We start from the raw sequence: 49,326 nt of genomic DNA on the forward strand, positions 1-49,326 counted from the left end.
GCAGGTCGGCGCCGAACGCCCGGGCCACCTCGCCCGACCACGGGCCCGCCGCCACGAGCACCGCGCCGGCGGCGACGTCGCCCGCGGTCGTGCGCACTCCCGTGATGCGTCCTGAGGCGTCGCGGAGCCCACCGGTGACCGTGACGCCGACGCGGACCTCCGCTCCGTGCAGCCGCGCCGAGGCGAGCAGGGCCTCCGTCGCGATGACCGGCTGCACCTGGGCGTCCTCGGGGTAGTGCACGGCGGCAGTGATCGCGGGGTTCAGCTCGGGCTCGAGCGTGCGGGCCTCGCCGAGGTCGAGCGCGCGTGCGTCGACGCCAGCGATACGCTGCGACGCGGCGAACGCGAGCAGCGGCGACGCACCGGCATCCGTCGTCGCGACCACGAGCCCACCCTTGCGCTCGTACTCGATCGCCGGGAACGCGGTGCCGAGCTCTTGGGCCAGCTCGGCGGCGACGACGGGCCAGAGCGACGCAGCGTACTGCGCGAGCCGCAACTCGGGGCCTGGCCCCTTGTCGGAGACGAGCAGGTTGCCCTCGCCGCGGGCGCTCGTGCCGGATGCCGCGGCACCGCGTTCGAGCACCGTGACGCGCAGTCCGGCCATGGCGAGCGCACGCGCACACGCAGCGCCGATGATGCCGGCACCCACGATCACGACGTCGCTCGACATCGCTCCAAAGTATCGCCTGCGATGCACCCGCCGATGCACCGCCGCGGCGGGAGACAGGAATGGGCGGATGCCTCCGGGGAGACATCCGCCCATGTCGGTTGGAGCTGTGGTATCGGCTAGGCCGTCCGGTCGCGGCTTCCGCGAGTAACGAGCCCGTAGATCAGCAGCACGATGATCGAGCCGCCGATCGCAAGAAGCCAGGTGCCGAGGTCCCAGAACTCCGTCAAGGGGCGGTTGAGGATCAAGCTGCCCAGCCATCCGCCGAGAAGGGCCCCGACGACGCCGAGCAGCAGTGTGACGAACCAGCCGCCGCCTTGCCTGCCGGGCAGGATCAACTTGGCGATGGCTCCGGCGATGAGGCCGAGGATCAGGAACGCGAGGAAACTCATGCAATGCTCCTTCGTTTCGGGGTGTGTGCTCACGAAACCACAGTGAAAAATCGGCGGCAACCCCTTGTCCGAAGGCCTCGATTCGCGCTAATGCCCCGGAATCCCGCCGATCGGCTCGCTCGAGCGCCCGTCACGCGGTCCGCACCTCCGGAAGCGGATACGCGCGCCGCAGCACCACTCGCTGCGCGAGCGTCCACGCCACCGTGACGAAGAGGTAGAGCGCCGCCGCGAGCGGCACGAAGACCGCGATCACCGCCGTGATGAACTGCAACAGGCCGAGCACGCGCACCGCGCCGGCTCCCGCGAGCGGGGACACGGGTGCTCCGGCCGGACGGCCCGCGGCGGCGGCATCCGGTCGAAGTGCGAACACCCGCCGCGTGGCTTCGCCGACGAGGGCGATGCCCACGATCACGACGCCGAACACGATGACAGCGCCCGGTGCGAGCGTGCCGGCGACGACCGAGCCCGCGAGGCTCGAGCCGAGCGGAACCCCGAACAGGGTCTGCGCGAGGAGCTCGTTCGGATGACCCGCGATCGTCGGCAGGATGAAGAGCGCGTAGATGATGCCGACGATCGGCGCCTGGATGAGCATCGGCAGGCAGCCGGCCAGCGGAGAGGTGCCCTCGTCGGAGTAGAGCGCCATCATCTCGCGCTGGAGGCGCTCGGGATTCTTCTTGTGGCGTCGCTGCAACTCGGCGAGCTTCGGGGCGAGCCGCGCGCGATCGCGCTCCGCCTTCGCCTGCGAGATGCCGACGGGGATCAGCGCAGCCCGCACGAGCAGGGTGACGAGCACGACGGCAGCGGCCGCGCTCGAGACGCCGATGAGCGGCTCGAGCAGGCCGGCGAGGCCCATGAGCACGGTGTGGGCGCCGTCGAGGAGGGCGGCGATGGGCGGGAGGGCATAGAGGTCCATGAGGGTTCCTTGCGGTCGAGGGAGGTCGGAATCCGTCTGGCCGCGCGGTCACCTCATCGCCTCGTCGATGCGAGGTCGTGAGGGACGCCGGATGTCGCTACGCGGCCGGGATGCCGCGGCCCGGCGCCCTCGGGCGGGCACGCCCCGGCGCGTCGGGCGTGATCTGCGCGAGCAACCGCCAGGGTTCGACCGACTGCTTGAACCTCGTCGCGGCGGCGCTCGGATCGGCCGCGACGATCGCCGGCAGCGCGTGGCAGGCGGTGACGACGACCGCGACCGCGGCGGCGCCCACGACGCCGACACCGATGAGCAGCAGCGTCGCCTGCATGTTCGACGCGAGCGAGACCTCGAGCGACGCCTGCGCGTAGCGGAAGAGGGCCGTGAGCAGTTCCATCACACGCCTCCGTTCCGGTGCGCCGCGTCCGTCGAGAACTTCGGTGCGACAACGGTAACACCGCGAAGGTTCGGCGACCCTGGACGTCACACGCTCGTGCGGCCCGGATAACGTGTGCTAGCTTCTCTCCAGACACAATGATGTTTACGTGAACATGCTCACGTCGACATTCGCAACGGCGCGGAGGTTCTCAATGGGTTCGGCTCGACGTACGCGGTTCTTGGCATCGGCGGTGACCGCAGTGCTCCTGGGCCTGACGGCCGCGACACTGTCACCGGTATCCGTCGCTTCGGCGGCGGTGCCCACGACGGATGCCCCGCCCACCTACGACCGCTACCAGGCGGTCGCCGATCCCGGCCTCACGGCGCCGGGCTACTTCCAGCCGTATTGGTACGACACCGAAGGCCGTCACATCCAGGCGCACGGCGGCCAGCTCGTCGCGGGCACCGAGCTCGGCGTCGAGACCGACGAGATCTCCGCCGGCGAGGAGAACGGCCGGGCCGTCTACTACTGGTACGGCGAAGACCGCTCGAACGGCTACTACAACAGCCCCGGGGTCGCCGTGTACAAGTCGTACGACACCCTGAACTGGTCGAACGAGGGCGTCGCCCTCCGCTCGGTCACGAGCAAGGCCGAGCTGCAGGGCGAGTACTTCGATGCGCTCTACGACACCGTCGACGATGGCGGGAACCCGAACACCGCGACCATCGACGAGCTCTTCTACTACCTGAACGTCAGCCAGTTCGAAGCCGACGGCACGACGCCGCGCATCCAAGCGATCTTCGAGCGGCCGAAGGCGCTCTACAACGCGAGCACCCAGACGTGGGTGATGTGGTGGCACGCCGACGGCAGCACGTCGCCCGGCGGAAGCAACTACGCGCGGTCACTCGCCGCCGTCGCGACATCCGACAGCCCAACAGGTCCGTTCACGCTGCAGGGCGCCTTCCGCCTCTACAACGAGCCGACCTACCGCACGGCCTGCAACCAGAACGGCGCAGTGCCCGGCGGCGCGCGAGACATGACCGTCTTCCAGGACACCGACGGGAACGCGTACGTCTCGTACTCTTCGGAGGAGAACCGCTCGCTCTACATCGCCAAGCTCAACGCCGAGTACACGAATGTCGAGAAGACCACCACGACCGACCCCACGGGCGTGCAGTTCTCGGCCGACGGACGATACCCGTACATCTTCGCCGACGGCACCGCGGGCGCTCCGCAGAACCACGTCGACTACACGATCGTGAAGCGGTGCGGCCTGCTCGAGGCGCCTGCGATCTTCGTGCATGACGGGCGCTACTACCTCGTGGCATCCGGCGCCACCGGATGGCGGCCGAACCCGCAGACCTACTACACGGCCGACAGCATCCTCGGCGGTTGGATCCGCGGCGTGCAGTCCGACGATGCGCACGAGGCGGTCTCCTACGACACGATCCCCGAGGGCGGCGACGGCCTGCTCTCCGTCGGCGACTCACGCAAGACCTCGTTCGGCTCGCAATCGACGAACGTCTTCCCGCTCGATGCCGCGAAGGGCCACTACGTCTACATGGGCGACCGGTGGAACTCGGGCGCCGCGGACTCCACCTATGTCTGGCTGCCGATCACCATCGGGGAGAACGGCAGGCTCCAGATGCGCAACCCCGCCGTCGAGAACGCGAAGTGGGCGACCGGCTGGGATGCGACCTACTGGGACGACAAGGGCGCCGGCTCCTACATCTGGAACGTGACGGATACCGGGCTGCCGGCGACCGCTCGAACGAACCAGGACCTGACCTCCCTCCTGCCACCCACCGTCGAGGTGACCGCGAACGGCCAGGCCGCGCAGGTGCCGGTCACGTGGAACACGACCCTCTTCACCGCACCCGGGCGCCAGACCATCACCGGCACGCTCGCCGCCGACGGCGTGTTCACCGCCGGACGCACGTTCGCCCGCACCATCGACGTCGAGGGCCGAGGACTGTTCAACATCGCGCCCGCGGCATCCGCCGGCGCATCGAGCCGCACCAATCTCGCGGCGACGACGAACGACGGGAGCACCGCGAAGGGCTGGGACGACTGGGCGACGAACTCGGCATACCCCTTGAACAGCTGGCTCAGCTACACGTGGAACGAGCCGCGCACCCTCGCGAGCGTCAGGGTGCACGCCTTCAAGGACGGCTCCACGGCCACCTGGCCCTCGAAGGTCGCGGTGCAGTACCACAACGGCGCCGGCCAGTGGGTCGACACCTCGGTCTCGGCGACCGTCGAGCAGAACAACGCCTCCCCCGCCCCGGTCATCGAGCTCGACGTCGCCCCGCTGCCGGCGACCACCGCGATCCGCCTCAACCTGACGACGCAGACCCGCACGTGGCAGTCGATCAGCGAAGTGGAGATCTTCGGCTACGGCTCGAGCGCGGCGACCGCGCTCGGCGACCTGCAGGTCGACGGGGTGACCGTGCCCGGATTCTCTCCGGCCACGTGGAGCTACACCGTCGTCGGCAAGAGCCCCGCCGAGCGAGTCGTGACGGCGACGCCGGGCGACGCCTCGTCGCGGGTGTCGATCGTGCAGGCCACGGCCGCCGACCCGTTCGCGTATGCCACGGTCGCCGAGCTCGACGCCTCGGGCATCGCGGCGGTGCAGACCTACCGAGTCGGCTTCGTGACTCCCGCAACCGACGCGACGCTCTCGTCGATCACCGTCAACGGCCAGCCGTTGACCGGCTTCTCGCCGGGCACGACCTCGTATGACGGGATCCCGATCCCCGACGGGTCCACCCCGACGGTCGCCGCGACCACGACCGACGGCAAGGCCATTGCCACGGTCGGCGCATTCGACCCTGCCAGCGGCAAGCTCGTCATCTCGGTCACCGCTGAAGATCCCGCCGTGACGAAGACGTACACCCTCGGGTTCACCTACGACTCGCGATCCACGGATGCGAACCTCGGCACCCTCACGGTGAACGGCACCGCGGTCGCCGGGTTCTCCCCCGACACGCTCGCCTACACCGTGCCCATCGGCGCGTGGGGCGCGATGCCGGTCGTGGAGGCCACGACTCGCAGCGCGGCGGCATCCGTCACGAAGAGCGTCGACCTCTCGACCGCGGTGATCACCGTCGCGGCGGAGCATCCGGCCTACTCGAAGCGCTACGTGCTCACGTTCAGCACCCCCGACGGATGCGCCGACACCACGATCGACGCGCCCTGGCGCTCGGCGGCGTGGGGCACTGCGGCGAACGCCTCGTTCTGCGAGGCCGCCGGATCATCGTTCCGGATCTCGGACGCCAACGACGGGGCGTGGACGACGAAGGACAACCTGAGCGTCATCTCCCAGCCCGAAGCGGTCGCCGTCGGCGATGCCATCGAGACGTACGTGTCGACGGTCGACAAGGGCAGCAACACCGACCCCCGCGCGGGACTCGTGCTGCGCAACGACCTCACGATCGCCGGCAAGGCGACCGCGAAGGGCTACGTCATCCTGACGACGAGCCCCACGGGCGCCTACCTGCAGTTCGACGCCAACAACAACGGCTACATCGACACGCAGACGACGAACGTCGCCGCCGGCGCCTGGCCGGTGCACCTGAAGCTCGAGTACACGAGCAGCACGACGGCGACGGGCTACTACCGCACGGCGACATCCGACCCGTGGAAGGACGTCGGCACCGCGACCCTGTCGGCTCCCGACGCGAAGCTCGACGCGGGGGTGTTCGCCGCCGGCAACAACGGGAAGGGCGCCTCGGTCGCGTCGCTGCTCGACACGCGGCTCACGCCGAAGCCGGTCACGGTGACCTCGGTGGACCCGGTGACGGCCGAGACGACCGCCGGCGTCGCCCCCGTGCTGCCGACCTCCGTCACGGTCGGGCTGAGCGACGACAGCACCGAGCCCCGCGCCGTCGTCTGGCCCGACATCCCGTCTGAGAGCTATGCGACGGCGGGCTCGTTCACGATCGAGGGTTCGGTGGAGGGCACGGAGTTGACGGCGACCGCCACCGTCACGGTCTCGGCCGCACCGGTGACCGTCACGTCGATCCCACCGGTCGAGGTGCAGACGAAGGCCGGCACGGCACCCGAGCTTCCGGCCGCGGTGCCGGTGGTGCTCAGCGACGGCGGCACCGAGCAGCGCGCAGTCGCCTGGGAGCCGATCGAGCCGTCGGCATACGAGGCCGCCGGATCGTTCACCGTGTCGGGCAGCGTCGAGGGGACCGAGCTGCGCGCCGCCGCGGTCGTGTCGGTCACCGCAGTGCCGTTCATCGCCACGACGACGAAGCTCGACGCGCCGGCCCCCGCGCCCGGCAAGCCCGGCACCGCGGTCGTGACGGTGAGCGCCGCCGACAAGTCGACGGCGTCGGGCACGGTGATCGTGACCGTCTACCGCGGCTCCGAGGTCGTCGCCACGGCGACCGCCGAGCTCGCGAGGGGCAAGGCGAAGCTCTCGATCGCGGCGCTCCCCGCGGGCGCGTACGCAGTGGTGGCCGAGTACCAGGGCACGTCGACGTTCACGCCGTCGAGTTCTCCCTCGATCGCCTACGTCATCGGGAAGGCGAAATAGCTCGGCTGCCCATCCACTCCGATTGCGGTGTGAGGGGCACCGGCTCGGGCCGGTCGACCGACGTGGTGAGCTCCAGTCGCCGACCGACCCGAGCCGATTCGAGCAGCGCCGTCATGATCTCGAGGCTGTGCAGCGCGACATCCGCTCCGGCTCGAGGCCGACGGCCGTCGCCGGCGCTCACGAAGTCGAGCAGCCCGGCGCCGCGAGTCGCCGCGACGTAGCCCGCCGACGGCTCGAGCTCGCGCCAGCCCGGCGCGTCGATCGTCGCGAGCCGCACGTCGCCGTCGAAGTTGTTTGGATCGGGCACGGCGAGCGTGCCCAGTTCACCGTGCACCTCGATCGGCGCGGCCGTCGTCGCAATGCCGTCGAAGCTCGTCGTGATCGTCGAGAGGGCGCCGTTGACGTGTTCGAGGATGCCGGCGACGTGGGTGTCGACCTCGACGGGGATGCGCTCGCCCGCCCGCGGTCCGGTGGCGATCACGCGTTCGGCGCGCAATCGACTGGAGGCGCCGGTGACCGATCGCACCGGGCCGAGCAGCTGGATGAGCGCGGCGACGTAGTACGGCCCCATGTCGAGCAGGGGCCCGCCGCCCTCGCGGTAGTAGAAGTCGGGGTTCGGGTGCCACCGCTCGTGGCCGGGCGTGACCATGACGGCGGATGCCGCGAACGGCCGTCCGATCACGCCGCCGTCGATCGCCGCCCTGGCCGTCTGCGTGCCGGTGCCGAGCACGGTGTCGGGTGCGCAACCGAGGTGCACGCCCGCGGCATCCGCTGCATCGACGACCTCGCGCGCCTGCGCGAACGACGCCGCGAGCGGCTTCTCGCCGTAGACGTGCTTGCCCTTGCCGATCGCCGCGAGCGCGATCTCGGCGTGTGCGGCCGGGATCGTCAGGTTGAGCACCGTGTCGACCTCGGAACTGCTGAGCAGCTCGTCGACGGCCATCGCGCGCGCATCGGGGAGCTCGGCGGCAACGGCCTCGGCACGCGCGGCATCGAGGTCGGCGACCGCGCTGATGCGCACGGATGGAGCGCCGGCGAGCGTGTCGAGGTACGCCCGGGAGATGACCCCGAGTCCTATGATGCCGATGCGGTGCGGGTCGCCCACAGCATTCCCCTTTCGATGACGGTGCGCACGTTGGCGTCGCGGAGGATGTCGGGGCTGTGCCCGGGCGTCGTCACTACGATGCGCCCGTCGCCCCAGAGCCGGGTCCAGATGGCGGGCGAGGTGATCGGCCGGTGCCACGGATGCCACGGCTGCACGGGATGCGTCGTCGTGGCGAGCACGTCGATCAGGTCGTCGTGCAGCACCCAGTACTGCTCGGTGGTGAGCTCGAAGTCGTCGATTCCCTCGGTGATCGGATGCCGCCGGCCGAGGTCGGTGATGTCGACCGTGTAGCTGAGGTAGTTGTTCTCCTCGGATCCCTCGCGCAGCTGCGACGGCTCCTTGCTCGGGTGGGTCGCGAATTGCCCGCCGACGAGCTGCAGGTAGTCGGATGACGCGCGGAATGAGTCGGCGATGCCGCCGTGCCATCCGGTCAGTCCGGTTCCTGCCGCGACCGCGGCGCGCAAGCCCATGACCTGCTCGTGCGTGATCTCGGACATCGTCACGCTCTGCACGATGAGGTCGACCGTGGCCATGGCGGCTGCGTCGGCGTAGATCTCGGGGGACTCCTCGACCTGCACGTCGTAGTCGTTCGCTTCGAGGAAGGGGATGAACAGTTCGGTGCTCTCGACCGGGTGGTGGCCGTCCCAGCCGCCTCGGACGATGAGCGCTCGGTGTTGCGTCATGCGCGGGGCCTTTCGACGGGCGTCGCCCGTGATCTGTCGGATGCGCTCGCCTCGACTGAGGCGAGCACACGTTGCACGTCGAGCGCCTCGGCGAACGACGGCGAGGCTGGTGCCTCGCCCGCGATGGCGCGGATGAACTCGACGGCCTGGTGCGTGAACAAGTGCTCGTAGCCGATCCCGTGACCGGTCGGCCACCAGTTCGACATGTACGGATGCGCCGGATCGGTCACCTGGATGCGCCGGAATCCCTCGGCGTCGGGGTCGGCACCACTGCCGTCGAAGTACTCGAGCTCGTTCATGCGCTCGAAGTCGAAGGCCACTGAGCCGCGTTCGCCGTTCAGCTCGATGCGGTTCGCGTTGCGCCGCCCGGTCGCCATGCGGGTCGCCTCGAAGACGCCGAGCGCCCCCTCGGAGAACGAGGCGGTGAAGGCGGCGGCGTCGTCGACCGTGACCGGCCCCTTCGGCGCGTGCTCGTCGCCGCGGCCGCCCAAGCCGACGGTCTCGGCGCGCTCGGGCCGCTCGGTCACGAAGGTGCGCATGGTCGCCGACACCTCGGTGATCGACTGGCCCGTCAGCCACTGGGCGGTGTCGATGCTGTGCGCGCCGATGTCGCCGAGGGCGCCGGAGCCCGCCTTGGTCCTGTCGAGGCGCCACGTCAGCGGCGCGTTCGCATCGCGCAGCCAGTCTTGAAGGTAGGCCGCGCGCACGTGCCGGATGGCACCGAGGCGCCCCTCCTCGACGAATCGCCGGGCGAGGATCAGCGCCGGGGTGCGGCGATAGCTGAACCCGCACATCGCGATGGCGCCCGTCGAAGCATGTGCCCGCTCGGCCGCCTCGGTCATGCGCTCGGCCTCGGCGACGGAGTTCGCGAGGGGCTTCTCGCACAACACGTGCTTGCCGGCCTCGAGGGCGGCGATGGCGATCTCGGCGTGCGTGTCGCCCGGCGTGCAGATGTCGATGACGTCGATGTCGGGGTTCGCCACCGCTGCTCGCCAGTCGGTCGACCACTGCTCCCAGCCGAGCCGGCCGGCGCGATCGGCGGTGCCCTCAGGGCTGCGTCCCACGAGCAGTTCGAGCCTCGGCTCGAGCGGAAGGTCGAAGAAGTGCGGCGCGGTCCTCCACGCTTGCGAGTGCGCCTTGCCCATGAAGGCGGTTCCGATCATGGCGACCCTCAGCGAGTCCTTCGTCATCTTCGACCTCTTTCCATTTGCCCTGTCGAGGATCCCAGCAGGCGGCGCGGACTTCCAATCCTTGCGCAAAAGACGAGGCGATTCGATCCTCTCGAGCTAGCGCACGTAGCGCTCGCGCTGCCCGTCGAGCGAGGCGAGGGTCTCTTCGGCCCAGTCGATCGCGGCCCGTGCGGTGTGCTCCCCGGCGGAAATGGTGATGAGCCAGTAGGCCTGGTGCTCGGGGAAGGTGGTCTCCGCTTCGACGCTCGCGCGCACGCCCTCGTACACCGCGAGCTGCTGGCGCGCCGAGTCCCTTGCTCGCTCGACGAGTTCCCTGCAGGCGTCGGGTCCGAGCACGCGGCCGAAGAAGAGGCGCAGCATGAGGCCGTCGCGGCGCGGAGCCGGGGCATCCGGCTCCTTGAGCAATTGCACGAGGCGCGCCCGGCCGTCGGACGTGAGCGAGTAGGTGGATGACCCTGCCCTCGTGCCCTCGTGGCGCTCGACGAGCCCGGTTCGTTCGAGCTCGGCCAGGGCGGGGTAGATCTGGCCGAAGCTCTCGCTCCAGAAGAACCCGAGCTGTTCGCGGATCGCCGCGCGCACGGCGTACCCCGTCATGGGCTGCACGCCGAGCACGCAGAGCACCGCGAGTTCGGTCTGCTTCACTCTTGCCATCCGCCGTACCTATCTGTTAGATATATCTTCAAGATACTTCAATTCAGCCTACACAAGAGGATGCCCGTGATGAACACCCAGCTCGATCCCCTGCCCGCGCGCCGGTTCGCCCGGCCCGCCGCGGTCGCCGTCGCCGTCCTGTTCGGCGGGCTGTCCGCGTTCGAGATCGCCCTCGCCGCCGGGGTGCCTTGGGGTGAAGCAGCGTTCGGCGGAGCATCGGCCGTGCTCGAGCCGGGGCTGCGCGTCGCTGCCGGTGTCACCGCGGTCGTGTGGGCGGCGGCAGCCCTCATCGTCCTGCGCCGCGCCGGGCATGCGGTCTGGGCGCCGCTGCCGCGCCGGGCGCTCCCGGTGGCCGTGTGGGTGCTCGCCGGCTACACCGCGCTCGGTGTGCTGACGAACGCCATCTCGCCGAGCCCGATCGAACGCGCCATCTGGGTGCCGGTGACGATCGCGATGTCGGCGCTCTGCTTCGGGATCGCCATCGCCCTGCGCGGGCGGCGGGCGACGCGCGCGAGCTGAAAAGCGGCACCGATCCGCGGCGGTGTCGACAGAATGGTCCTGTGAGCCAACGACGGAGCTCCTGGGTGCTGCACGTCGACCTCGACCAGTTCATCGCGGCCGTCGAGGTGCTCCGGCGCCCCGAGCTCGCGGGCAAGCCGGTGATCATCGGCGGGCGGGGCGACCCGACCGAGCGGGCCGTGGTCTCGACCGCGTCGTATGAGGCCCGCGAGTTCGGAGTCGGTTCAGGGATGCCCCTGCGGATCGCCGCTCGCAAGGCACCTGATGCGGTGATCCTCCCGGTCGACGCCGAGGCCTACCTCGCGGCATCCGAAGAGGTCATGGCGACCCTTCGCGCGCAACCGGGAGCAACCGTGCAGGTGCTCGGCTGGGATGAGGCGTTCATCGGCGTGGAGACCGACGACCCCGAGGCGTACGCACGGCAGCTGCAGCAGGCGGTGCTCGAACGCACCCGACTGCACTGCAGCGTGGGCATCGGCGACACCCTCGTGCGGGCCAAGGTCGCGACCGGGTTCGGCAAGCCCCGCGGGGTGTTCCGGCTCACCGCCGACAACTGGCTCGAGGTGATGGGCGACCGGCCCACCATCGATCTGTGGGGCGTGGGGACGAAGATCTCCCGCCGCCTGGCGGGGCACGGCATCAAGACCGTCGCCGAATTGGCCGCCACCGACCCCGACAGTCTCGTGGCCGAGTTCGGCCCGAGGATGGGACCGTGGTACGCCCAGCTCGGCCGAGGCGAAGGCGCGCAGGTGGTCGACGACACGCCCTGGGTGGCCCGCGGCCACAGTCGTGAGACCACGTACCAGCAGGACCTCACCGAGCCCGCACAGATTGAGGCTGCCGTGCGGGAGCTCGCCGCCAAGGTGCTCGAAGACATAGCAGCAGAGGGCCGGCCGGTGATCGGGCTCACGCTCAAGGTGCGCTACGCGCCGTTCATCACCAAGGTCTTCACCAGGCGAATCGCCGAGACGTTCGACCGCGACGTCGTGCTGGCCGGGGCGCTCGGCCTCGTCGGCAGGATCGAGCCCGGCCGGCCGATCAGGCTGCTGGGACTGCGGGCCGAGATGCCCATGCCCGACGACGCCCGCGAGGGACACACGCCGACGCGCAGCGGCTGGTGAGCGCCGGATTCCTCCGCGATGAGCCATGCGTCCACTTCTTACGCAGCTTCGGCATCCGCGTTTGGTTCAGAAGTTAGCTAAGGCTAGGCTCACCTGGTTGCATCACCCGCCCCCAGAGTGATCGGAGACACTCCAGCATGCCCATGCTCGTGCGCTTCGACCACCTCGCCGGCGGGAGTGAGTGATGGCTGAGACGACCGCCACCCTCCGACTTCCGACGCGCATCTTGCCCGACGTCGGGCTCGACCTCCTCGCGGTCGGTGCCGACGACGACCTCGCGATCACCACGGCAGAGCGCACGATGACGCGAGGTGAGCTGCGAGACCGGGTCGACGACGCCCGACGCTCGCTCGGAGACATCCGCAGGCTCGTCTTCGTCTCGTGCACGAACTCCGTCGACTCGCTCGTGGCCTACCTCGCAGCCGTCGCCGGCGGGCACCCGGTGCTGCTCCTCGACGGCTCGGGCAGCGACCAGGCCGAAGCACATCGCCGAAACCTCGTCGACCGCTTCGACCCCGACGTGATCGTCGACGGCAGCGGCGATGGCGACGGCAACGACGGCTTGCGGTTCGAGGAGCGCCGGCCCGGCACGCGGCACGCACTGCACCCCGAGTTCGCGATGCTCACGAGCACCTCGGGATCCACCGGGTCGCCGAAGCTCGTGCGGCTCTCCCGCTGCAATCTCGAGAGCAATGCCGCGAGCATCGCCGAGTACCTCGGACTCCGTTCCGACGACCGCGCGGCCACCACCCTCCCGATGCACTACTGCTACGGGCTGTCGGTGATCAACAGCCACCTGCTCACAGGAGCGAGCGTGCACCTCACCGCGCGATCGGTGGTCGACCCGCTGTTCTGGAGCGAGTTCGACCGCGTCGGCGCGACCTCGTTCGCGGGCGTGCCGTACACCTTCGAGCTCCTCGAGGGCGCCGGGTTCGCCGATCGTGTGCCGGCAACGCTTCGGCACGTCACGCAAGCGGGCGGGCGGCTTCCCGCCGACGCCGTGAGGCACTACGCCGGGCTCGGGCGCGACCACGACTTCCGCTTCTTCGTGATGTACGGCCAGACCGAGGCAACCGCCCGGATGGCCTACCTGCCGCCCGAACTGGCCGAGGCGCGCGCGGGCACCATCGGTGTTCCGATCCCCGGCGGCAGCTTCCGCATCGACGGCGACGACGAGGGCGAACTCGTCTATTCGGGCCCGAACGTCATGATGGGCTACGCCGAGGACGCCGGCGACTTCGCGCTCGGCCAGGTGCTGACGGAACTGCGCACGGGAGACATCGCCCGCCAGCACGACGACGGCCTCTACGAGATCGTCGGCCGGTCGAGCCGCTTCGTGAAGACGTTCGGGCTGCGCATGTCCCTCGACCGGGTCGAGGAGCTGCTGCTCGAAGCGGGCATCGATGCCCGTGCCGTCGCGTGCGACGAGCGGCTGGCGGTGTTCGTCCGCGCCGAGCGATTCGTCCCCGCCGCACGGGATGTCATCGCCCAGCGGCTCGGGCTGCCGGCGCACGCGTTCGCGGTGCACGCCGTGGATCGTTTCCCGCGCACCGCGTCGGGAAAGCCCGATGACGCGACCCTCATCGCGCACGCTCGCCGCCTCGAGCACGCGGAGCCGGATGACGCGACAGCGCCGGCATCGGAGCGGATCCGCGAGCTCTACGCCGAACTCCTCGGGCGGCCGGATGCCACTGCGGATGACTCGTTCGTCTCGCTCGACGGCGACTCGCTGAGCTACGTCGAGGTCTCGGTGCGGCTCGGGCGGATGCTCGGCACGCTGCCGCGGGACTGGCCCGAACGCCGCATCCGCGAACTGGCTGCGGTCGTTGCTCCTGAGCCGAGCACCACGACTGCCGAGACGGCGGAGCCGGCCGGCACGAACACGAAGACCCCGCGCCGCCGACGCCGACCGCGCACCACCTCAATGGAGACCTCCGTGCTCCTGCGGGCTGCGGCGATCGTGCTCATCGTCGCGACGCACACCGACCTCATCGACGTGAAGGGCGGCGCGCACCTGCTGCTCGCGGTCGCGGGCTACAACCTCGTGAGGTTCCGAGTCACCGGGGCATCCGGCGCCGCCCGCGTGACCGGGTTGCTGCGGGCGGCCGCCTGGATCGCGGTGCCAGCCGTGATCTGGATCGGCGGGGTCGCCCTGACGACCGGCTTCTACGATCCGTCGACGGCGGCGCTCCTGAACGGCGTGCTCGGCCAGCAGTCGGTGTGGTCCGAACAATGGCAGTTCTGGTTCCTCGAGGCGATCATCTGGACGCTCGTCGGCGTCGCGGCGCTGCTCGCGATCCCGTGGGTCGACCGGTTCGAGCGGCGGCATCCGTTCGGCCTCGCGTTCATCCTGCTCGCGGCGGCGTTCGCCGCGAGGATGCTGGTTATCGGCGGCATCGAGGCGGAGCGCGTGGAGCGGTACGCGGTGCTCAGCGTCGTGGCCTTCGTCGTGCTCGGCTGGCTCATCGCACGCGCCGACACCCTCACCCGCCGCCTCATCGCGAGCGCGGCCGTGCTCGTCGTCGCGCCCGGGTTCTTCGGCGAGCCGCTGCGCGAGGCCATCGTCGTCGCGGGCTGCCTGCTGCTGTGCTGGATGCCGGTACTGCGCGTCCCGCGCGTGCTCGTGCCGGCCGTCGTCGTGCTCGCCGCGTCGTCGATGTACGTCTACCTCACGCACTGGCAGGTGTACCCACCGATCGAGGAGGTCTCCCCCGCGCTCGCGACGCTCGCCTCGTTCGCGGTCGGCATCGTGGTGTGGTGGCTCGCGCGCGCGGCAGGGCAGGGTATTGCGCGTATCACGCGGGCGATGCCGACACCGTCGAGGTCGAAGGCGAAAGGCCTCCTGGCTTCCGCTCGTTGAACGGGTCACGCCGCGCCGCGCAGGGGCCAGTGAGCTACGAGCCTCAAACTTTACCGTACGTATGGTATAGTTTGAACATGAGACATAGCTCCCGCTCCGACATCCTCGATGCTGCTCTTCGGGTCGTCGACGCCGTCGGCGGCGCTGACATCACGTACGACTCAGTGGCCCGCGAAGCCGGTCTTACCAAGGCCGGCCTGATGTACCACTTCGCCACGAAGGACGCCATGATGATCGCCCTCATCGAGCACGTCATCGCGCGCTGGCAGGCCGAATTGCGCGACGTCCTCGGGGTGCCGCTCGAGGAATCGAGCCTCCCTGATCGGGTACGGGCATTCGTGCGCTTCGCTGGCGAGGGCGGCGCGACCCAGGGAGAGTTCGTCGTCTTCAGTGAAGCCGTCCGTCGTCCTGAACTCTCCGCCCCCTGGCTCGAGTACGTCCGCACCTGGTTCGGTTTCGGCACGGGCGCTGAGAACACTCCGTTGCTGCTGGTCTGGCTTGCAGCGAATGGCCTCTGGATCTCGGAGGCGACCGGCGTCCTGAGTGTGACGGCGGAGCAGCGGACAGCGTTGCTCGGCCAGTTGACGGACCTCGTTGCGGGAGCACGCTCGTGAAGAAGTGGCTCATCCTCAGCGCCGCGATCGCCCTCGAGGTCACCGCAACGCTCTCGTTGCGCGCGGCGATCGACTCCCCATGGTGGGCGATTCTCGCGGTCGCGGGCTACGCCGGGGCGTTCGTGGCGCTGTCCGTGCTGCTCCGCCTCGGAGCGCCCATCGGTACCGTCTACGGCATCTGGGCCGCTACCGGTGTCGCCCTCACCGCAGTGATCGCCTCCGTCGTCTTCGGCGAACCGTTCACGTTCACGATCGGCCTCGGCATTGCGATCGTGATCGTCGGCGTCGTCCTCGTCGAGACCGGCCAAGCCCGACCACCCTCGCCCGCACCGGCGCCCGCGGTGGCGCCCGAAACGGACGACGCCATGGAGGTGTCGCGATGACCTGGTTCCTCCTCGCCGGGGCCATCCTCACCGAGGTGGCCGCAACGCTGTCACTCCGCGCATCCGAGGGATTCCGGAATAAGCGGTGGATCGCACCGGTCGCCGTGTTCTATGCGGCTGCGTTCACACTACTCACGGTCGCGCTCGCGAACGGAATGCCCGTTGGCATCGCCTACGGCATCTGGGCCGCGAGCGGGGTCGCCCTCACCGCGATCGGAGCGCGCGTCTTCTTCGGCGAGCGGCTCACCTGGCGCATGGCCGTCGGCATCGTCTTCATCGCCCTGGGCGTGTTCGTGATCGAACTCGGCTCCCAGTCTCACTGATGCATCCCCGGCGCGGCGCCGCCGGCGATGTGGAAACCTGCGGTCAGCCGCGGATGAGCTGCTGGAGGATCTGGAACGCGACAGCGACGACGAGTGCGTTGTAGAGGAAGCTGATGATGCTGTGCATCATCACGATCCAGCGGGACCGAGAGGTGTCGACGCGGGCATCGGATGTCGCGAAGGCCGTGCCGATGGTGAACGAGAAGTAGAGGAAGTCGGCGAAGAACGGCACGGGGCGCTTGGGGAACATGATGTTCGGACCATCGGGGTCTGAGGCGAAGCTCGATTCGTAGATCTGTGCGAATCCGACGTGCAGGAGCAGCCAGGAGAGGATGATGCCCACCGAACCCGCGACCGCGATCAGGATCGTGCTCGGGTCGTCACCGCTGCCGTAACCCGAGAGGATGAGCACGGCCGAGTTGATGCCCGCGACACTCGAGCCGAGCGGGAGGACCCACGAGAGGGTGTCGAGTGCACCGATGCGCTCAGTGACGAACGTGGATGATTCTCGGAGCGACGTCCATCGCGCGACCGCGAAGATGCCGATCAGGTACACGGCGGCGAACGCCTCCCAGGCGAAGAGGAGTGGCGTACCGGCGGTCAGCACGTAGGCCGCGGAACTCACGAGGAGGAGCACCTCGACCCCGGTCACCACGTAGCCGAGTGCCCCATTTCGTTCCCGACCCTCGGCGACCCGCTTCTGACGACTGTTCCGCACTGCCACGGCACTCACCCTTGCATATCTCGCACGCGCGTTCGTGAAGTCGTGGGCGCCTTTGCCCAAATGAAGATCGCCCTGTTTTGGGGGTCTCCCTTTCCTCATCGGGCGCACCGCACGATCGTGCTTCGGCCTACGATCATGGCACCCGCATTCTTCGGGCACCGGCATTCTTCGAACGGACCCGCATGCGCGCTGCAATTGCTGCTGCCACTATCCCTGCCGTGATCTTGGCGGGGATGCTCATTCCGGCGCCAGCGGCTGCCATTGAGCCCAATCAGCAGGTCGCGGCATCAGAGCTGCTCGCAGACCTCGCAACGGCCATTCCTATCGTGAGCGGTTATAACAGGGATCTGTTCGAACATTGGATCGACGCGGACGGCGACGGGTGCGACTCCAGGCAAGAGGTACTGATTCAGGAGTCGCGGGTCGAAGTGGTGTTCGGCGCTGGATGCACGATCGTCAGCGGCGACTGGCTTTCCTGGTACGACGGCGCGAGCTGGACGGACCCCAGCGATGTGGACATCGACCACCTGGTCGCACTGAGCGAGGCCTGGGCGTCCGGTGCGAACGCTTGGACGCCAGAGCAGCGTCGCAGCTTCGCCAACGACCTTGACTACGACATCTCACTTGAGGCTGTCACCGATAACGTCAACTCATCCAAGAGCGACCGGGACCCCGCTGCCTGGCTGCCACCGCTGCCGGAAGTGCGTTGCCGATACGCGACGAACTGGGTGATGGCCAAGCACCGCTGGAACCTTGCGGTCGACGCTGAGGAACGAGCGGCGCTGAGCAGCATCCTGACTGGCCCGTGCGGAAGCGCTGTGGTCACGACTCCGGCCAAGGGCGGCACGGCAAGCGTCGGCCGATCCACAACCCGGATTTCTGGAACTGACCGATATGACATGGCCGTGAACGTCGCGAAGCAATACGCGCCCAATGTTCCGGTCGTCTACATTGCGAAGGGCACGGATTTCCCCGACGCCTTGAGCGCTGCTCCTGCTGCCGCTGCGCAAGGTGGCCCGGTGCTACTCACGCCCCCCGATGCGCTGCCCGCCGTCGTGGGCGGAGAACTGGCACGGCTTCAGCCTCAGAGGATCGTCGTCGTCGGTGGGCGCGCGTCGATCACGGACGCGGTGTTCGCAGAGCTCCAGACATACAGTGGAGATGTGGTGCGGCTCGATGGCATCGACCGCTATGCGGCATCTCGCGCGGTCGTCAACTACGCGTTCGGCGCGAGCGGCGCATCACGTGTGTACCTCACCACTGGGGCGAAGTTCCCGGATGCGCTTTCGGCGAGTCCCGCGGCGGCAACGCGCGACGGTGCCGTGCTCCTCGTCAACGGCGCCGCGCCGACACTCGACGTACCAACGACGGCGCTGATTCAGGGCCTGCACCCTCACGACGCCGTGATTGCCGGTGGGCCCGCATCCGTCTCTGTGGGGATCGAGTCGTCGTTGACGAATCTCGGACTGCCCGGGGGTTCCTTCCGACTCGCCGGCACGGACCGCTACGACGCAGCCCGGAACATCAACAATGAGACGTTCGCCGACGCTGACATCGTGTTCCTGGCCACGGGTCTGAACTTCCCCGACGCCCTCGCTGGTGCTGCTCTCGCAGGCAGGCTCTCGTCGCCCCTGTACATCGTCCCAGGCAACTGTGTGCCTCAGCCGATCCTGGGCGACATCAACGCGATGGCACCATCCCAGATCGTCCTGCTCGGTGGACCGAACTCGATCGCGCCGGCCGTGGAGTCGCTCACGCCGTGCGATATCACGCCGACAGCCAGCGTCCAGCACAGTTGTGGTTCCGGACTGAGCGTGTCGATGAGCAATCCGAATTCGTATGCGATCACGGTGGAGCTGCGCTTCAACGGATCGGCACAAACGAGCTTCACGGTTCAGCCGAACTCGAGCTACACCAACAGCGGGTGGAGCCTCGCCGAAGATGCAACGACGACCGTATCGCTGGCCCTCCATGGGAATGTCTTCTATTCAACCGGGATCGCGGTGAACTGCCATTCGACTCCACCGCCCGGCCCGCCGGCGAACCCTGGCAACACGATGAACTGCAGCGACTTCGCGACCTGGTCCGCAGCCCAAAACTGGTTCAACTACTATTACCCGCACTACGGCGACGTGGCCCTGCTCGACGCTGACAACGACCTGATCGCGTGCGAATCTCTTCCCGGAGCGCCATAAACGCCATAAAGCAGAGGCCAACGAAAACGCCCCGAATCCCTTGCAATTGCTGGGATTCGGGGCGATTCACGTGGCGGTACCGGTGGGATTTGAACCCACGGTGGGCTTTCACCCACACAACTTTTCGAGAGTTGCACCTTCGGCCGCTCGGACACGGTACCGAGGACGATCTTAGACGACCGGGGCGCATGGGCCAAAACGAGCGGATGCCGCGAGGCGGGCGCCGCGGCATCCGTCGACGCCCTTCGACCTTCCACAGCAAATGCAGCGCACGTTCAGGCCGCATGCAGCCGGTTCGGAGCGGGCCGACCTACATTAGGCGCATGACCGCCGTTCGCCGACCCGATCGATCGCGCCCCCGCGCGATGCGGTCGAGGCTGCGCAACGGCCTCTGGCTCGCAGCCATCAACGTGCTCGGCGCCCTCGGTTGGGGCCCGTTCCGCTCGCGAGTTCGCGAGAACGCCGCGGTCCTCAGCGACCTGCTGCCCGTGCACTCGAAGTGGTGGCGCGACCAAGCCAAGGCAGAGGGCGAGCTGCTCTACGTCGCGCTCGGCGACAGCGCCGCGCAGGGCATCGGTGCCACGAGCCCCGACCGCAGTTACGTGGGTGTGCTCGCCGGTGACATCCGCAAGGCCACCGGCCGCAGCCTTCGCGTCATCAACCTCAGCGTCTCGGGTGCCACGACGGCCCTCGCCGTGGAAGACCAACTTCCGCGCTTCCGGGCGCTCGAAGTCGCGCCCGACATCGTCACCGTCGCGATCGGCGCCAACGACATCGCCGGATGGGACCCCGAGGCATTCCGCCGCAACCTCCGCACGATCTTCGCCGCCCTGCCGTCGCACGCGATCGTCGCCGACGTGCCCTGCTTCCACCTGCGGCACAACGAGCGCAAGGTGGCGGTGGCGAATCGGATGCTGCGCGACGTCGCTCGCGAGTACGGGCTCACGCTCGCGCCGCTGCACGAGACCACGAGGCGGCAGGGGATCGTCGGCATCCTCACGCAGTTCGCGCAGGACATGTTCCACCCGAACGACCACGGCTACGAGGTCTGGGCCGAGGCGTTCCGCCCTGCGCTCCTCGCATCGGTCGCTCGGCGGATCGGGGCGGCTGACGCGTGGCCGGCGCGCGAGCCGGCCGGTGTCGGAGGCGCGCGCTAGGCTCGCGCCATGGCCCGCCCCACCTCCACGTTCCGTTGCACTGAGTGCGGGTGGAGCACCATCAAATGGGCGGGTCGATGTGCCGAGTGCCAGCAGTGGGGCAGCGTCGTCGACGTGGCCGAACAGACCGGCATCGTTCGCGCAGTGCAAGCGGTGCAGTTGAGCGAAGCTCGCACCGCGCGGCCCATCGGCGAGGTCAACACCGAAGAAGACGCGGCACACCGCCCCACGGGCATCGGCGAGTTCGACCGGGTGCTCGGCGGCGGCATCGTCGCAGGCGCCGCGATCCTGCTCTCCGGCGAGCCGGGCGTGGGCAAGTCGACGCTCCTGCTCGAGGTCGCGGCCCGGGTCGCGGCCACCGGTCGCCGGGTGCTCTACGTGAGCGCTGAGGAGTCCGTGGCCCAGGTGCGCCTTCGCGCCGGCCGCACGGGCGCCCTTCACGACGAGCTCTACCTCGCCGCCGAGACCGATCTCGCCACCATCCTCGGCCAGGTCGACGCGGTCTCCCCCGCGCTCCTCATCGTCGACTCGGTGCAGACCGTGTCGAGCTCGCTCTCCGACGGCCTGCCAGGGCAGCCGAGCCAGGTGCGCGAGGTCGCGTCAACGCTCATCCGCGTCGCGAAAGACCGGCAGCTCCCGGTACTGCTCGTCGGCCACGTCACGAAAGACGGCTCGATCGCCGGCCCCCGCCTGCTCGAACACCTCGTCGACGTCGTCTGCCAGTTCGAGGGCGACCGCCAGACCGCGCTGCGCTTCGTTCGCGCGCTCAAGAACCGCTTCGGCCCCACCGATGAGGTCGGATGCTTCGAGATGACCGGCGAGGGCATCGCCGAGGTGCCCGACCCGTCGGGCCTGTTCCTCTCGAGCGGCCGCAGCGCCGTGAGCGGCACGTGCGTCACCGTCGCCCTCGAGGGTCGACGCGCCCTGCCCGTCGAGGTGCAGGCGCTCGTCGTCGCCACCAAGGCGCCGCAACCGCGCCGGGTCGTCAACGGCGTCGACACCTCACGCGTGGCCATGATCATCGCGGTGCTCGAGCGACGCGCGGGGTTCAAGCAGCTCGGCGAGCACGACATCTACGTCTCCACGGTGGGCGGTGTGCGCCTCATCGAGCCCGGGGCCGACCTCGCCATCGCCGTCGCGATCGCCTCGGCCATGCGCGATCGCGCGGTGCCGCACGAGCTCGCCGCGTTCGGCGAGATCAGCCTCGCGGGCGAGGTGCGCCCGGTCACGTCGGCCCGACAGCGTGGCGCCGAGGCGCGCCGGCTCGGCTACACGACGATCCTCGACGTCGAGGCCGGCAGCGTTCGCAGTGCGGTCGAGCACGCGATGATGGCATCCACGAGCGCACGCGAGCGCGAACTCGACGTCGCGTTCTGAGCCGACCGTCCACTGCGCTCGCCGCGACTGAGTTGGGCTGCTGTTGCGGCCGGTAGCCGCGCCCTACGCCTCGAGCGCCCGCAAGAGCTCCGACGGCGGAGCCTGCATCGGATGCGGCCCGGCGATGTCGAGGAACACCGTCGTGATCGTCGACTCGTAGCGCTTCAGGAACGACTTCAGCCACGCGGGACTCTGCAGCCCCACGGCGGGCGGCAGGTTCTCAGGCTTGTTCACCGCATCGCTGAAGAGCAGCAGCGCCACGTCGCCCGTGCTCGGGTCGCGGTACATCCACACCTCGCCGCCGTCGAGCGGCTTGTCGCGCGGCCCGGGCTTCACGAGCGGCACGACGGTGTTGCCGTGGCGCAACGCGAGCGCCACCGCCGCGATGTCCTGCCGCTCGAGCGCCTCCGCGAGCGCCTGCGAGCGGAACTCCAACGGCTCCGCCGCGGGCTTCTTTCGTGCCTTGCCTGCCATACCTCAAGGCTATCGAGCGGATGGCGCGGGCATGCTCGCGTTCGAGGGCCGCGAGAGTGCGGCGCGATTCAGCCGCACTCTCGCAGCGAGAGCGGCAGACCTGCGCTGAATAGCGGTCAGCGCCGAACTGCACCCTGAGAGACCCAATTTCCCCCAGTTCCCCCCGCTATTTCGTTGATACTCCAACCTGCCACCGTTTGGGAATCCCCTTTCCGGGTGACACGGCAGCGAAGCGCGCCGGCGTCGGGAGTCAGTAGAGCAGGAACTGCTTCGTCTCGTCAGCAGCGAAGCCGGCGACCGAGACCCCGAGGTGATACGACGCGCCGCCAGCCGGAACCGATTCACGTGGGCCATCGCACGTTTCGGTGCTCGACCGAGTGCGGTCCCAGATGATCGGCACGCTCGAGCTGATGGGGGTGCCGGGCTGGAGCGAGACCTCAGCGTCGATCGCGTCGACCTGACAGTCGGTGGAGGTCCAGTAGACCTCTTCGCCGCTCTTGATCGTGAACACCTGCACCTTGGTGCCGACGTTCAGCATGCACACGTTCGAGCCGGTGTTCGTGATCGTGACCGAGAGCTGCGGTTGCTCACCGGCCTGGTACTCGAGCTTGTCGGTCGTGGCCTCGACGAGCACGTTCTTCTCGGCGCACGGGTCGCCGTCGGCCGCGGTGGGCTCGGTCGGGATGGTCGACGCGTCGGCCGGCGCCGTCGTCGGTGGCGTCGAGGCATCCGTTCCGGGCCCAGTGCCCTCGCCGCCCTGGCTCTCGCCGGGTCTCACGATGATGAGCACGACCGCGACGATCACGGCGATGAGGCCGAGCAGCACCACGAGCCGGCGTCGACGGTACACCTGCGGCGATTGACGCCCGGCTGGTGTTGGGTTCGTCGACATGCACACAGGGTACGACCGGGATGCTGCCGGGGGCGGCATCCGCTCGGCGTGCCGGGCGAGCGCTCAGAGAAGCTTCAGCATCCGCGTGTTGCCGAGGGTGTTCTGCTTGACGCGCGCCAGGTCGAGGAACTCGGCCACGCCCTCGTCGTGCGAGCGCACGAGCTCGCCGTAGACCTCGGGGTCGACGGTCTCGGAGCCCATGTCCTCGAAGCCGTGGCGATTGAAGAAGCCCACCTCGAACGTCAGGCAGAACAGGCGGGTGAGGCCGAGCTCGCGGGCATCGGCTTCGAGCGCGTCGAGGAGCGCGTGGCCGACCCCGTGGCCGAGCCACTCGTCGTCGACGGCAAGCGTGCGCACCTCGCCGAGGTCCTCCCACATGACGTGCAACGCGCCCGCGCCGATGAGGCGGCCGTCGGATGCCTCCGCGACGCGGAACTCCTGCACCGAGCCGTAGAGGTCGACCCGCTCCTTGCCGAGCAGGATGCGTCGCTGCACGAGCGGCTCCACGAGGGCCACGATCTTGGGCACGTCGCTCGTGCGCGCGCGGCGCACCGTGAAGTCGGTCATCCGATCATGCTATCCGCGCGCCCGGGCTTGCTCGACAGGGCGCGCGTGTGCGCAACTCCGGGTTGCACGGCGCTGTCATGGCGCGTCGTGCGCTCCGCTTCGGCGTGTCGCTCGCGGCATCCGGAGTTGTGCGCGCTGTAGACGGCGAAGAGCGGATGCCGCGAGGCATCCGCTCTTCGAATCTTGCGCCCTAGTCGCCCGACGCGGCCGCCAGGTCGGGGCTGACCGGACCGGTGCCGATCGCGGCGCTCGTGTTCACACCGAGGCCGACGGGCAGCGCACGCTGGGTCGTGGTGAAGATGAACTCGCCGTCTTTGAAGTCGACGTACACGTGGTCGCCCGAGTTGAGCTCGCCGTGCAGGATCCTCTCGGACAGGCGGTCTTCGACCTCGTGCTGCACCGCGCGGCGCAACGGTCGAGCGCCGAGCGCCGGGTCGAACCCGACCTCGATGAGCCGCTCCTTGGCCGACTGCGAGAGCTCGACGGTCATGTCGCGGTCGAGCATGCGCTCGCTCAGCCGCTTGATGAAGAGGTCGACGATCTGCAGCAGTTCGGGCTTCGAGAGCTGCGGGAACACGATGATCTCGTCGACACGGTTCAGGAACTCGGGCTTGAAGTGCTTCTTCAGCTCCTCGTTCACCTTGCCGCGCATGAGGTCGTAGCCCGTGCGGGGGTCGCCCTCGATCTGGAAGCCGACGGGGCCGCCCGAGATGTCCTTCGTGCCGAGGTTGGTGGTCATGATGATGACCGTGTTCTTGAAGTCGACGACGCGACCCTGACCGTCGGTCAACCGGCCCTCTTCGAGGATCTGGAGGAGCGAGTTGAAGATGTCGGGGTGCGCCTTCTCGATCTCGTCGAACAGCACGACGCTGAACGGCTTGCGGCGAACCTTCTCGGTGAGCTGGCCGCCCTCTTCGAAGCCGACGAACCCGGGAGGGGCGCCGAAGAGGCGAGAGACGGTGTGCTTCTCGCCGTACTCCGACATGTCGAGCGAGATCATCGCCGCCTCGTCGTCGAAGAGGAACTCCGCGAGCGCCTTGGCGAGCTCCGTCTTGCCGACGCCCGTGGGGCCGGCGAAGATGAACGAGCCCGAGGGGCGCTTCGGGTCTTTCAGGCCGGCGCGTGTGCGGCGGATCGTCTTGGCGAGGGCCGAGATGGCCTCCTCCTGGCCGATGACGCGCTCGTGCAGGGCCTTCTCCATGAAGACGAGTCGCGAGGACTCCTCTTCGGTGAGCTTGAAGACGGGGATGCCGGTGGCCTGTGCGAGCACCTCGGCGATCAGGCCCTCGTCGACGACGGCGGTCGTCTTGACGTCGCCCGACTTCCACTGCTTCTCGAGGCGCAGGCGCTCACCGAGCAGCTGCTTCTCCTCGTCGCGGAGGGAAGCGGCCTTCTCGAAGTCCTGCTCCTCGATCGCGGTCTCCTTCGCGGCGCGCACGACGGCGATCTTCTCGTCGAACTCGCGCAGCTCGGGCGGGCTCGAGAGGATCGAGAGGCGCAGGCGTGCGCCGGCCTCGTCGATCAGGTCGATCGCCTTGTCGGGGAGGAACCGATCGGAGACGTAGCGGTCGGCGAGGTTCGCCGCGGCGACGAGGGCACCGTCGGTGATCGAGACCTTGTGGTGCGCCTCGTAGCGGTCGCGCAGCCCCTTGAGGATGTTGATCGTGTGAGGCAGGCTCGGCTCGGCGACCTGGATCGGCTGGAAGCGGCGCTCGAGCGCGGCATCCTTCTCGAAGTGCTTGCGGTACTCGTCGAGCGTGGTCGCACCGATCGTCTGCAGCTCACCACGGGCGAGGAGCGGCTTCAGGATGGATGCCGCGTCGATGGCGCCCTCGGCGGCCCCAGCGCCCACGAGGGTGTGGATCTCGTCGATGAAGACGATGATGTCGCCGCGCGTGCGGATCTCTTTCGTGACCTTCTTCAGGCGCTCCTCGAAGTCACCGCGGTAGCGGCTGCCGGCGATGAGCGAACCGAGGTCGAGCGAGTAGAGCTGCTTGTCCTTCAGCGTCTCGGGGACCTCGTTCTTCACGATCGCCTGCGCGAGGCCCTCGACGACGGCGGTCTTGCCGACGCCGGGCTCGCCGATCAGCACGGGGTTGTTCTTGGAGCGGCGCGAGAGGATCTGCATGACCCGCTCGATCTCCTTCTCGCGGCCGATCACGGGGTCGAGCTTCGACTCGCGTGCAGCTTGCGTGAGATTGCGGCCGAACTGGTCGAGGATCTGAGAGCCACCCTGCGGGGTGACCTGCTCGTTGGCGCCCACCTGGACCTGCTCCTTGCCTTGGTAGCCGGAGAGCAACTGGATGACCTGCTGGCGCACGCGGTTGAGGTCGGCGCCGAGCTTCACGAGCACCTGGGCTGCGACGCCCTCGCCCTCGCGGATGAGACCGAGCAGGATGTGCTCGGTGCCGATGTAGTTGTGGCCGAGCTGGAGCGCTTCGCGGAGCGAGAGCTCGAGCACCTTCTTGGCGCGCGGAGTGAACGGGATGTGCCCCGTCGGCTGCTGCTGACCCTGCCCGATGATGTCTTGCACCTGCTCGCGCACGGCATCGAGCGAGATGCCGAGCGACTCGAGCGCTTTGGCGGCCACGCCCTCACCCTCGTGGATGAGGCCGAGCAGGATGTGCTCGGTGCCGATGTAGTTGTGGTTCAGCATCTTGGCCTCTTCTTGGGCCAACACGACGACACGACGGGCACGGTCGGTGAATCTCTCGAACATCCTCAACTCCTTACGGCGCCGGCTGGGACGGGGCGTCGATACAACGAGCGTAACCAGCGCTGGTCAGGGATATGCGAGTGTTCGCCCTCGGCGCAGCGCTGGCACCGGGGATTGACGCGGGGCGAGATGACGGAAGTGGCGATGGAAACGACGTCGCCCGTACCGGGATCTCGATCCCGGTGCGGGCGACGTTGTTCACCTGCGATCAGCCTCGGTAGAGAGGACGGCGGCGCAACGCGTACACGAGCGCACCGAATCCGAGGAGCCCGACGCCGAGCCACAGTGCTGTGAGCTCGATACCCGTCACCGCGAGCGGCGGCGCCTTCCTGACCTTGACCGGGGCACATGCCTCTGCCGCGTCGCTGCCGCTCCAGAAATCGACCTCGGCGCGGTTCAGCAGGCCGCTGCCCGACTCCCCGAAGCCGACCGTGCAATCGGCCTGGCCTGCCGTCACCGTCGTGGCGACCCTCGCTCGCACCGACACCTCGTACTGATGCGTGCCCTGGGCGGGGATGACCGCGTCCTCGGCGACGAGGATGTCGGTACTCCCGTTCCACCCGGGGTTCAGCGTGACCCCGTCGAGCGACTCGACCGTTGCGGAGATCGGGGTGATCCCGCCGCCGAAGAGGAGCTTGTCACTGAGGTCGTACTCCTCGTCGATGTAGGAGTCGCTCCTCACCGTGATGGTGTAGTCGATCGACCAGGTGCCGTCGCCGTGATCGACGACGCTGCCGGCGTCTACGACCTTGTCGACATCGACCGGTCCGCGCTTCGCGTTGGTGAAGGTGCAGAGCACCGTCGACTGCAGCGGCACGTCGACCTCCGCGACGCTTCCGGCGGGCGTCGATCCGTCGTCGAGCACGTAGGACGGGTCCTCGCCGCCGACGCACTCGATGCCGACGAGACGCCAGCCCTCCGGTGCGACCTCCTTCACGGCGTACCGATCCGGCTCGATCGGACCCGTGCTGAACGGGTCATCGGCGGCCGCACCGCTTTGCGTGAAGGGGTTCAACTCGATCGAGCTCGCAGGCCCCCAGCCGAAGTCGAACTCGGTCGGGTCGCCGGCCGGGATGGTCGCCTTGTCGACGAGCAGGACACCCCATTCGACGTTGGTGAACGTGCAGATCACCGTCTCACCCGGGTCGAGGTCGATCGTGCCGACGAGGCCCTCGACGGTGGTTCCGCCTTCGGGTTCCTCGACGGTCTCGGTGCAGATGAGTTCGGTGCCGTCGTAACCGACGGGCTCGACCTCTTCCACTGTGTACTCGCCCGGGTCGACGTTCTCGAACGTCTGCGACCCCGACCCGTTGTTCGTCGTGATCTCGAAGTCCACCGGGTTGAGCCACGTGCCCTCGAACTCGAAGGTGGCGTCATCGCCCTCCACGTTCTTCACGATGATGATCTTGCCGCGCGCGACGTTCTCGATCTCACACGAGATGGAGTCGCCCGGTTCGATCGTGAAGTCGCTCACGTCGAGCGGCTCGGTGGAGTCGTCCGCGTGCGTGACCGTGCAGTCGAGGTCACCCGCGATCCAGCCGCTGCCGGGATCGGCCTCGGCGAGTGAGAACCGCGACCCAGGGGCCAGATTCTCGAAGATCGCGACGCCGGATCCGCCGACCGTCGTCACCGACTCGACGATCGGGTCGCCGACGGGCTCCCCGGCGCCGTCGAGCGGCTGCAGCTCGAACTCGAACGTGCCGTCGCCGCCGACGGCCGACTTCGTGACGTCGAGGTCGACGGGCACGGCGCGGTTCGTCACGGAGCAGTCGATCGACACACCGACCTCGGCCTCGAACTGGAAGCCGGGTTCGGCACCGTTCAGGTCGGTCAGTTCGCCGCCCTCGGTCTCACACGTGAGGGCGCCCTGCTCCCATCCGGCGACCTCTTCCTCGGTGATCGTGTAGGTCGCACCGGGGACCAGGTCGCTCCAGCTCACGACGTCGGAGTCGGGACCGACGCCCGAGGTCGTCTGCGTGGCATCCTGGCCGGCGGGAACCGGGTCGATGGTGAAGTCGAAGTCCCAAGCGAAGCCTTCAGCGACCCCGCTCACGGTCTTCTCGACGTCCACGTCGGCCGGGGCGGCGACGTTGGTCAGCTCGCACTCGAGCACGAGACCCGGCGTGACGGTGAACTGGAAGCCCGGGTCATCCGATGCGTCCTCGATCTCACCGGCGTTGCAGACGATGTCACCGATGGTCCAGCCGTCGGGGACATCCGTCTCGATGAGGGTGTAGGTCGAACCGACCTCGAGGTCGCTCCACGTCGCCGTGGCGCTCCCCGGCAGGGCCGAGTTGTCGACCGTCTCGAGATCCGGCGTGCCGTCGGGCTCCTCGATCAACGCGAAGTCGAAGCTCCACTCGTATGAGGGGTCGACTCCCTCGACGGACTTCGTGAGCGAGACCTCACCCACTTCGGCGGTGTTCGTGAACGTGCAGGTGACGACGTCACCGGGTTCGAGGTCGATCGTCGTGCCGTCGCCGTCGCGCACGCCGCAGTCGATGTCGGTCAGCTCCCAGAACTCGGGAACGAGCTCGTCGATCGTGTAGGTGCCGGGCGGCATAAGGCCCGACGACCAGAGGTCGCCCTCGTCGTCCGTCGCGTCGTTGAGGGTGAACTCGACGGGAGCCTCCCCACCGACGAACACGAAGTCGAAGTCCTGGTCGAACTCGTCAGGGACGGTCTCCTTGTCGACGAGGATCTCGCCGCGCTGCACGTTGGAGTACGTGCATGTGACGGTCTCACCCGGGTCGAGATTGATCGTGCCGACGAGCCCATCCCAGGTCGAAACGGTGCCCGCGGCATCCGTCTCGACACAGTCGACGAGCCTGCCGTCATACCCTGCCTCGGGAGTCTCGGTCACGGTGTAGGCACCGGGGTCGACCTCGGAGAAGGTCTCCGAACCTGTGCCGCCGACGGCCGTGATCTCGAACGCTTCGGGGTCGAGCCAAGTGCCGGTGAACTCGAAGGTCGCATCGTCACCCTGCACCTCCTTCACGATGACGATCGTGCTCTTCGCGGTGTTCGTGATCTCGCAGGCGATGGAGTCGCCCGGCTCGATCGTGAAGTCGCTGACGTCGAGCGGGTCGGTCGACTGGTCGGCATGCGTGACCGTGCAGGTGAGCACACCCACGGTCCAGCCGCCGCCCGGGTTCTGCTCGGCGAGCGAGAACCGCGACCCTGGCGTGAGGTTGTCGAAGGTCACCACTCCGGTGCCACCGACCGTGGTCACGGACTCCTCGATCGGATCGCCGTTGGGGTCGCCATTCGCGTCGAGCGGCTGCAGCAGGAATGTGAACTCCCCGTCGCCGCCCACCGCGGACTTCGTGATGTCGATATCGACGGGCACGGCCCGGTTCGTCACGAAGCAGTCGATCGAGACGCCGACCTGAGCCATGAACGCGACACCGGGTTCGGCGCCGTTCAGGTCGTCGAGCGTCCCTTCCTCGGTCTCGCAGACGATCTCACCTTGCGCGAACCCGAGCACCTGCTCCTCGGTGATCGTGTAGACGACCCCGGGAGTCAGACCGGTCCAGCTCACCACATCGGAGTCGGGGCCGACACCGGATGTCGCTTGCGTCGCGTCCTGCCCGGCGGGCGTCGGGTTGATCGTGAAGTCGAACTCCCACGCGTAGCCGGCGGTCACCCCGCTCACGGTCTTCTCCACGTCGACGTCGGCGGGCGATGCCGCATTCGTCACCGTGCACGCGAGCACGAGGCCCGGTGTGACAACGAACTGGAAGCCGTCTGCAACACCATCGGCGTCGGTCAGGCCGGTGCAGGCGATGTCACCGACCGACCACCCGTCTGGCACATCGGACTCGACGAGCGTGTAGGTCGACCCGACGTTCAAATCGCTCCACGTCGCCGTCGCGCTCCCCGGCAGGGCCGAGTTGTCGACGGTACGCGGGTCGGGCGTGCCGCCCGGCTCTTCGGTCAGCTCGAAGTCGAAGCTCCACGCGAACGAGGAGTCGACGCCGGTCACCGACTTCGTGAGCGACACCTGACCGGTGTCGGCCGTGTTGGTGAACACGCAGGTCACGACTTGGCCGGCCGCGAGCTCGATCGTCGTTCCGTCACCGTCGCGGTCGCCGCAGCTGATGTCAGTGAGCGTCCACGACTCGGGCACCGTCTCGGTGACCGAGTAGCTGCCGGGAACGATGAAGCCCGAAGTCCACGGGCTTGCCTCGTCATCCGTCGAGTCGTTCAGTGTGAACGGGGTTTGGAACTGGCCGTTCGAGAAGACGAATCCGAAGTCCTGGTCGTACTCGTCGGGCACCGTCTCCTTGTCCACCAGGAGGCGCGCGCGCTGCGTGTTCGTGTAGGTGCACTCGACGGTCTCGCCCGGGTCGAGGTTGATCGTGCCGACGATGCCGTCGACCGTCGATGCCGTGCCGTTCCCGTCGCTGTCGACGCAGATCAGATCAGTGCCGTCGTACCCCTCGATCGGGAGCTCGGTCACCGTGTAGGTGTCGGGGTCGATGCCCGTGAAGGTCTCGCTGCCGATGCCGTTCACGGTCGTGATGCCGAAGCCCTCGGGATCGAGCCAGCTGCCGGTGTACTCGAAGGTCGTGTCATCCTCGCCGACGAGCGACTTGTTGATGATGATCGTGCCGTCCTGGCGGTTCGTGAACACGCAGTCGATCGTGGTGCCGGCGACGGTCGTCACGGTGACGGACTCGTCGACCTCGACGCCGTCGACCGTGCAGGTGATGTCGGTGAGATCCCAACCCTCGGGTACGGTCTCCGCGATCGTCACCTCGGTGCCGGGCACGTACTGGAACGCCTGGCTCGTCTGGCCGTCGGTCAGCGAGACGGGCGCGCCGTCGACCGTGAAGTCGAACGCCTGCGCTGAGCCATCCGGCAGCGTCTGCTTGGTCACGGTGACGAACGACGTGTCGTTCGTGAAGGCGCAGTTGACCGATTCGCCGGCGACCGTCGAGACGGTCACGAATCCGGCGTCCAGGTCTTCGGCGGTCGGAATGACCTCCTGCCCGTCGATCGTGCAGACGATGTCAGAGAGCGTCCAGCCTGCGAGGTCGTCCTCGGTGATGGTCACGGATGTCCCGGGCACCAACTGGAACGGTGCAGTCGTCTCCCCACCGCTCAGTGGGAACGGCGTGCCGCCGTTCACGGAGAAGGAGAAGTCGGTCGTGGTGTCGACCGGATTGGTGAGCTTCGAGACGTCGAGATACGAGGTCGCGTTGGTGATGACGCAATCGGTGGTCTCGCCGGTCGACACCGGGAACGTCGTGCCGGTCGGTGCGCCGTTCTCGTAGAGGACGTAGACGTCATCACCCTGGGTGCAGACGATCGAGTACAGCGACCACGGCGCATCCGCGGGGATCGACTCTGCAAGCGTGTAGTCGGTGCCGGGGTCGACGTCGAAGAACTCATCGGTCTCGCCGACCAGCAGCGCGTCGACGATCGGATCGATCGCTGTGCCGTCGACGGTGTAGTCGAACACGGTGCCGCTGTCGTCGGCCAGGTCGTTCAGCGATTCCTTCGTCACCGTGAGGAAGCCACAGGTCGAGGGCGGGGTCACCTCGAGCGGGGAGACGTATCCCTTGAGGTTGCCATCCGTGCTCGCCTGACCGGTCTGCGAGCGCACGTACACGGTGGTCTCGGTCGACACCGGCGGGCAGCCCGGCGCGACGCCGCTGAACTCGGTGAGGTTGAGCCCGATCTCGAAGAAGAGACCGTCGGCACTGATCTCGGAGAAGTAGCCGGTCTCGTCCGACGAGCAAGTTCCTGGGAAGTCGGCGACGCTCGTGTACACGCAGCCTTCGACGAAGTCGGGGAGGGCGGCGCCCTGCATGGTCACGTAGAACACCGTGCCCCCGAGGCTGCGGTCAGGCTGCGGCGTGCCGTCGGGAGCGACGCGTTCGCCGGCGTTCGTGATCTCGATCGCGTAACCACCGGTGCCGGTGTTGTTGTCGCGCGACCATGCGACGTACGTGTAGTAGTCGCCGTCGACGATGCGGGCGTAGCTGAAGACCTCAGCGAACGTGCCCTTGTCGGGCGTGTTGCCGGCGCTCGTCCACGTTGCCGGGTCTTCGTCTTCCTTGCTCGACGCGCTATAGGTGCCGCCCTGCGTGGTCGAGTCGAAGGGCACGTTGCCCCAGTCATCGAAACCGGGCGGACAGTCCTCTGGCGTGAGATTGCCGTCGATCTCGAAATCACCGACGTCACAGACGACGGCCGCGCTCGCGGGACTCGCGACGAGGAGGGGGGTGAACAATGCTGCGAGAAGTGCGGTTATGGCGACGAGAGCGCCGCCCTTGCGTCGAGACAAGGCGATTTCCTTACGTGTCGGGTCCGCCGTTCTCGGGATGAAATGGCGGCACGTAAGCGGCACGGTAGTCCTGAGAGAATCTCGCCGACAGAGGAGAGGACCTCGCGGCGCACACCCACTTTGGGGGACTCTGGAACGCACCCAAGAGTGGCCTTGTCCCCCATTTACAGGCTTGACGAAATCACTCGAATGCACGTCGCTATAGGCACTCAGGAAACTGCAGCGGGGTGTCCCCCAAAAGGCGGACTCAGGCCGACTCCTGGCAGTAGCTCCGTTACCAAATCGTTACATCCCGTCCCCCGCGTTCGGGGGACGGTCGGGGGACACGTCGTGCCCGGGTGCAGCAGGGAATCGACTACTTGACGGACGCCGCGACGGTCGAGCCCGCGACCTCTACCGTGAGCGATGACGGCGACGGATGCCGCGGCGAGGCCTCACTCGTTGACGCGCGTTGCTCGAGGCGTTACCGTATCGTTTATCGTTGTTATCGATATTCGTTAGGACCAGACAATGACCGGCATTCGACCCACGACCCACCCTCGGCGCGACCGCCTCGATGGCTGGGGGCTTCGAGCGATCACGGGAGGGGCCCTGCTCATCGGGATCGCCGGACTGGTCGGGCTCGTGCTGCGAGCAGTTCACCTGCTGACCGCCGAGTCACTCAGTGTCGATGGGCTGCAGCTCGCGAACGCCGCCTCCCCGCTATTCGCCGACGAGACGCCTGCGATCGTCGACGCACACTACGATTCCGTGACGCTCGTCATCGACGGACTGCCCGCAGGCCTTCGCTGGCTGATGGTCTCGCAGACGACGGTCGCCGCGCTGCTAGGCATCGGCCTGTGCCTTATCGTCTTCATCCTCGGCATGCACCTGCTCGAACGGCGTCCATTCGCGCGTTCGGCGACGTGGTCGATCTTCGCCGCGGCCGTGCTGGTGATGGCGACTGGAACACTCGCGCCCTTCCTGCACGCGATTTCGGATGCCGAAGTGGTGCAATTCCTCGGCGACACGGTCACCGCCGGCCCCAACACCGGCGGCGCCGAGGTGCTCGTGTTCTTCGGCCTCACCATCGACCCGGCACCCTTCGGATGGGGACTCGCGCTCAGCGTCGTAGCAGCCGCCTTTCAACTCGGCGAGCGCCTGCAGCGCGACACCGACGGTCTCGTCTGATGGCGTCGGCAGAGCCCGACGAGGCAACCGACATCCATTGCCGCCTTGACGAGCTGCTCGAGGCGCGCGGCATGACGCTCACGCGGCTCGCCGAACTCGTCGGCGTGAGTGTCGTGAACCTCAGCGTGCTGAAGAACGACCGGGCGCGCGCCATCCGCTTCTCGACCCTGCAGGCCGTCTGCGAAGCGCTCGACTGTGAGGTCGGCGAACTCCTCGTAGTACGCCACGAACGGTGACGGCGCTGTCGACTACTTGACGGGTACGGTGACCGTCGAGTCGGCAACCTGGACCTTGAGCGGCTCGGTCGTCGTGACATCGACAGGCGTCCAGAACACGGTCGTGTGCGGCGCGAAGTCCATGGTGCAGACCTCGTCTTCTGGTCGCTCGACGAGGTCGATGGCGACGGTGTTGCCCTCACCGGCCGGCTCGACGACGCGGATGTTGCGGCCCACCTGCGGGCACGACGAGCTGCCCCAGATGGTCACCGCGAGCTGCGCGCCCTGGCCGACCCATGCGGCGACGGGCTCGCCCTCCTCGTTCTCGGGCTCCTCGTGGCCGCCCTCTTCCTCGTGCTCCGAGACCGGCAGGCCGGGGTAGTGCTCCGCAGGACTGCCGCTCGCCGCGCACGCCGTGAACAGGAAGACGGATGCCACGGCCACGGCGGCGAAGCCGGCACGGCGGAAGCCAATGGAGGGAGCCATTCCGTCATGCTATCGGTTGGGCCTATCGGTTCGGCCTCACCTCGCTCAGCCGAGACTATGCTGCCGACATGAGCAACTTGGAACGCGATCCGGTGGAGCTCCTCGCCCCGCCTGAGGCGCCCGCCGGCCCCGCCGTGAAGGTGCTCGCGCCGCGCGATGTGCCGCTCGGCGGCCCTCGTGCGATGAGCGTGCGCCGAACGCTCCCCCAACGCGGCCGCACGACGATCGGCGCCTGGTGCTTCGCCGATCACTACGGCCCCGACGTGGTCGACGCCACTGGTGGCATGGTCGTGCCGCCGCATCCGCACACCGGGCTGCAGACCGTGAGCTGGCTCTTCGAGGGCGAGATCGAGCATCGCGACAGCGCGGGCAGCCATGCGATCGTGCGCCCGGGTGCCGTGAACCTGATGACGGCGGGCCGCGGCATCTCGCACTCCGAGGTGTCGCTCCCCGAGACGACCACGCTGCACGGCGTGCAGCTCTGGGTCGCGCTGCCCGATTCCTCACGGCACGTCGGTCCCTTCTTCGAGCACGCCGACATCATTCCCGTGACCGTCGGCGACGCGACCCTGCGGGTTTTCGTCGGCTCGCTCGCCGGCAGCGAGTCGCACGTCACCGTCTTCTCGCCGCTCCTCGGCGCCCAGCTCGACCTGCCCGCCGGCGGAACCGTCGAGCTCGAGCTCGACCCCGCGTTCGAACACGGCGTGCTGGTCGATGCCGGGCCGGTGACCGTCGAGGTCGAAGGAGCGGATGCCGCGACCGAGGTCGCATGGTCCGAGCTCGCCTTCATCGAACCGGGCCGGCACCGACTCACCCTCCGCGCGGGCGATGCACCGGTGCGCGTCGTGCTCCTCGGCGGTGTGCCGTTCGGCGAGGAGCTCGTGATGTGGTGGAACTTCATCGGCCGCAGCCACGACGAGGTCGTCGAGTTCCGGCGGCAGTGGCAGGCCGACGTCATCGGGCGCGACAACCCCGACGGCCGGTTCGGCACCGTCGCCGGCTACGACGGCGCACCGCTTCCGGCTCCCGAATTGCCGACGGTGCGGCTCAAGCCCCGCCGGTAGACGGCCCGAACGTTCCGGAGCGTCCGACGTCGGTACGCCGGGCGCCTCGCTACAGCGCCGGCACCGCTCGGAAGGTCACGGCATACGAGTACCGCGCGGGCTCCAGCCGGTGCTGCGGCAGCACACCTGGCCCGCACGCCGCGGTACCGATGCCGTGCCGAGCGAAGTCGACGTGCACATGGGTGCTCTCGTCGGGGCGCAGGTCTTCCAGGTGATCGGCGGCCTCGAGCGCGGCATCCGACCACGGACGCGCGCTGAAGGCCAGCCCGTGCCCGTCGATCTGGAGGGCCGTCTGCGACGCAAGAAGCGCGAGTCGCCGAAGCCCGCCGCGCGAGCCGTTCTCCTGGGGACGGATGTTCGGCACCTGCAGGTCGTCGATCGGCATCGAGTGCCAGCCGAGCCTGGCTCCCTGGCCGGTGTCAGGGTAGGCGGCACCGGGTCCGAGTCCGAACCACCGCACGTCGCCGAATTCACCCGGCAACCGGAAGCCCAGCCCGATCCGCGGCCACGGCACGTGCCATTCACCGAACGGGGCAACCTCGACATCAAGTGCGAGCACCCCCGCCTCGGTTCGGCTCCAGCGCAGCATCGAATCGATGCCGCGGTCGGATGAGATCACGCCGTAACGGGTGCCGACGACGAGTTCGTCGCCGGCCACCGAATACTCGGTCGTCCGCGCCTGGAGGCGATCGAGACCGGCATCCGTCCAGCGCTGCGCGTCGCTGCGTTGGTCGTCGCCATCCCACGGCGTCCCGAAGTCGTTGTCGGTCGGCGCTCGCCAGAATCGCAGGCCGAAGTCGTGAATCGGGATGTCACCGACCTGGGTCAGCCTGCCGCTCGCGTCGAACCGTCCGACGCCGAACGTCGTCGGACCCGAAAGTGCCTCTGCGGATGCGGCCGACGACGCCGCAATCGATGCAGCCGAGGAAGCCGAGGAGGCCGAGCCGGGCTGCGACGTCGCCCCTGAGCCGGGCAGCTCGGCTTGCACCCACGCGATCTCGTGCCCGGCGGGAGCCCAGGCGGTCGCGTGCGCCTGCGCGACCGAGACCGTGAGCAACCTCGGGACGCCGCTGTCGAGCGAGAGCTCCGCGGGAAGCTGTACCGTCGCCGACTCGCCGGGCGCGAGCAGGGGAATCAGGATCTGCTGAGATACGGGCGGCTCATCACCGGCGACGCCGTCGGTGTCGAGGTCCACGACGGCGAGCGTGGCCTCGAGCCCTTCGGTCGTTCGTCCGTGATAGCGATTCGTCACGGTCAGCTCAGTGCCGTCGAGCGCCAGCCCGATCGGCGAGAACACCGCGGCGACGTCGGCGAGACCGGGTCGAGGCTCGCGGTCGGGCGAGACGAGTCCGTCGATCACGAAGTTGCCGTCGTGCACGAGCTCCCCGAAGTCGCCTCCGTACGCGAGGCGGACCGATCCGTCGGCGAGGCGCTGCCGCAGGCCGTGCTCGATCCACTCCCAGACGAACGCTCCCGCGATGCGCGGATGTCCGTCGATGGCGGCCTGGTACTCGCTCAGCCCACCCGGACCGGTGCCCATCGCGTGCGCGAACTCGCACAGCAGGAACGGTCGCTCGGGAGCACCGGCGGGCGATCCCGGCTTGGCACCCGGCGGCAGGGATCCGGCGCCGACCGCGTCGAGATCCGCCGACGAGAGGTACATCGCCGAGCCGATGTCGGTGTAGGCGCCGTCGCGGTCGCCCTCATAGTGCACCGGTCGTGACGGATCGCGGCCATGGATCCACTCGCTCATCGCGGCCAGGTTCCGGCCGGTTCCCGCTTCGTTGCCGAGCGACCAGATGATGACACTCGGATGGTTCTTGTCGCGTTCGACCAGTCGCTCGACTCGGTCGAGGAACGCGGGCAACCACATCGGGTCGTCGGACGGGTTGCGTCGCCAGCCGTTCAGCTCGAAACCGTGGGTCTCGAGATCGCCCTCGTCGATCACGAAGAGCCCGAGCTCGTCGGTGAGCTCGAGGAAACGCGGGTCGGGCGGATAGTGCGAGGTGCGCACGGCATTGATGTTGTGCCGCTTCATGAGCTCGAGTTCGGCCCGCGCCGTGGCGATGGGCACAGCACGGCCCAGGTCGGGATCGTGCTCGTGCCGGTTCACTCCGCTGAGCCGCACCGGCGTTCCGTTGACGCGGAGCGAGCCGCCGTCGATGCTCACCCGCCGGAAGCCGACCTTGAGCACGACCTCGTCGCGATCGGTGCGCACGCGGAGCTCGTGCAGCACCGGGTCATCCGGCGACCAGGGACGGATGCCGGCGAGCGAGAGCTCGACACCGGCGGGATGCTCCGCGATGCCGAGCGAGGGCACGTCGATCACCGCGTCGGCGTCGCTTCGCACCTCGACGCGCAGCACTCCGCCACCGGACTCGTGGTCGTAGTCGGCGTGCACGAACACGTCGTCGATGGCCTGCGCCGGGAGGGACTGCAGCGTGACGGCCCGGAAGATTCCGGGCATCCACCACATGTCCTGGTCTTCGAGATAGCTCGCGGCAGACCACTGGGAGACCCGTACGGTGAGCACGTTCTCACCGACTCGAAGGCTGTCGTCGAGGGAGAACACGGCCGGGAGCCTGCTCCCCCTCGTGCTGCCGAGCAGGGTGTCGTTCCACCAGATGGTCGCGGCGCCGTCGATCCCGTCGAACCGCAGCCGTGCCTGCTCGGGCAGTTCATCGATCCAGACGGTGCGCTGGTAGATCGCGGTGGGATTGCCGTCGGGCGGATGCGGCGGGTCGACCGGGAAGGGATACTGCACGTTCGTGTAGGCGGGCGCTCCATGCCCCTGCAGCACCCAGTGACCGGGAACCCGGATGTCGCTCGCCTCCGTCTCCCGGAAGGCGGCCGGGTCGGCGGGCGCTTCGGCGGCGCTCGGCCAGAGCGCGAACCGCCAGCTTCCGCCCAGGTCGAGGTCGGAGGGCCGCGGCAGCCAGGCAGCCGGCGCGAGCTGGCCGGTTCCGGGCAGCGGACTGGAGAGCGGCAGGTCTGACCGAACCGAGAGTTGTGATCCAAGCATGACCAATAGGGTAGCCATTTCCCCAAGCCCGGGTTGAGCCGGTTCAGGCCGACGGAGCGCGATGCTACTGCTTACTGCAGCGCCGAGGTGAGCCGCGCGAGATTGTCGAGCACGGTCGAGCGGAGCGGCTGTCGCAGCCAGTCGTCGAGCGTGAGCTCACGGCTGTCTCGCCGGTATCCGTCTTCGACGGCGCGCATCTCTCGCACGAATGACGCGCCGCGCACGAGAAGCGTGATCTCCATGTTGAGCTCGAACGAGCGGATGTCCATGTTGCTCGAGCCGATCACCGCGACGTCATCATCGATCGAGAAGTGCTTCGCGTGCAGGATGTAGGGCGCCTTGTACATGTAGATCTTCACGCCGGCTCGCAGCAGCGCCTCGTAGTACGACCGCTGGGCATGATAGACGAGCGCCTGGTCGCCGATCTCCGAGACGAAGAGCTCGACGTGGATGCCGCGCTGCGTCGCCCCGCTGATGGCGAGGAGCATCGCCTCGTCGGGCACGAAGTAGGGGCTCGTGATGATGATCCTCTCCTGGGCCGCATAGAGCAGGGAGAGGAAGAGCTTCAGGTTGTTCTCGTTGCGGTAGCCGGGACCGCTCGGCACGACCTGGCAGTCGAGGTCCTGCGCCTCGCCGCGCTGGTGGAGGGACTCGGCGAGGTCGCGCCTCGGCGCCTCCTCGGTCTCGAGATACCAGTCGGTTGCGAAGATCGTGTCGAGACCCGACACGATCGGGCCCTCGACCCGGATCACGAGCTCCTTCCACTTCAGCCCGCGACGGATGTTGACGCGCTTGTTGTAGGTGCGGTCGATGATGTTCTGCGACCCCATGAAACCGATGTCGCCGTCGACGACGAGGAGCTTGCGATGGTTGCGGAGGTCGGGTCGCTGGTACTTGCCCTTCAGCGGCTGCACCGGCAGCATGAGCCGCCACTCCACGCCCATGCGCGTGAGCCGCTTCACCGTCGCGCGGTACCCCTTCACCCGGTACGAGGCGATGTGGTCGAGGAGTACCCGCACCTCGACGCCACGCGCCGCCGCCTCACCGAGCGCGTCGAAGAACGGCGCGGTCGTGCGGTCGTAGGCGAGGATGTAGAACTCCGCGTGCACGTAGTGCCTCGCGTTGTGGATGGCCTTCGTCATCGCATCGAGCGAGCCCTGGTACTCGCCGATGAGGCTCGCGCTGTTGGAGCCGATGAGCGGCATCGATCCGAGGTTGCGGTTCAGCCGCACGACGCCCTCGAACCAGGCCGGCCACGAGGTGCTGTCGCTCACCCGCTCGACGCCGTGAGTGCTCTCGCGGATGTATCGGTCGACCTCGGCCTGTCGCTGGCGACGACGCCTGGGCAGCTTCGGGTTGCCGATGATGAGGAAGAAGATGACCCCGAGATAGGGGATGAAGAAGATGGCGAGGAGCCAGGCCATGCCGGCGGTCGGGCGGCGGTTGCGCGGCACGACGATGATCGCGACGATGCGCACGATGAGGTCGATCGCGAGGAGCACGCCGCCGACGATCAGTGCCGCCTGCCCCGCGGTGAGCTCCATGCCCGGCTAGGCTGCCGGCCGCTCGCGCCCGAGCTTTGCGCGCTCCTCGGCCTCGATGCGGGCGTAGGCCTTGCGCTCGTTGCGATCGGCACGGAAGATCGCGCGCATCACGAACCAGAAGATGAGGCCGATGAGCACCGTCGGTGCCAGCGACCAGATCGCATTCGCCCAGAACTCGTCCATATGCTCTCCAGAATACGGGGGTTCCTCGGATTCCGCGCATCGACGCGGGCGCCGGCGCGCGAAAGCGGGGCCCGGGCTATCCGCCCGAGCCCCGCAGTTCATCTCAGGCGCGGGTCGCGCGCGCCCGTCGGACCGTGAATACGAGTCCGCCTGCGCCGAAGAGCAGGAGGCCGAGCCACAGGCCGCTCATGGGGTCCACGCCGGTCGCGGCGAGCGTGGGCTTGATGGGCTTGGCCGGCTCGGTGGGCACGACGTCCAGGCTGTTCGTGAACACACAGGACACGACCTCGTGCTCTGCGATCTCGATCGTCGTGGTGTGGCCCTCGACCGTGCCGCAGGAGATGTCGTCGAGCGTCCAGCCCGCGGGCACGAGTTCCTCGAGGGTGTACGTGCCGGCCGGGATGGGTCCGGAGCTCCAGAGGGCGCCCTCGTCGTCGGTCGCGTCGTTGAGGGTGAAGTCGATCGTGCCCTCTTCACCGGCGAACGCGAACTCGAAGTCCTTGTCATACTCGTCGGGCAGCGTCTCCTTGTCGACGAGGATCTCGCCACACGTCGACGGCGGGTCGACCTGGAGCGGCGCGACGTAGCCCTTGAGGTTGGCCTCGGTGCCGGCCTGTCCGGTCTGCGAGCGCACGTACACCGTGGTCGTCTCCGACACGGGCGGGCAGCCCGGCGCGACGCCGCTCAGCTCGGTGAGGTTGAGCCCGACCTCGAAGAACAGGCCGTCTTCGCTGATCTCCGCGAAGTAGCCCGTCTCGTCCGACGAGCAGACGCCCGGGAAGTCGTCGACACTCGTGTACACGCAGCCTTCCAGGAAGTCGGGCAGGTCGGAACCCTGCATCTCGACGTAGAACACGCTGCCGCCGAGGCTGCGGTCGGGCTGGGGGGTGCCGTCCTCAGCCACACGCTCGCCCGCGTTCGTGATCTCGATCGCGTAGCCACCGGTGCCGGTGTTGTTGTCACGCGTCCATGCGACGTAGGTGAAGTAGTCGCCGTCGGCGATGCGCGCAAAGCTGAAGACCTCGGCGAAGGTGCCCTTGTCGGGCGTGTTGCCGGCGCTCGTCCAGCCGGCCGGGTCCTCGTCTTCCTTGCTCGACGCACTGTAGGTGCCGCCCTGCGTGGTCGAGTCGTAGGCGACGTTGTCCCAGTCGTCGAAGCCGGGTGCACAGTCCTCGGCAGTGAAGTTGCCGTCGATCTCGAAGCCGCCGACGTCACAGGTGACGGCTGCGTAGACCGGCGCTGCGAGAGCGACGGGAGCGATCAGGCCGGCGACGAGTGCACCGGCAGCGAGCAGCGCGGTGCGCTGGCGTCGTGAAACCACGTTTGTTCCCCTTGTGTGTTCGGATTCACAGGCACCGCGGGTGGTCCTGTGGCCACATCGTTGGCGAGGCTATCCGAAATGAGGGGTCCTCGATAGTCGCAGATCGGCGTGAACACTGCACGAGAGAGCTTTCACGGATGCCGCCGCCCAGCCCGGAGCGTCGAACGGGGGACACTGTCGAAATCACCCTGCTGACACCGGTCGCGGAAGGCCGACCTCGCGCCGATCGGCGGCTCTGCCGCCCATTCGGGGGGAAGCGGATCACGCAGCGATTCGGGGGACGTCGCCGCCGTGTCCCAATCGTTACATTCAATCTCACTGGGAGCACGAAAGCGGGGCCCGGGCATTCGCCCGAGCCCCGCAGTCTTCATGCTCAGGCGCCGGTCGTGCGCGCCCGTCGCCGGATCATGAACACCAGGCCGCCTGCGCCGAGGAGCAGGAGGGCGAGCCACATGCCGCTCGCGAGGTCCACGCCCGTGATGGCGAGCGGGGGTCGCAGCGTGTTGGTGATCGCACACACGATCTCGTCACCGGGCGCGACCTCGAAGTCGGCCGGATCGATCTTGACCGGGGCTCCTCCGCTCGCGGGGGTGACCTCGCAGGTCATCGGCCCGGCTGTCCAGCTGCCGGTGACCTTCGTCTCCTCGATCGAGTAGCGGTTGCCGGCGTCGACGAGGTCGAAGACGGCCGTTGCGCTGCCACTCACCGTCGTCACCTCACGAGTGCGCGGGTCGCCGTCGGAGCCGAGCTCCGTGAGCACGAACCCGAAGGTGCCGTTGCCGCCCACTGCCGACTTCTTGACCGTGACGGATCCAGGGTTCGCCTCGTTCGTGAACACGCAGCTCACGACCTCGCCGGCACCGAGCTCGATCGTGGTGCCGTCTCCGTCGACCACGCCGCAGGAGATGCCGTCGAGCGTCCAGCCGGCGGGCACGAGCTCGTCGACGGTGTAGGTGCCGGGCACGATGAAACCGGAGTTCCAGAAGTCCTCTTCGTCGTCCGTCGCGTCGTTGAGGGTGAAGTCGATCGGGCCCTCACCGCCGTCGAACGTGAACTCGAAGTCCTGGTCGAACTCGTTGGGCAGCGTCTCCTTGTCGACGAAGATGAGGCCGCGTTCGGTGTTCGTGAACGTGCACTCAACGGTTTCGCCGGCGTCGAGGTCGATCGCGGCCGAGAAGTCCTCGAGGTCCACGACCGTGCCGTCATCGGGATCGACGCACACGAGGTTCGTCGTGTCGTACCCCGTGAGCAGGTCCTCGCTCACGTCGTACGCTCCGGGAACGAGGTTGTCGAAGGTCGCCGTTCCGAACCCGTTGACCGTCTCGATCGAGAAGTCGCCCAGGGCGTCGCTCGAGAAGTCGAACTCGGCGTCGTTGACGCCTTCGACGAGCTTGTTGATGACGATTGCGCCCTGCTGTTCGTTGGTGAACACGCACGAGGCCGTCTCGCCCTCGATCGTCGTGACGGTCGCGCCGTCCTCGATCGCCGTCTCATCGGTGTCGCACGTCACGTCGACGAGGTCCCAGCCTTCAGGCACCGTCTCCGTGATGTCGACCTCCGCACCGGGAGCGAACTGGAACGTCTCGGACTCGCCGTCGCTGAGGTCGAACGCCGCGCCTTCGATGTCGAAGTCGAACACCTGGGTGGAGGCATCCGGCAGGGTCTGCTTCTCGACCGTCACGTATGACGTCGCGTTGGTGATCACGCAATCGGTGGTCTCGAGGCTGACGACCGGGAACGTCGTGCCGGTGGCCGCGCCGTTCTCGTAGAGCACGTAATCGACGCCGTCGGCCGTGCACACGATGGAGTAGAGCGACCACGGTACCTGGGCGGGGATGACCTCATCGAGCGTGAAGTCGTCGCCGGGCTCGACGTCGAAGTACGAGTCGGTCTCGTCGATGAGCAGGTCGCCGTCGATCGGGTCGTTCTCGCCGCCGGTGACGGTGTACTCGAAGAGCACACTGCTGTCGAGGTCGAGATCGTTGAGCGATTCCTTCGTCACAGTGAGGAAGCCACACGTCGAGGGCGGAGTCACCGTGAGCGGGGCGACGTAGGCCTTCAGGTTGCCGTCGCCGCTGCCGCCGGTGATCGATCGCATGTACACGGTCGCCGCGTCCTCGGTGGGAGGGCAGCCGGGCTCGATGCCGGCAAGCTCGGTCAGGTCGAACCCGACCTCGAAGAACGTGCCACTCGGGCCGATGGCGCTCGCGAAGCCCGTCGTGTCGGTCGTGCAGTCACCCGGGTCGGAGTTCACGTCGTCGGGGTAATCAGCCTGATCGACGTACGGACAGAGCTGTCCGAGCGTCGGCGCGCTGCCGCCGGCCATGTTGATGTAGGCGACCACACCGCCCTCGTTGTGGAGCGGCTGCGGGGTGCCGTCGGGTGCGACGTTCTCACCCGCGAACGACAGGTCGATCGCGTACTTGCCGGTGCCGCTGTCGCCGGTGCGATCCCATGCCACATACAGGTAGTAGTGCCCGTCGACCACTCGCGCCAAGGTATACACCTTGGAGAAGTCGGCCTTGTCGGGTGTGGAACCGGCCGACGTCCAGGTCGCCGGGTCGTCGACGTCCTTCGAGCTGGCGCTGTACGTGCCGCCCTGTTCGGTGCTGGTGAAACCGATATCCGGCGTCAGCCAGTCATCGAATCCGTCACCGCAGTCCTGCTCCGTCAGGTTGCCGTCGATCTCGAAATCACCGAGATCACAAAGCGGGTCCGCGTACGCGGGCGCTGCGAAGGCGACTGGAGCGAACAGGCCGGCGACGAGAGCGCCGGCGGCGAGCAGCGCAGTGCGCTGGCGTCGTGAAAACACGTTGAACCCCTTATGTGTTCGGATTCGCAGGCACCTCGGATGTGGTCCTGCGGCCACATAGTCGGGAGGCTATCCGAATCGAGGAGTCCTCGATATGGCCCAGATCGCCGCGAATACTCGGCGAAAGCGCTCGCGTGATCCGGCCGATGCAACACTGATCGCCGAATGGGGGACGCCCTCGCGATCGCGCCTCGACGGCCGCCCACGAAGGGCAGGTTTGACGCTCATCGCCGGGGCCGACGCTCCCTCGCAGGGAATGCCCGAGCTGCGATTCGGGGGACACCGCGGCGTTACCGAATCGTGATAAACGCCGTGTCCCCAAAAAGGGGATCAGCCTCCGGTGACGATGCCCCAGATGCCGGAGCCCAGCAGGTACAAGCCGATCGCGCCGACGATGATCCAGATCGCGAGGCGCGTGTTCGACGGTCGCTTCGGGTCGCCCTCGGGCTGGAGCTCGTTCTTCGGCAGGTAGTCGTTCATCACTTCACCAGGGGGAACAGGATCGTCTCGCGGATGCCGAGGCCGGTCAGTGCCATGAGCAGACGATCGATGCCCATGCCCATGCCGCCCGTCGGGGGCATGCCGAACTCGAGTGCACGCAGGAACTCCTCATCGAGGCGCATCGCCTCGAGGTCGCCGCCGGCGGCGAGTTTCGCCTGCTCGACGAAGCGCTCGCGCTGCACGACGGGGTCGACGAGCTCGGAGTAGCCGGTCGCGAGCTCGAAGCCGCGGATGTAGAGGTCCCACTTCTCGACGACGCCGGGCAGCCGCCGGTGCTGGCGCACGAGCGGGCTCGTGTCGAGCGGGAAGTCCATGACGAACGTCGGGCGCTCGAGTCCGGTCTTCACATGGTGCTCCCAGAGCTCCTCGACGTACTTGCCGGGCAGCGGGTGGTCGATCTCGATGCCCACCGCAGCGGCGAGCTCGGCGAGCCGGGACATCGGGGTCTCGGGCGTGATCTCTTCACCCACCGCCTCGGAGAGCGAACCGTACATGGAGATGCGCGCCCAGTCGCCGCCGAGGTCGAACTCGGTGCCGTCGGCCCACGTCACGACGTGCGAGCCGTTCGTGGCGATCGCGGCATCCTGGATCAGCTGCTGGGTGAGGTCGGCGATCGTGTTGTAGTCGCCGTAGGCCTCGTAGGCCTCGAGCATCGCGAACTCGGGGCTGTGCGTCGAGTCGGCACCCTCATTGCGGAAGTTGCGGTTGATCTCGTAGACCCGCTCGATGCCGCCCACGACGGCGCGCTTGAGGTAGAGCTCGGGCGCGATGCGCAGGTAGAGCTCGGTGTCGAACGCATTCGAGGTGGTCACGAACGGACGAGCGGATGCCCCGCCGTGCATCACCTGCAGCATCGGCGTCTCGACCTCGATGAAGCCGAGCGAGTCGAACGTGCGGCGGAGGCTCGCGTTCACCTTGGCGCGGTCGAGGACGTTGCGCCGTGCCTGGTCGCGCGCGATGAGGTCGAGGTAACGGCTGCGCACCCGGGTCTCTTCGGAGAGCTCGTTGTGCAGGTTCGGCAGCGGCAGGATCGCCTTCGCGGCGATGCGCCATTCCTTCACCATGACCGAGAGCTCGCCGCGGCGGCTCGTGATGACCTCGCCCGCGATGAACACGTGGTCGCCGAGGTCGACGAGTTCCTTCCACTCGGCGAGGGACTCCTCCCCCACCTCGGCGAGCGACACCATCGCCTGGATTCGGCTGCCGTCACCGGACTGCAGCGTGGCGAAGCAGAGCTTGCCGGTATTGCGGGAGTACACGACGCGCCCCGCGAGGCCGACCTGTTCGCCGCTCGCCTCGTCGACCCCGAGGCCCACGAAGCGATCGCGCACATCGGGGATCGTCGTCGTGATCGGGAGGCGAACGGGGTAGGCACCGAGTCCGAGGTCGTCGGATGCGGCGATCAGCCGCTCGCGCTTGGCGAGTCGCACGGCCTTCTGCTCCGAGATCTCCTCGGCTGTGGGCTCGGTTGCGGCATCCGTCTGGGTGTCGGTCATCGTTCACTCTCGATTCGCGGAAACATGCGTGCACCAGCCTAGGCGCTCTGCGCAGAGAGGAACCGGTGAAGCCCGCCGCCTGCGGAGCCCTCAGCCCTCAGCGGGCGGGACCGACGTCGACGAACGTGTTGTCGATGAGGCGCGTCGTGCCCACGACGGCGGCGACGAGCACGAGTGCGCGGCCGCGGAAGTCGTCGCCGATGGGCAGCAGCGTGTCGGGATCGACGACGACGAAGTAGTCGAGGCTCGCGCCGTCGTGGTCGCCGAAAGCAGCGACCCCCTCGGCGAGCAACTCTCCTGCACCCTGCGCGGCCGCGGCATCCGCTGCCCGCAAGGACTCGGCGAGGGTGAGCGCCGCCGCGCGCTGGGCGTCGTCGAGGAAGCGGTTGCGGCTCGAGAGCGCGAGTCCATCGGGCTCGCGCACGGTCGGCACCGCCACGATCTCGACCGGCGCATCGAGGTCGGCGACCATGCGGGTGACGAGGAACACCTGCTGCGCGTCCTTCTGCCCGAACACCGCGATGTCGGGTTGCGCGATGTTGAAGAGCTTCGCGACGACCGTGAGCATGCCGTTGAAGTGGCCGGGTCGCGATGCGCCCTCGTAGCGGTCGCCGATCGGGCCGGCATTCACGGTCGTGCCGTCGACGGCGCCGCGCGGGTACATCTCGTCGACGGCGGGAGCGAAGACGAAGTCGACGCCGAGTTCGGTGAGTGCGGCGACATCCGATTCGAGGCTTCGGGGATACCGGTCGAGGTCTTCACCGGGCCCGAACTGCCGAGGGTTGACGAAGATCGACACGACGACGACGTCGGCGAGCTCGCGCGCGCGGCGCACGAGTGCGAGGTGACCGGCGTGCAGGGCGCCCATGGTGGGCACGAGGGCGACGGATGCACCGTCGGCGCGTCGCTCGGCGAGCAACCGGCGCAACTCGGCGATCGTCGGCACGGTGCGCGTGCCCGCCGTGACCTCGGTCACCCGCCACCTCCCAGCGGCCGGTCGGTTCCGGCCTCGTCGATCGTACCGGCACCGTCGGCGAAGGGGCCGCTGTCGTGGCGGGCGAGGGCGTTCTCGACGGCGCTGCGCACGAGCGGAGCGAGCACCGCGCCCGAGCGACCCACACCGATGCCGTCGAGGAGCTCGCTCGCCTGGTCGACGATCGCGCTCGAGAACGAGACGGCCGTGTCGATCGCCTCGGCGTACGCCGCCCGATCGGCCTCGGCGACGATGAACGGCTCGCCGCCCATCTCGACCACGAGGGCCTGGCCGATCGGCAGCACCGGCGCCGGGGCCGTGACGGCGAACCAGGTGCCCGGCAGTCGGGCGAGGTCGATCGTCGTGCCGGTGAAGGTCATCGCGGGGTGCACCGCGAGCGGGATGGCTCCCGCTCGTCGCGCCGGGTCGAGCACGCCTGCGCCGTAGCGCGCGGCGGTGTGCAGCACGAGCTGCCCTGGTTGCCAGGCGCCGGCCTCGGCGAGCCCTGCGACGAGCTGCTCGAGCTCGTCGGCCGGCACGGCGAGCAGCACGAGCTCGCTGCGCTCGACGATCTCGGGGATGGGGAGCACCGGAACGGCGGGCAGCATCGCGGCGGCTCGATCGCGGCTCGACTGCGAGACCGCGGCGATACCCGTGAGCGCGTGCCCGGCGCCCGCGAGGGCTGCCGCGAGCACCGCTCCGACCCGGCCTGCGCCGATCGTGCCGACGCCGAGTCGCCCCGCGCGGGACTCAACGGGCATCTGCGACCTCGCTCGTCTCGGTGGGCGTGCCCGGCCCGGTGACCGCACCCCAGTGATGGGATGTGTCGCTCGCGGCCCGCTCGACCGCTTCATCGGCGAGTCGCTCGAAGAGCGCTTCCGCTTCGGCGCGCTCGGCGATCGGCAGGCCCGCGGCGATCGGGCCCGCGACGGTATGGATGCGCACGGTCGCCAGCCCGAGCATCCGCTGGATCGGCCCGCTCGTCACCGCCACCGACTGCATGCGGGCGAGCGGCACGAGCGTGAGGCTGCGAGCGATCGCGCCGTGACGGATGAGGGCGACGCCCGCCGTGGCGGCCCAGCCGATGCGTCGCCACGAGAACGGCCGAAGCCAGGCGCCGCGCCGGGGCGTGCGTGAGAATCCGCCCTCGCCGTCGCGGCCCGTGAGGCCGGCGTCGAGCAGGGGGTCGACAGCGGATGCGGCATCCGGGAGCAGCAGCGCAAGCACTCGATGCACGTCGGCGACGGTGCCGACGGGCAGCACGAGCGTGCGCTGGGCGGCGTCGTTCGACGAGCTCACCGACTGGCCGGCGACGTTGATGCGGATCGACCACCAGCCGAACGGGCGCCAGAGCAGCCACTGCGTCGCCTCGATCGCGTGGACGCGGCCGGGCGGGATGGTCTGGTTGCCCGTCGAGAGCAATCCGTGACCGATGCGCACACCGTCGGGCGTGCCCGCGATCGAGTACCGCAGCGACTTCGTGATGCGGGTCCACATGTAGCTGAAGAGACCGATCGCCGCCGGGACGAAAGTGAACAGCACCCAGAACTGGCCGGTCGCGAACCCGACGATGATGATCGCGATGAAGATCGCGATCCAGACGGTGGCGCCGCCGAGCAGCGTCGAGGCGATGACCCGCCCGAGCGGAAGATGCACGACGGACTCGGGCGGAGCGAGGTCGGGGTCGAGCTCGGGGGCGAGGAACTCGTCGACGCGCTGGCCGACGAGCGCGCCCGCGCGGGCGGCGGCCGTGCGGCGAGCTGCCGCGGCCTCGGGCGTCTCCCCCTCGAGGTCGAGCTGCC

38 protein-coding genes and 1 tRNA gene are annotated in these 49,326 nt (G+C 68.4%); 13 read left to right on the top strand and 26 right to left on the bottom strand.

The window, feature by feature from the left end:
* The 4 genes from ESP51_RS14295 to ESP51_RS14310 all read right to left on the bottom strand — a co-directional run.
* Positions 1-670, bottom strand: a 670-nt coding sequence (locus ESP51_RS14295) for an NAD(P)/FAD-dependent oxidoreductase (RefSeq protein ID WP_129521572.1), incomplete at its 3' end; no start/stop codon positions are given.
* A 116-nt stretch (positions 671-786) separates the two neighbouring features.
* Positions 787-1,059: a GlsB/YeaQ/YmgE family stress response membrane protein gene (locus ESP51_RS14300; protein WP_129521573.1), complete on the bottom strand. Its 273-nt coding sequence runs from the start codon at positions 1,057-1,059 to the stop codon at positions 787-789.
* Positions 1,060-1,189: 130 nt separating this feature from the next.
* Positions 1,190-1,972, bottom strand: coding sequence for a YidC/Oxa1 family membrane protein insertase (locus tag ESP51_RS14305; protein WP_129521574.1), 783 nt, complete (start codon positions 1,970-1,972; stop codon positions 1,190-1,192).
* 97 nt (positions 1,973-2,069) lie between these two features.
* Positions 2,070-2,366, bottom strand: a complete 297-nt coding sequence (locus ESP51_RS14310) for a DUF6412 domain-containing protein (protein WP_129521575.1) — start codon at positions 2,364-2,366, stop codon at positions 2,070-2,072.
* 232 nt (positions 2,367-2,598) lie between these two features.
* Between ESP51_RS14310 and ESP51_RS14315 the strand changes: the two genes are divergently transcribed.
* On the top strand, positions 2,599-6,891 hold the full coding sequence (locus tag ESP51_RS14315) for an Ig-like domain-containing protein (protein ID WP_241843183.1): 4,293 nt from the start codon (positions 2,599-2,601) through the stop codon (positions 6,889-6,891).
* Here ESP51_RS14315 and ESP51_RS14320 read toward each other — a convergent pair.
* The 4 genes from ESP51_RS14320 to ESP51_RS14335 all read right to left on the bottom strand — a co-directional run bounded on the left by ESP51_RS14320 (position 6,872) and on the right by ESP51_RS14335 (position 10,520).
* On the bottom strand, positions 6,872-7,996 hold the full coding sequence (locus tag ESP51_RS14320) for a Gfo/Idh/MocA family protein (RefSeq protein WP_129521577.1): 1,125 nt from the start codon (positions 7,994-7,996) through the stop codon (positions 6,872-6,874). The genes ESP51_RS14315 and ESP51_RS14320 overlap by 20 nt on opposite strands.
* The gene (locus ESP51_RS14325) at positions 7,966-8,679 is read right to left on the bottom strand and encodes a ThuA domain-containing protein (RefSeq protein ID WP_129521578.1); all 714 of its coding nucleotides are present in this window, start codon (positions 8,677-8,679) and stop codon (positions 7,966-7,968) included. Before ESP51_RS14325 ends, ESP51_RS14320 begins: the two co-directional genes overlap by 31 nt.
* Positions 8,676-9,869: a Gfo/Idh/MocA family protein gene (locus ESP51_RS14330; protein ID WP_129521579.1), complete on the bottom strand. Its 1,194-nt coding sequence runs from the start codon at positions 9,867-9,869 to the stop codon at positions 8,676-8,678. Before ESP51_RS14330 ends, ESP51_RS14325 begins: the two co-directional genes overlap by 4 nt.
* Positions 9,870-9,965: 96 nt before the next feature.
* Positions 9,966-10,520, bottom strand: coding sequence for a PadR family transcriptional regulator (locus ESP51_RS14335; protein ID WP_129521580.1), 555 nt, complete (start codon positions 10,518-10,520; stop codon positions 9,966-9,968).
* Positions 10,521-10,589: 69 nt separating this feature from the next.
* Here ESP51_RS14335 and ESP51_RS14340 point away from each other — a divergent pair, with 69 nt between their 5' ends.
* The 6 genes from ESP51_RS14340 (at position 10,590) to ESP51_RS14365 (ending at position 16,340) form a co-directional block, all read left to right on the top strand.
* Positions 10,590-11,039, top strand: coding sequence for a hypothetical protein (locus ESP51_RS14340; protein ID WP_129521581.1), 450 nt, complete (start codon positions 10,590-10,592; stop codon positions 11,037-11,039).
* Positions 11,040-11,080: 41 nt separating this feature from the next.
* Positions 11,081-12,160, top strand: coding sequence for a DNA polymerase IV (locus tag ESP51_RS14345; RefSeq protein WP_479683769.1), 1,080 nt, complete (start codon positions 11,081-11,083; stop codon positions 12,158-12,160).
* A 184-nt stretch (positions 12,161-12,344) separates the two neighbouring features.
* Entirely contained in the window at positions 12,345-15,020 is a 2,676-nt protein-coding gene (locus ESP51_RS14350) for an AMP-binding protein (protein ID WP_129521582.1), read from the top strand.
* Positions 15,021-15,097: 77 nt separating this feature from the next.
* A complete protein-coding gene (locus ESP51_RS14355) occupies positions 15,098-15,634 on the top strand; it encodes a TetR/AcrR family transcriptional regulator (protein WP_129521583.1) in 537 nt (178 codons plus the stop codon).
* The gene (locus tag ESP51_RS14360; protein WP_129521584.1) at positions 15,631-16,017 is read left to right on the top strand and encodes a DMT family transporter; all 387 of its coding nucleotides are present in this window, start codon (positions 15,631-15,633) and stop codon (positions 16,015-16,017) included. Before ESP51_RS14355 ends, ESP51_RS14360 begins: the two co-directional genes overlap by 4 nt.
* Positions 16,014-16,340 (top strand): DMT family transporter, encoded by a 327-nt coding sequence (locus tag ESP51_RS14365; RefSeq protein WP_129521585.1) that lies wholly within the window; start codon positions 16,014-16,016, stop codon positions 16,338-16,340. Before ESP51_RS14360 ends, ESP51_RS14365 begins: the two co-directional genes overlap by 4 nt.
* 43 nt (positions 16,341-16,383) lie before the next feature.
* Here the strand turns inward: ESP51_RS14365 and ESP51_RS14370 are convergent, their stop codons facing one another.
* Positions 16,384-17,064: a DUF1345 domain-containing protein gene (locus ESP51_RS14370; protein ID WP_164990528.1), complete on the bottom strand. Its 681-nt coding sequence runs from the start codon at positions 17,062-17,064 to the stop codon at positions 16,384-16,386.
* Positions 17,065-17,297: 233 nt separating this feature from the next.
* On the opposite strand from ESP51_RS14370, the gene ESP51_RS21100 reads away from it, so the two are divergent.
* Positions 17,298-19,259, top strand: a complete 1,962-nt coding sequence (locus ESP51_RS21100; RefSeq protein ID WP_241843184.1) for a cell wall-binding repeat-containing protein — start codon at positions 17,298-17,300, stop codon at positions 19,257-19,259.
* Positions 19,260-19,330: 71 nt separating this feature from the next.
* Here the strand turns inward: ESP51_RS21100 and ESP51_RS14390 are convergent.
* Positions 19,331-19,420, bottom strand: a tRNA-Ser gene (locus ESP51_RS14390).
* 162 nt (positions 19,421-19,582) lie between these two features.
* Between ESP51_RS14390 and ESP51_RS14395 the strand changes: the two genes are divergently transcribed.
* On the top strand, positions 19,583-20,416 hold the full coding sequence (locus ESP51_RS14395) for an SGNH/GDSL hydrolase family protein (RefSeq protein ID WP_241843185.1): 834 nt from the start codon (positions 19,583-19,585) through the stop codon (positions 20,414-20,416).
* A gap of 9 nt (positions 20,417-20,425) precedes the next feature.
* Entirely contained in the window at positions 20,426-21,793 is a 1,368-nt protein-coding gene (radA, locus tag ESP51_RS14400; protein WP_129521587.1) for a DNA repair protein RadA, read from the top strand.
* A gap of 63 nt (positions 21,794-21,856) precedes the next feature.
* Here radA and ESP51_RS14405 read toward each other — a convergent pair whose 3' ends face one another.
* The 5 genes from ESP51_RS14405 to ESP51_RS14425 all read right to left on the bottom strand — a co-directional run bounded on the left by ESP51_RS14405 (position 21,857) and on the right by ESP51_RS14425 (position 32,737).
* Complete coding sequence (locus tag ESP51_RS14405; protein ID WP_129521588.1) at positions 21,857-22,267, bottom strand: dehydrogenase; 411 nt, start codon at positions 22,265-22,267, stop codon at positions 21,857-21,859.
* A gap of 250 nt (positions 22,268-22,517) precedes the next feature.
* Positions 22,518-23,159 carry a hypothetical protein gene (locus ESP51_RS14410; protein WP_129521589.1) on the bottom strand — a complete coding sequence of 214 codons (642 nt, stop codon included), beginning with the start codon at positions 23,157-23,159 and terminating at the stop codon, positions 22,518-22,520.
* Positions 23,160-23,222: 63 nt separating this feature from the next.
* Positions 23,223-23,726 (bottom strand): amino-acid N-acetyltransferase, encoded by a 504-nt coding sequence (locus ESP51_RS14415; protein WP_129521590.1) that lies wholly within the window; start codon positions 23,724-23,726, stop codon positions 23,223-23,225.
* A 190-nt stretch (positions 23,727-23,916) separates the two neighbouring features.
* Positions 23,917-26,445 carry an ATP-dependent Clp protease ATP-binding subunit gene (locus tag ESP51_RS14420; protein WP_129521591.1) on the bottom strand — a complete coding sequence of 843 codons (2,529 nt, stop codon included), beginning with the start codon at positions 26,443-26,445 and terminating at the stop codon, positions 23,917-23,919.
* A 205-nt stretch (positions 26,446-26,650) separates the two neighbouring features.
* The gene (locus ESP51_RS14425) at positions 26,651-32,737 is read right to left on the bottom strand and encodes a prealbumin-like fold domain-containing protein (RefSeq protein WP_129521592.1); all 6,087 of its coding nucleotides are present in this window, start codon (positions 32,735-32,737) and stop codon (positions 26,651-26,653) included.
* Between the two features lie 510 nt (positions 32,738-33,247).
* On the opposite strand from ESP51_RS14425, the gene ESP51_RS14430 reads away from it, so the two are divergent.
* Together ESP51_RS14430 and ESP51_RS14435 are read left to right on the top strand one after the other, a co-directional pair.
* Entirely contained in the window at positions 33,248-33,907 is a 660-nt protein-coding gene (locus ESP51_RS14430; protein ID WP_129521593.1) for a hypothetical protein, read from the top strand.
* Positions 33,907-34,143 (top strand): helix-turn-helix domain-containing protein, encoded by a 237-nt coding sequence (locus ESP51_RS14435; protein ID WP_129521594.1) that lies wholly within the window; start codon positions 33,907-33,909, stop codon positions 34,141-34,143. The genes ESP51_RS14430 and ESP51_RS14435 overlap by 1 nt, the downstream gene beginning before the upstream one ends.
* 12 nt (positions 34,144-34,155) lie before the next feature.
* On the opposite strand, the gene ESP51_RS14440 is transcribed toward ESP51_RS14435, so the two are convergent.
* Positions 34,156-34,608, bottom strand: a complete 453-nt coding sequence (locus ESP51_RS14440; protein WP_129521595.1) for a hypothetical protein — start codon at positions 34,606-34,608, stop codon at positions 34,156-34,158.
* Between the two features lie 68 nt (positions 34,609-34,676).
* Here ESP51_RS14440 and ESP51_RS14445 point away from each other — a divergent pair, with 68 nt between their 5' ends.
* Entirely contained in the window at positions 34,677-35,672 is a 996-nt protein-coding gene (locus ESP51_RS14445) for a pirin family protein (protein ID WP_129521596.1), read from the top strand.
* A 49-nt stretch (positions 35,673-35,721) separates the two neighbouring features.
* Here ESP51_RS14445 and ESP51_RS14450 read toward each other — a convergent pair whose 3' ends face one another.
* From ESP51_RS14450 to ESP51_RS14485, 10 genes are all read right to left on the bottom strand, one after another.
* Positions 35,722-38,694: a glycoside hydrolase family 2 TIM barrel-domain containing protein gene (locus tag ESP51_RS14450; protein ID WP_164990529.1), complete on the bottom strand. Its 2,973-nt coding sequence runs from the start codon at positions 38,692-38,694 to the stop codon at positions 35,722-35,724.
* Between the two features lie 71 nt (positions 38,695-38,765).
* Entirely contained in the window at positions 38,766-40,238 is a 1,473-nt protein-coding gene (gene cls / locus ESP51_RS14455; RefSeq protein ID WP_129521598.1) for a cardiolipin synthase, read from the bottom strand.
* Positions 40,239-40,244: 6 nt separating this feature from the next.
* A complete protein-coding gene (locus ESP51_RS20660) occupies positions 40,245-40,421 on the bottom strand; it encodes a hypothetical protein (RefSeq protein WP_164990530.1) in 177 nt (58 codons plus the stop codon).
* Positions 40,422-40,524: 103 nt separating this feature from the next.
* Positions 40,525-41,742, bottom strand: a complete 1,218-nt coding sequence (locus ESP51_RS14460) for a prealbumin-like fold domain-containing protein (RefSeq protein ID WP_129521599.1) — start codon at positions 41,740-41,742, stop codon at positions 40,525-40,527.
* A gap of 373 nt (positions 41,743-42,115) precedes the next feature.
* Positions 42,116-44,554 carry a prealbumin-like fold domain-containing protein gene (locus ESP51_RS14465; RefSeq protein ID WP_129521600.1) on the bottom strand — a complete coding sequence of 813 codons (2,439 nt, stop codon included), beginning with the start codon at positions 44,552-44,554 and terminating at the stop codon, positions 42,116-42,118.
* 330 nt (positions 44,555-44,884) lie between these two features.
* Complete coding sequence (locus ESP51_RS20665) at positions 44,885-45,034, bottom strand: hypothetical protein (RefSeq protein ID WP_164990531.1); 150 nt, start codon at positions 45,032-45,034, stop codon at positions 44,885-44,887.
* Entirely contained in the window at positions 45,034-46,551 is a 1,518-nt protein-coding gene (gene lysS, locus ESP51_RS14470; RefSeq protein ID WP_129521601.1) for a lysine--tRNA ligase, read from the bottom strand. Before lysS ends, ESP51_RS20665 begins: the two co-directional genes overlap by 1 nt.
* A 97-nt stretch (positions 46,552-46,648) precedes the next feature.
* Positions 46,649-47,527, bottom strand: coding sequence for a pantoate--beta-alanine ligase (gene panC / locus ESP51_RS14475; RefSeq protein ID WP_241843186.1), 879 nt, complete (start codon positions 47,525-47,527; stop codon positions 46,649-46,651).
* Complete coding sequence (locus tag ESP51_RS14480) at positions 47,524-48,285, bottom strand: Rossmann-like and DUF2520 domain-containing protein (protein WP_129521602.1); 762 nt, start codon at positions 48,283-48,285, stop codon at positions 47,524-47,526. Before ESP51_RS14480 ends, panC begins: the two co-directional genes overlap by 4 nt.
* A partial coding sequence (locus tag ESP51_RS14485) for a PH domain-containing protein (RefSeq protein WP_164990532.1) occupies positions 48,275-49,326 on the bottom strand: 1,052 nt, incomplete at its 5' end. The genes ESP51_RS14485 and ESP51_RS14480, both read right to left, overlap by 11 nt.

Origin of the sequence: Agromyces albus (assembly GCF_004134825.1) — a bacterium.
GTDB lineage: Bacteria > Actinomycetota > Actinomycetes > Actinomycetales > Microbacteriaceae > Agromyces > Agromyces albus.

What these genes read in the sequence shown, in the direction of transcription:
- ESP51_RS14395 (WP_241843185.1), top strand. Translation starts at nt 19,583, where the DNA reads ATGACCGCCGTTCGCCGACCCGATCGATCGCGCCCCCGCGCGATGCGG.
- ESP51_RS14405 (WP_129521588.1), bottom strand. Translation starts at nt 22,267, where the DNA reads ATGGCAGGCAAGGCACGAAAGAAGCCCGCGGCGGAGCCGTTGGAGTTC.
- ESP51_RS14325 (WP_129521578.1), bottom strand. Translation starts at nt 8,679, where the DNA reads ATGACGCAACACCGAGCGCTCATCGTCCGAGGCGGCTGGGACGGCCAC.
- ESP51_RS14410 (WP_129521589.1), bottom strand. Translation starts at nt 23,159, where the DNA reads ATGTCGACGAACCCAACACCAGCCGGGCGTCAATCGCCGCAGGTGTAC.
- ESP51_RS14365 (WP_129521585.1), top strand. Translation starts at nt 16,014, where the DNA reads ATGACCTGGTTCCTCCTCGCCGGGGCCATCCTCACCGAGGTGGCCGCA.
- ESP51_RS14480 (WP_129521602.1), bottom strand. Translation starts at nt 48,285, where the DNA reads ATGCCCGTTGAGTCCCGCGCGGGGCGACTCGGCGTCGGCACGATCGGC.
- ESP51_RS14440 (WP_129521595.1), bottom strand. Translation starts at nt 34,608, where the DNA reads ATGGCTCCCTCCATTGGCTTCCGCCGTGCCGGCTTCGCCGCCGTGGCC.
- ESP51_RS14415 (WP_129521590.1), bottom strand. Translation starts at nt 23,726, where the DNA reads ATGACCGACTTCACGGTGCGCCGCGCGCGCACGAGCGACGTGCCCAAG.
- ESP51_RS14435 (WP_129521594.1), top strand. Translation starts at nt 33,907, where the DNA reads ATGGCGTCGGCAGAGCCCGACGAGGCAACCGACATCCATTGCCGCCTT.
- ESP51_RS14420 (WP_129521591.1), bottom strand. Translation starts at nt 26,445, where the DNA reads ATGTTCGAGAGATTCACCGACCGTGCCCGTCGTGTCGTCGTGTTGGCC.
- ESP51_RS14355 (WP_129521583.1), top strand. Translation starts at nt 15,098, where the DNA reads ATGAGACATAGCTCCCGCTCCGACATCCTCGATGCTGCTCTTCGGGTC.
- lysS (WP_129521601.1), bottom strand. Translation starts at nt 46,551, where the DNA reads ATGACCGACACCCAGACGGATGCCGCAACCGAGCCCACAGCCGAGGAG.
- ESP51_RS21100 (WP_241843184.1), top strand. Translation starts at nt 17,298, where the DNA reads ATGCTCATTCCGGCGCCAGCGGCTGCCATTGAGCCCAATCAGCAGGTC.
- ESP51_RS20660 (WP_164990530.1), bottom strand. Translation starts at nt 40,421, where the DNA reads ATGGACGAGTTCTGGGCGAATGCGATCTGGTCGCTGGCACCGACGGTG.
- ESP51_RS14305 (WP_129521574.1), bottom strand. Translation starts at nt 1,972, where the DNA reads ATGGACCTCTATGCCCTCCCGCCCATCGCCGCCCTCCTCGACGGCGCC.
- ESP51_RS14445 (WP_129521596.1), top strand. Translation starts at nt 34,677, where the DNA reads ATGAGCAACTTGGAACGCGATCCGGTGGAGCTCCTCGCCCCGCCTGAG.
- ESP51_RS14300 (WP_129521573.1), bottom strand. Translation starts at nt 1,059, where the DNA reads ATGAGTTTCCTCGCGTTCCTGATCCTCGGCCTCATCGCCGGAGCCATC.
- ESP51_RS14430 (WP_129521593.1), top strand. Translation starts at nt 33,248, where the DNA reads ATGACCGGCATTCGACCCACGACCCACCCTCGGCGCGACCGCCTCGAT.
- radA (WP_129521587.1), top strand. Translation starts at nt 20,426, where the DNA reads ATGGCCCGCCCCACCTCCACGTTCCGTTGCACTGAGTGCGGGTGGAGC.
- ESP51_RS14350 (WP_129521582.1), top strand. Translation starts at nt 12,345, where the DNA reads ATGGCTGAGACGACCGCCACCCTCCGACTTCCGACGCGCATCTTGCCC.
- ESP51_RS14450 (WP_164990529.1), bottom strand. Translation starts at nt 38,694, where the DNA reads ATGCTTGGATCACAACTCTCGGTTCGGTCAGACCTGCCGCTCTCCAGT.
- ESP51_RS14310 (WP_129521575.1), bottom strand. Translation starts at nt 2,366, where the DNA reads ATGGAACTGCTCACGGCCCTCTTCCGCTACGCGCAGGCGTCGCTCGAG.
- ESP51_RS20665 (WP_164990531.1), bottom strand. Translation starts at nt 45,034, where the DNA reads ATGAACGACTACCTGCCGAAGAACGAGCTCCAGCCCGAGGGCGACCCG.
- cls (WP_129521598.1), bottom strand. Translation starts at nt 40,238, where the DNA reads ATGGAGCTCACCGCGGGGCAGGCGGCACTGATCGTCGGCGGCGTGCTC.
- ESP51_RS14330 (WP_129521579.1), bottom strand. Translation starts at nt 9,869, where the DNA reads ATGACGAAGGACTCGCTGAGGGTCGCCATGATCGGAACCGCCTTCATG.
- ESP51_RS14340 (WP_129521581.1), top strand. Translation starts at nt 10,590, where the DNA reads ATGAACACCCAGCTCGATCCCCTGCCCGCGCGCCGGTTCGCCCGGCCC.
- ESP51_RS14335 (WP_129521580.1), bottom strand. Translation starts at nt 10,520, where the DNA reads ATGGCAAGAGTGAAGCAGACCGAACTCGCGGTGCTCTGCGTGCTCGGC.